Origin of the sequence: Streptomyces sp. NPDC018031 (assembly GCF_044327625.1) — a bacterium.
In the GTDB taxonomy this organism is placed as follows: Bacteria; Actinomycetota; Actinomycetes; order Streptomycetales; family Streptomycetaceae; genus Streptomyces.
On the sequence record NZ_JBIRFT010000008.1, the window covers coordinates 57,672 to 113,702 of the forward strand.

52 protein-coding genes and 3 pseudogenes (2 of these 55 running past the window's edge) are annotated in these 56,031 nt (G+C 73.7%); 15 read left to right on the plus strand and 40 right to left on the minus strand.

Annotation, left to right across the window (positions count from 1 at the left end):
- The 6 genes from ACH4B3_RS19715 to ACH4B3_RS19740 form a co-directional block, all read right to left on the minus strand.
- Nucleotides 1-615: the 5' portion of a type III pantothenate kinase gene (locus ACH4B3_RS19715; protein ID WP_398464273.1), read on the minus strand. It extends 183 nt beyond the left edge of the window; 615 of the gene's 798 nt are visible here — the first part of the coding sequence; it begins with the start codon at nt 613-615; its stop codon lies off the left edge, out of view.
- Nucleotides 615-1,700: a carboxylating nicotinate-nucleotide diphosphorylase gene (gene nadC, locus ACH4B3_RS19720; RefSeq protein ID WP_398464274.1), complete on the minus strand. Its 1,086-nt coding sequence runs from the start codon at nt 1,698-1,700 to the stop codon at nt 615-617. The genes ACH4B3_RS19715 and nadC overlap by 1 nt, the downstream gene beginning before the upstream one ends.
- Nucleotides 1,701-1,746: 46 nt before the next feature.
- The gene (locus ACH4B3_RS19725; protein ID WP_398464275.1) at nt 1,747-3,477 is read right to left on the minus strand and encodes an L-aspartate oxidase; all 1,731 of its coding nucleotides are present in this window, start codon (nt 3,475-3,477) and stop codon (nt 1,747-1,749) included.
- Nucleotides 3,474-4,640: a pantoate--beta-alanine ligase gene (gene panC, locus ACH4B3_RS19730; protein WP_398464277.1), complete on the minus strand. Its 1,167-nt coding sequence runs from the start codon at nt 4,638-4,640 to the stop codon at nt 3,474-3,476. The genes ACH4B3_RS19725 and panC overlap by 4 nt, the downstream gene beginning before the upstream one ends.
- The gene (locus ACH4B3_RS19735; RefSeq protein ID WP_398464279.1) at nt 4,637-5,572 is read right to left on the minus strand and encodes a Rossmann-like and DUF2520 domain-containing protein; all 936 of its coding nucleotides are present in this window, start codon (nt 5,570-5,572) and stop codon (nt 4,637-4,639) included. Before ACH4B3_RS19735 ends, panC begins: the two co-directional genes overlap by 4 nt.
- A 675-nt stretch (nt 5,573-6,247) precedes the next feature.
- Nucleotides 6,248-6,544: a hypothetical protein gene (locus ACH4B3_RS19740; protein ID WP_398464281.1), complete on the minus strand. Its 297-nt coding sequence runs from the start codon at nt 6,542-6,544 to the stop codon at nt 6,248-6,250.
- A gap of 99 nt (nt 6,545-6,643) precedes the next feature.
- Here ACH4B3_RS19740 and ACH4B3_RS19745 point away from each other — a divergent pair, with 99 nt between their 5' ends.
- Together ACH4B3_RS19745 and ACH4B3_RS19750 are read left to right on the plus strand one after the other, a co-directional pair.
- Nucleotides 6,644-7,777, plus strand: a complete 1,134-nt coding sequence (locus ACH4B3_RS19745; RefSeq protein WP_398464283.1) for a DUF5937 family protein — start codon at nt 6,644-6,646, stop codon at nt 7,775-7,777.
- A gap of 485 nt (nt 7,778-8,262) precedes the next feature.
- Complete coding sequence (locus ACH4B3_RS19750; RefSeq protein WP_398464285.1) at nt 8,263-8,400, plus strand: hypothetical protein; 138 nt, start codon at nt 8,263-8,265, stop codon at nt 8,398-8,400.
- Between the two features lie 173 nt (nt 8,401-8,573).
- Here the strand turns inward: ACH4B3_RS19750 and ACH4B3_RS19755 are convergent, their stop codons facing one another.
- Together ACH4B3_RS19755 and ACH4B3_RS19760 are read right to left on the minus strand one after the other, a co-directional pair.
- On the minus strand, nt 8,574-9,260 hold the full coding sequence (locus ACH4B3_RS19755; RefSeq protein WP_398464286.1) for a response regulator: 687 nt from the start codon (nt 9,258-9,260) through the stop codon (nt 8,574-8,576).
- 190 nt (nt 9,261-9,450) lie between these two features.
- Nucleotides 9,451-10,647 carry a sensor histidine kinase gene (locus ACH4B3_RS19760; RefSeq protein ID WP_398464288.1) on the minus strand — a complete coding sequence of 399 codons (1,197 nt, stop codon included), beginning with the start codon at nt 10,645-10,647 and terminating at the stop codon, nt 9,451-9,453.
- Between the two features lie 110 nt (nt 10,648-10,757).
- Between ACH4B3_RS19760 and ACH4B3_RS19765 the strand changes: the two are divergent.
- The 4 genes and pseudogenes from ACH4B3_RS19765 to ACH4B3_RS19780 all read left to right on the plus strand — a co-directional run.
- A pseudogene (locus ACH4B3_RS19765) lies at nt 10,758-11,018 on the plus strand (hypothetical protein); the annotation flags it as partial.
- Nucleotides 11,019-11,372: 354 nt separating this feature from the next.
- A pseudogene (locus tag ACH4B3_RS19770) lies at nt 11,373-11,879 on the plus strand (SAM-dependent methyltransferase); the annotation flags it as partial.
- A 282-nt stretch (nt 11,880-12,161) separates the two neighbouring features.
- Nucleotides 12,162-12,395 (plus strand): annotated as a pseudogene (locus ACH4B3_RS19775) (hypothetical protein); the annotation flags it as partial.
- Between the two features lie 12 nt (nt 12,396-12,407).
- Nucleotides 12,408-13,550: an NADH-quinone oxidoreductase subunit D gene (locus tag ACH4B3_RS19780; RefSeq protein WP_398464290.1), complete on the plus strand. Its 1,143-nt coding sequence runs from the start codon at nt 12,408-12,410 to the stop codon at nt 13,548-13,550.
- 156 nt (nt 13,551-13,706) lie between these two features.
- Here the strand turns inward: ACH4B3_RS19780 and ACH4B3_RS19785 are convergent, their stop codons facing one another.
- The 4 genes from ACH4B3_RS19785 to ACH4B3_RS19800 all read right to left on the minus strand — a co-directional run bounded on the left by ACH4B3_RS19785 (nt 13,707) and on the right by ACH4B3_RS19800 (nt 17,378).
- The gene (locus ACH4B3_RS19785; protein ID WP_398464292.1) at nt 13,707-14,861 is read right to left on the minus strand and encodes a hypothetical protein; all 1,155 of its coding nucleotides are present in this window, start codon (nt 14,859-14,861) and stop codon (nt 13,707-13,709) included.
- Between the two features lie 83 nt (nt 14,862-14,944).
- The gene (locus ACH4B3_RS19790) at nt 14,945-15,949 is read right to left on the minus strand and encodes an ABC transporter substrate-binding protein (RefSeq protein WP_398464294.1); all 1,005 of its coding nucleotides are present in this window, start codon (nt 15,947-15,949) and stop codon (nt 14,945-14,947) included.
- Nucleotides 15,946-16,677, minus strand: a complete 732-nt coding sequence (locus tag ACH4B3_RS19795; protein WP_398464296.1) for an ABC transporter permease — start codon at nt 16,675-16,677, stop codon at nt 15,946-15,948. The genes ACH4B3_RS19790 and ACH4B3_RS19795 overlap by 4 nt, the downstream gene beginning before the upstream one ends.
- Nucleotides 16,677-17,378 (minus strand): ABC transporter permease, encoded by a 702-nt coding sequence (locus ACH4B3_RS19800; protein ID WP_398464298.1) that lies wholly within the window; start codon nt 17,376-17,378, stop codon nt 16,677-16,679. Before ACH4B3_RS19800 ends, ACH4B3_RS19795 begins: the two co-directional genes overlap by 1 nt.
- A gap of 113 nt (nt 17,379-17,491) precedes the next feature.
- Here ACH4B3_RS19800 and ACH4B3_RS19805 point away from each other — a divergent pair, with 113 nt between their 5' ends.
- Nucleotides 17,492-18,682: an ABC transporter ATP-binding protein gene (locus ACH4B3_RS19805; protein ID WP_398464300.1), complete on the plus strand. Its 1,191-nt coding sequence runs from the start codon at nt 17,492-17,494 to the stop codon at nt 18,680-18,682.
- 43 nt (nt 18,683-18,725) lie between these two features.
- Here ACH4B3_RS19805 and ACH4B3_RS19810 read toward each other — a convergent pair whose 3' ends face one another.
- From ACH4B3_RS19810 to dacB, 11 genes are all read right to left on the minus strand, one after another.
- Entirely contained in the window at nt 18,726-19,211 is a 486-nt protein-coding gene (locus ACH4B3_RS19810; protein ID WP_398464302.1) for a DUF3180 domain-containing protein, read from the minus strand.
- Nucleotides 19,212-19,350: 139 nt separating this feature from the next.
- Nucleotides 19,351-19,944 (minus strand): 2-amino-4-hydroxy-6-hydroxymethyldihydropteridine diphosphokinase, encoded by a 594-nt coding sequence (gene folK, locus ACH4B3_RS19815; RefSeq protein WP_398464303.1) that lies wholly within the window; start codon nt 19,942-19,944, stop codon nt 19,351-19,353.
- Nucleotides 19,941-20,300 carry a dihydroneopterin aldolase gene (folB, locus tag ACH4B3_RS19820; RefSeq protein ID WP_398464305.1) on the minus strand — a complete coding sequence of 120 codons (360 nt, stop codon included), beginning with the start codon at nt 20,298-20,300 and terminating at the stop codon, nt 19,941-19,943. Before folB ends, folK begins: the two co-directional genes overlap by 4 nt.
- 428 nt (nt 20,301-20,728) lie before the next feature.
- Nucleotides 20,729-21,178 carry a nuclear transport factor 2 family protein gene (locus ACH4B3_RS19825; protein WP_398464307.1) on the minus strand — a complete coding sequence of 150 codons (450 nt, stop codon included), beginning with the start codon at nt 21,176-21,178 and terminating at the stop codon, nt 20,729-20,731.
- Complete coding sequence (gene folP / locus ACH4B3_RS19830; RefSeq protein WP_398464309.1) at nt 21,175-22,035, minus strand: dihydropteroate synthase; 861 nt, start codon at nt 22,033-22,035, stop codon at nt 21,175-21,177. Before folP ends, ACH4B3_RS19825 begins: the two co-directional genes overlap by 4 nt.
- 284 nt (nt 22,036-22,319) lie before the next feature.
- Nucleotides 22,320-22,925, minus strand: coding sequence for a GTP cyclohydrolase I FolE (gene folE / locus ACH4B3_RS19835; RefSeq protein ID WP_398464310.1), 606 nt, complete (start codon nt 22,923-22,925; stop codon nt 22,320-22,322).
- A 125-nt stretch (nt 22,926-23,050) separates the two neighbouring features.
- Nucleotides 23,051-25,108, minus strand: coding sequence for an ATP-dependent zinc metalloprotease FtsH (ftsH, locus tag ACH4B3_RS19840; RefSeq protein ID WP_398464637.1), 2,058 nt, complete (start codon nt 25,106-25,108; stop codon nt 23,051-23,053).
- A gap of 269 nt (nt 25,109-25,377) precedes the next feature.
- On the minus strand, nt 25,378-25,917 hold the full coding sequence (gene hpt, locus ACH4B3_RS19845; RefSeq protein ID WP_398464639.1) for a hypoxanthine phosphoribosyltransferase: 540 nt from the start codon (nt 25,915-25,917) through the stop codon (nt 25,378-25,380).
- 64 nt (nt 25,918-25,981) lie between these two features.
- On the minus strand, nt 25,982-27,151 hold the full coding sequence (gene tilS / locus ACH4B3_RS19850; RefSeq protein ID WP_398464312.1) for a tRNA lysidine(34) synthetase TilS: 1,170 nt from the start codon (nt 27,149-27,151) through the stop codon (nt 25,982-25,984).
- A 270-nt stretch (nt 27,152-27,421) separates the two neighbouring features.
- A complete protein-coding gene (locus tag ACH4B3_RS19855; protein ID WP_398464314.1) occupies nt 27,422-28,558 on the minus strand; it encodes a zinc-dependent metalloprotease in 1,137 nt (378 codons plus the stop codon).
- A gap of 121 nt (nt 28,559-28,679) precedes the next feature.
- Nucleotides 28,680-30,200, minus strand: coding sequence for a D-alanyl-D-alanine carboxypeptidase/D-alanyl-D-alanine-endopeptidase (gene dacB, locus ACH4B3_RS19860; RefSeq protein WP_398464316.1), 1,521 nt, complete (start codon nt 30,198-30,200; stop codon nt 28,680-28,682).
- An 86-nt stretch (nt 30,201-30,286) separates the two neighbouring features.
- Here dacB and ACH4B3_RS19865 point away from each other — a divergent pair, with 86 nt between their 5' ends.
- Nucleotides 30,287-30,784, plus strand: a complete 498-nt coding sequence (locus ACH4B3_RS19865) for an inorganic diphosphatase (protein WP_398464640.1) — start codon at nt 30,287-30,289, stop codon at nt 30,782-30,784.
- Between the two features lie 183 nt (nt 30,785-30,967).
- Here ACH4B3_RS19865 and ACH4B3_RS19870 read toward each other — a convergent pair whose 3' ends face one another.
- The 3 genes from ACH4B3_RS19870 to ACH4B3_RS19880 all read right to left on the minus strand — a co-directional run bounded on the left by ACH4B3_RS19870 (nt 30,968) and on the right by ACH4B3_RS19880 (nt 35,098).
- The gene (locus tag ACH4B3_RS19870) at nt 30,968-32,644 is read right to left on the minus strand and encodes a threonine/serine exporter ThrE family protein (protein WP_398464318.1); all 1,677 of its coding nucleotides are present in this window, start codon (nt 32,642-32,644) and stop codon (nt 30,968-30,970) included.
- Between the two features lie 735 nt (nt 32,645-33,379).
- Complete coding sequence (locus ACH4B3_RS19875) at nt 33,380-34,090, minus strand: DedA family protein (protein WP_398464320.1); 711 nt, start codon at nt 34,088-34,090, stop codon at nt 33,380-33,382.
- Between the two features lie 243 nt (nt 34,091-34,333).
- Entirely contained in the window at nt 34,334-35,098 is a 765-nt protein-coding gene (locus ACH4B3_RS19880; RefSeq protein WP_398464322.1) for a MerR family transcriptional regulator, read from the minus strand.
- A gap of 117 nt (nt 35,099-35,215) precedes the next feature.
- Here ACH4B3_RS19880 and leuE point away from each other — a divergent pair, with 117 nt between their 5' ends.
- Entirely contained in the window at nt 35,216-35,896 is a 681-nt protein-coding gene (leuE, locus tag ACH4B3_RS19885; RefSeq protein WP_398464324.1) for a leucine efflux protein LeuE, read from the plus strand.
- 465 nt (nt 35,897-36,361) lie between these two features.
- Complete coding sequence (locus ACH4B3_RS19890) at nt 36,362-37,774, plus strand: glutamate decarboxylase (protein ID WP_398464326.1); 1,413 nt, start codon at nt 36,362-36,364, stop codon at nt 37,772-37,774.
- 184 nt (nt 37,775-37,958) lie between these two features.
- On the opposite strand, the gene ACH4B3_RS19895 is transcribed toward ACH4B3_RS19890, so the two are convergent.
- From ACH4B3_RS19895 to ACH4B3_RS19920, 6 genes are all read right to left on the minus strand, one after another.
- Nucleotides 37,959-40,103, minus strand: coding sequence for a hypothetical protein (locus ACH4B3_RS19895; protein WP_398464328.1), 2,145 nt, complete (start codon nt 40,101-40,103; stop codon nt 37,959-37,961).
- 182 nt (nt 40,104-40,285) lie between these two features.
- Entirely contained in the window at nt 40,286-41,119 is an 834-nt protein-coding gene (locus ACH4B3_RS19900; protein ID WP_398464642.1) for an ABC transporter permease, read from the minus strand.
- Between the two features lie 5 nt (nt 41,120-41,124).
- Entirely contained in the window at nt 41,125-42,282 is a 1,158-nt protein-coding gene (locus ACH4B3_RS19905) for an ATP-binding cassette domain-containing protein (RefSeq protein WP_398464330.1), read from the minus strand.
- 524 nt (nt 42,283-42,806) lie between these two features.
- Nucleotides 42,807-43,430, minus strand: a complete 624-nt coding sequence (locus ACH4B3_RS19910) for a PadR family transcriptional regulator (RefSeq protein ID WP_398464332.1) — start codon at nt 43,428-43,430, stop codon at nt 42,807-42,809.
- 178 nt (nt 43,431-43,608) lie between these two features.
- Nucleotides 43,609-44,268 (minus strand): response regulator, encoded by a 660-nt coding sequence (locus ACH4B3_RS19915; RefSeq protein WP_398464334.1) that lies wholly within the window; start codon nt 44,266-44,268, stop codon nt 43,609-43,611.
- Nucleotides 44,241-45,695 carry a sensor histidine kinase gene (locus ACH4B3_RS19920; RefSeq protein ID WP_398464336.1) on the minus strand — a complete coding sequence of 485 codons (1,455 nt, stop codon included), beginning with the start codon at nt 45,693-45,695 and terminating at the stop codon, nt 44,241-44,243. The genes ACH4B3_RS19915 and ACH4B3_RS19920 overlap by 28 nt, the downstream gene beginning before the upstream one ends.
- A 133-nt stretch (nt 45,696-45,828) precedes the next feature.
- Between ACH4B3_RS19920 and ACH4B3_RS19925 the strand changes: the two genes are divergently transcribed.
- Together ACH4B3_RS19925 and ACH4B3_RS19930 are read left to right on the plus strand one after the other, a co-directional pair.
- Entirely contained in the window at nt 45,829-46,581 is a 753-nt protein-coding gene (locus ACH4B3_RS19925) for an ABC transporter ATP-binding protein (protein WP_398464338.1), read from the plus strand.
- Nucleotides 46,575-49,124, plus strand: coding sequence for an ABC transporter permease (locus tag ACH4B3_RS19930; protein WP_398464340.1), 2,550 nt, complete (start codon nt 46,575-46,577; stop codon nt 49,122-49,124). Before ACH4B3_RS19925 ends, ACH4B3_RS19930 begins: the two co-directional genes overlap by 7 nt.
- On the opposite strand, the gene ACH4B3_RS19935 is transcribed toward ACH4B3_RS19930, so the two are convergent.
- The 3 genes from ACH4B3_RS19935 to ACH4B3_RS19945 all read right to left on the minus strand — a co-directional run bounded on the left by ACH4B3_RS19935 (nt 49,043) and on the right by ACH4B3_RS19945 (nt 52,089).
- Entirely contained in the window at nt 49,043-49,585 is a 543-nt protein-coding gene (locus ACH4B3_RS19935) for a DinB family protein (RefSeq protein ID WP_398464341.1), read from the minus strand. The genes ACH4B3_RS19930 and ACH4B3_RS19935 overlap by 82 nt on opposite strands.
- A gap of 102 nt (nt 49,586-49,687) precedes the next feature.
- Complete coding sequence (locus ACH4B3_RS19940; protein ID WP_398464343.1) at nt 49,688-51,145, minus strand: aldehyde dehydrogenase family protein; 1,458 nt, start codon at nt 51,143-51,145, stop codon at nt 49,688-49,690.
- 80 nt (nt 51,146-51,225) lie between these two features.
- Complete coding sequence (locus tag ACH4B3_RS19945) at nt 51,226-52,089, minus strand: helix-turn-helix domain-containing protein (protein WP_398464345.1); 864 nt, start codon at nt 52,087-52,089, stop codon at nt 51,226-51,228.
- Between the two features lie 305 nt (nt 52,090-52,394).
- Between ACH4B3_RS19945 and ACH4B3_RS19950 the strand changes: the two genes are divergently transcribed.
- On the plus strand, nt 52,395-52,925 hold the full coding sequence (locus ACH4B3_RS19950) for an ATP-binding protein (RefSeq protein WP_398464347.1): 531 nt from the start codon (nt 52,395-52,397) through the stop codon (nt 52,923-52,925).
- 347 nt (nt 52,926-53,272) lie between these two features.
- On the opposite strand, the gene ACH4B3_RS19955 is transcribed toward ACH4B3_RS19950, so the two are convergent.
- The 5 genes from ACH4B3_RS19955 to rpmG all read right to left on the minus strand — a co-directional run bounded on the left by ACH4B3_RS19955 (nt 53,273) and on the right by rpmG (nt 55,690).
- Nucleotides 53,273-53,491: a DUF397 domain-containing protein gene (locus ACH4B3_RS19955; RefSeq protein WP_398464644.1), complete on the minus strand. Its 219-nt coding sequence runs from the start codon at nt 53,489-53,491 to the stop codon at nt 53,273-53,275.
- A 127-nt stretch (nt 53,492-53,618) separates the two neighbouring features.
- Complete coding sequence (gene rpsR / locus ACH4B3_RS19960) at nt 53,619-53,855, minus strand: 30S ribosomal protein S18 (RefSeq protein ID WP_398464646.1); 237 nt, start codon at nt 53,853-53,855, stop codon at nt 53,619-53,621.
- Between the two features lie 157 nt (nt 53,856-54,012).
- Nucleotides 54,013-55,251, minus strand: a complete 1,239-nt coding sequence (locus ACH4B3_RS19965) for a GTP-binding protein (RefSeq protein ID WP_398464349.1) — start codon at nt 55,249-55,251, stop codon at nt 54,013-54,015.
- On the minus strand, nt 55,248-55,514 hold the full coding sequence (locus tag ACH4B3_RS19970) for a type B 50S ribosomal protein L31 (protein WP_398464351.1): 267 nt from the start codon (nt 55,512-55,514) through the stop codon (nt 55,248-55,250). The genes ACH4B3_RS19965 and ACH4B3_RS19970 overlap by 4 nt, the downstream gene beginning before the upstream one ends.
- An 11-nt stretch (nt 55,515-55,525) precedes the next feature.
- Nucleotides 55,526-55,690: a 50S ribosomal protein L33 gene (gene rpmG, locus ACH4B3_RS19975; RefSeq protein ID WP_398464353.1), complete on the minus strand. Its 165-nt coding sequence runs from the start codon at nt 55,688-55,690 to the stop codon at nt 55,526-55,528.
- Nucleotides 55,691-55,749: 59 nt separating this feature from the next.
- Between rpmG and rpmB the strand changes: the two genes are divergently transcribed.
- On the plus strand, nt 55,750-55,986 hold the full coding sequence (gene rpmB / locus ACH4B3_RS19980; RefSeq protein WP_398464354.1) for a 50S ribosomal protein L28: 237 nt from the start codon (nt 55,750-55,752) through the stop codon (nt 55,984-55,986).
- Nucleotides 55,986-56,031: the beginning of a 30S ribosomal protein S14 gene (gene rpsN, locus ACH4B3_RS19985; RefSeq protein ID WP_398464356.1), read on the plus strand. 260 nt of this gene lie beyond the right edge of the window; the window shows 46 of its 306 coding nt (coding positions 1-46); it begins with the start codon at nt 55,986-55,988; its stop codon lies beyond the right edge, outside the window. The genes rpmB and rpsN overlap by 1 nt, the downstream gene beginning before the upstream one ends.

Sequence of the window (56,031 nt, forward strand, 5' to 3'; positions counted from 1 at the left end):
GACCTGCCCGGCGAAGCCGTAGAGGATGCCGGACTGCATGGCCTCCACGGTGTTCTTGCCGATCACGCTGCGCGGCCGGGCCAGTTCGATCTTGCGCAGCTGGGCGCCGCGCACCCCGAGGGCCTCCACCGAGATCTCGATGCCCGGGGCGATCACGCCGCCGACGTACTCGCCCCGCGCGCTGACCGCGTCGAAGGTGGTCGCGGTGCCGAAGTCGACCACCACGGCCGGGCCGTCGTAGAGCTCCACCGCCGCCAGCGCGTTGATGATCCGGTCGGCGCCGACCTCCTTGGGGTTGTCCATCAGGATCGGCACCCCGGTCTTCACGCCCGGCTCCACCAGCACCGACGGCACGTCGCCGTAGTACCGGCGGGTCACCTCGCGCAGCTCGTGGAGGACCGACGGGACGGTCGAGCAGATCGCGATGCCCTCGATACCGTCGCCGAGTTCCTCGCCGAGCAGCGGGTGCATGCCCATCAGCCCCTGCAGGAGCACGGCGAGTTCGTCGGCGGTGCGGCGGGAGTCGGTGGAGATCCGCCAGTGCTCGACGATCTCGTCCCCGTCGAAGAGGCCCAGCGTGGTGTGGGTGTTGCCGACGTCGATGGTGAGCAGCATCAGTCCCGGTCCCCCGTCCCGTCCGCCGCCCCGGTGCCGCTCGGCGCGGCGTCGCGCAGATCGAGGCCGATGTCGAGGATCGGGGAGGAGTGGGTGAGCGCCCCGACGGCGAGGAAGTCCACACCGGTCTCCGCGTAGGCGCGGGCGTTGGCCAGCGTCAGCCGGCCGGAGGACTCCAGGATGGCCCGGCCGGCGACGAGTTCCACCGCGGCCCGGGTCTGCTCCGGAGTGAAGTTGTCGAGCAGGATCAGGTCGGCGCCCTCCGCGAGCACCGGCGCGATCTGGTCGATGCCGTCCACCTCGACCTCGATCGCCAGGTCGGGGAACTCCTCGCGCACCGCACGGAAGGCGGCCGCCACCCCGCCCGCCGCGATCACGTGGTTGTCCTTGACCAGGGCGGCGTCCGACAGCGACATCCGGTGGTTCACACCGCCGCCGCAGCGCACCGCGTACTTCTCCAGCGCGCGCAGCCCCGGAGTGGTCTTGCGGGTGTCCCGCACCTTCGCCGCGGTGCCCTCCAGGGCGTCCGCCCAGGCGCGGGTGGCGGTGGCGATGCCGGACAGCCGGCAGAGCAGGTTGAGCGCGCTGCGCTCACCGGTCAGCAGGTCGCGGGTGCGGCTGTGCACGGACAGCAGCTTCTGGCCCGGCACCACCCGGTCGCCGTCCTCCACGTGCCGCTCGACCTCGAACTCGTCGGTGCAGACGACGGAGAGGATCGCCTCGGCGATCCGCAGCCCGGCGACCGTCCCGGCCTCGCGGGCGGTGAAGTCGCCGGTGGCGAAGGCGTCCTCGGGGACGGTCGCGACCGTGGTCACGTCCACCCCCTGGTCGAGGTCCTCCTCGATGGCCATGTGCGCGATGTCCTCGACCTGCACCGGGTCCAGGCCCGCGTCGGCGAGGAGCTGGGCGAGTGCCGGGTCGAGACCGCACTCCATCGGGTCGAGGCCGAACGCGCCGTTGTCGTCGGCGTCCGGTCCGCAGCCGCACGCGTCGCCGCAGCCGCCGCCGCTGCCCGTCAAGGGGTCGACGCCGATCTGCAGCAGCGGAAGGGCTACTGGCTGTTCGCGGTCGGGGGTGGTGCTCACGGGTGCGACTCCGTCTCGGATCGGTCGGATCGGGTGGTGGTTCGGGTCAGGTGGTCGTGCCGGGGAAGTCCGCCGAGCCGGTGGTACGGACGTCGAGCGTGTCATCCGGGCGCAAGGTGACCAGGAGGTGCCGGGCCCACCCGGCATCGTCCCGTTCCGGGCGGTCCTCGCGCCAGTGGCAGCCGCGGGTCTCCGCACGGCGGCGCGCGGCGGCCACCAGGACCCGGGAGACCAGCAGCAGGTTGGTGGCCTCCCAGGTCTCCACGCCGGGCTCGGCGGTCTTGCCGTCCCGCCGCAGCTCCTCCGCGGCCTCCCGGTGCACGGCCTCCAACTGCGCGGCGGCCCGGTCCAGGCTGTCGGCGGAGCGGATGACCCCGGCGCCGGTGGTCATGATGCGCTGGATGGTGTAGCGCGCCTCGGAGGCCAGCAGGGGGGACTCGCCCTGCCCGGCGGACGCGGCCGGCACCGACCCGGCCGGCACCGGGGCGGGCGCCCCCCACGGGCCGCGGGCGCCGATGTCGTCGGCGATCCGCTCGGCGAAGACCAGGCCCTCCAGCAGGGAGTTCGAGGCCAGCCGGTTGGCGCCGTGCACACCGGTGCAGGCCACCTCGCCGCACGCGTACAGCCCCGGCACGGTGGTGCGCCCGTGCAGGTCGGTACGGACCCCGCCGCTGGCGTAGTGGGCGGCGGGCGCCACCGGGATGGGCTGGGTCACCGGGTCGATGCCGTGCGCCCGGCAGGCGGCCAGGATGGTCGGGAAGCGGTGCTCCCACATCCGGGCGCCGAAGTGCCGGGCGTCCAGGTACATGTGCTCGGCGTCCTGCTCCAGCATGCGCCGCAGGATGCCCTTGGCCACGATGTCGCGGGGCGCCAGCTCGGCCAGCTCGTGCTGTCCCCGCATGAAGCGCACCCCGTCGGCGTCGACGAGGTACGCGCCCTCGCCGCGGACCGCCTCGGACACCAGCGGCTGCTGCCCCTCGGCCTCCGGCCCCAGCCACAGCACGGTCGGGTGGAACTGCACGAACTCCAGGTCGCTGACCTCGGCCCCGGCGCGCAGCGCCAGCGCCACGCCGTCGCCGGTGGAGACGGCCGGGTTGGTGGTGGCCGAGAAGATCTGCCCCATGCCGCCGGTGGCCAGCACCACCGCCGGGGCGTGCACGGCCCCGACACCGTCCCGCTGGCCCTCGCCCATCACGTGCAGGGTGACGCCGGCCGCGTGCCCTTCGGCGTCCTTGAGCAGGTCCAGGACCAGGGCGTTCTCCACCGTCTCGATCCCGGCCCGGCGCACCGCGTCGACCAGCGCGCGGGAGATCTCCGCGCCGGTCGCGTCGCCGCCCGCGTGCGCGATCCGGCGCCGGTGGTGGCCGCCCTCGCGGGTCAGCAGGATCTCCCCGCTGTCCTCGTCGGTGTCGAAGCGGGCACCGGTGGCGATCAGCCGCCGCACCGCGTCCGGCCCCTCGGTGACCAGGAGCCGCACCGCCGCCTCGTCGCAGAGGCCGGCGCCCGCCACCAGGGTGTCGTCGAGGTGCTGGCCGGGGGTGTCGCCGTCGCCCAGGGCGGCCGCTATCCCGCCCTGCGCCCAGCGGGTGGAGCCGTCGTCGAGCCGGGCCTTGGTCACGACGGTGACCTTGGCCCCGGCGGCCGCGCAGCGCAGCGCCACGGTGAGGCCGGCCACCCCGGACCCGACGACCACGACGTCGGCGGCCACGGACCAGCCGGGCGCCGGGGCGCGGAGGGCGGGGCGTATCGCGGCGGTGCCGTCCGGGATGAGGGTCATGCGGTGCTCCGGGCGTGCTCGGCGGATGCGTGGTCGGTGGCCGGGCGCTCGCCGCCCGGGTGCTCGGCGGCCGGTTCCCCGGCGCCGGTGCGGTCGGCCGCGATGTGGCCGGCGCCGGTGTGGCCGGCGCCGGTGCGGTCGGCACCGGTGTGGTCGGCACCGGTGTGGTCGGCACCGGTGTGCTCCCGGCCGGCCGGCCGGGAGCCGAAGCGCAGCCGGATGTTGTCGATCAGCCGGGTGGCGCCGACCCGGGCGGCCACGGCCAGCACCGCCTCGCCGGCGAAGTCGTCCGGCACCTCGGTGAAGTCCGACGGGTCGACCAGCGCCACGTAGTCCAGCACCAGCGGCGGTTCGACGTCCGCCGCCTCCGCGAGCGCGGCGCGCGCCGCACCGCGCACCGTGGCCGGGGCGGCGACCGGCGCCGGGTCGCCCGGCACCGCGTGCTGCCCGGCCGTCCCGGCCGCCAGCGCCCCGGCGTCCCGCCCGGCGAACAGCGCCCGGGACAGACTGAGCGCGGTGGCCCGCTCCTGGTCGGAGAGGTAGCGGTTGCGGCTGGACAGCGCCAGCCCGTCGCCCTCCCGGACGGTGGGCACGCCGACGATCTCCACCGGGAAGTTCAGGTCGCGCACCATGCGGCGGATCAGCGCCAGCTGCTGGGCGTCCTTCTCCCCGAAGAACGCCACGTCCGGCCGGGTGAGGTGGAGCAGCTTGGCGACGACGGTCAGCACCCCGTCGAAGTGCCCCGGCCGGGAGGCGCCCTCGAAGACCTCGCCCATCGGCCCGGCCGCGACCCGCACCTGCGGCTCCCCGCCCGGGTAGACGTCCTCCACCGGGGGCGCCAGGACGATGTCCGCACCCGCCTCGGCGGCCACCCGGAGGTCGGCGTCCAGGGTGCGCGGATAGCGGTCCAGGTCCTCACCCGCGCCGAACTGCAGCGGGTTGACGAACACGGTGACGGTCACCAGGCCCTTGGCCCCCACCCGCTCCCGGGCGGCGCGGATCAGCGAGGCGTGCCCCTGGTGCAGCGCGCCCATCGTCATCACGACGGCGGTACGCCCGGGCACGGCGAACTGCGCCAGCGTCCGGTCGAAGTCCGCGCGGCTCCCGCACAGCTCCACGTCCGGCTCGCCGGGGCGCGCCTGGTCCCACAGTTTCGGGCTCATTCGGCCCCTCCCACTCCTCCGTCGGCGAGGACACCCAGCAGGTCTTCGGCGAGTTCCGGCTTGAGCAGCCCGTGCGCCAGGGCCCGGTCGGCGGTGGCGCGGGCCATGGCCAGATACCCGGCGACGCTCTGCGGCGCGTGCAGGCGCAGCTCGGCGATGTGCGCGGCGACCGTCCCGGCGTCGCCCCGCGCCACCGGCCCGGTGAGCGCGGCGTCACCGCTGCGCAGCGCGTTGTCCAGGGCCGCGCCGAGCAGCGGGCCGAGCATCCGGTCCGGTGCGGCGACCCCGGCGGTGCGCAGCAGGTCCATCGACTGGGCGACCAGGGTGACCAGGTGGTTGGCGCCGATGGCCAGCGCCGCGTGGTACAGCGGGCGCGCCTCCTCGGCGATCCACTCGGGCTCGCCGCCCATCTCGATGACCAGCGCCTCCGCGGCCAGCCGCAGCTCCTCGGGGGCGGTGACCCCGAAGGAGCAGCCCGCGAGCCGCTGCACGTCCACCGGCGTGCCGGTGAAGGTCATCGCCGGGTGCAGGGCGAGCGGCAGGGCACCCGCCCGCAGCGCCGGTTCCAGGACCGCGGTCCCGTACCGGCCGGAGGTGTGCACGACCAGCTGGCCCGGCCGTACCGCCCCGGTCTCGGCGAGCCCCGCGACCAGCCCCGGCAGGGTGTCGTCGGGCACGGTGAGCAGCACCAGCTCGGCGCGCCCGAGGACCTCCGCGGGGGTCACCAGCGGCACCTCGGGCAGCAGGGCGGCCGCGCGGCGGCGGGACGCGTCGGAGACACCGGAGACCGCGACCGGACGGTGGCCGGCCAGTTGCAGCGAGGCGGCCAGCGCGGGGCCGACCCGGCCCGCACCGACGACCCCGACGGTGAGCCGGGCCGGGCGGTCCTGTGCGTCCCCGCGGTGGGGCGGGGTGGGGTGGGGTGCGTTCACGTGGCGGGAGCCTTCCGTTCCAGTCCGCGGGGGGTACCGGACGATTCCTCGCCATGCTACGCGAGCGCGTGCCCCGGCCGCGGTCCGTCCACCGTCCGCCCGCCGCCCTTCAGTGGCGTTCCACCGCGGCGATACCGCTCCGCGACCGCACCGGTACGCGACGGTGGCCGAGAGGCGGCGCCCGGGGGCGTGCCCGGCGCCGGGGGTGTGGTGCGGCCCCGGGACCGCGCCGTCCTGCCCGGGCCGTCCCGCACCGGTACGCGACGGTGGCCCCGGGCGACCCCGCACCGGTACGCGACGGTGGCCGCGGGCGGCGCCGGAGCGGGCGCCTGCGTGCGCCGCCGGAGCGGGTGCCCGGTACTGCCCGGAACCGCGCCGTGTGCGCCGGGTGGCCGCCCCCCGTGACGGCCACCCGGCCCGCCGGTGCGCGCCGGCCGCGCCCGCCGGGGCGCTGCCGGACCCGGCCCACGACGCGGCCCGCGCCGGGCGACGACCACCGCCCGGGGCCATGCCGGGTGCGCGACGAGGCCCGCGCGCGGTGGGCGGAGACCGGCCGTGGCCGGACCGGCCGGATCCCGCGGCGCCCGTGGGCCCCGCCCGCGGTCCACGCCGGGGCGGGATCCACGGGTGGGGTCCACGGGTGCCCGCCCGCGGTCCACGCCGGGGCGGAGCCGCTCAGCAGGCGCGGGAGCGGGGCGGCTCGGGGCGGCGGGAGTCCGGGCGCACCCGTCGCCCGCCGCCGTCGCCTTCGCCTTCGCCGTCGTCCGGCGGGCCGGTGCGCCCGCGGTCCGGCGTCCCGGCCGTCCTCCGGTCCGCCCCGCCGGTGATCCCCGCGGTCACGGAGCGGAACCTCCGCCACTCGCGGTAGGCGCGGATCGGGTGCCAGTCGCCGGTGGCCGGTGCCGGAGGGGCCGGTTCACCGTGCCGGGCGGCACGGTAGGCATCGAGCATGTGGTGCTGAACGAGGGACATGGCCCCACCGTGCGCCACCTCCGCGGCGGGCCGCCCATCGTTTGACGGTCCTGGTCAATCGTGGGTGGCGGCCCCGCGCGGGCCGGGCACCATGGGGCCATGGCCACCGTCATCGACATCGCCGGGCTACCGGTGGAGCGCATCGTGTTCAGCCCCTCGCCGCTGGCCGAGCTGTGCACCGCGCTCCACACGCTCGCCCAGCCCGGGCACCACCCCGGGCTGCACGGCTGGACCACGGCGACAGCCGCCGCGCTCAAGCAGGACCTCGCCGACCGGCTGCACGAGGCCGACCCCCTGTGGGGCTCGACCTTCTCCGACATCTCGATGCCGTTCGCCGCGCTCCCGTACTCCGACGGCCGCCCCGGGGCCAACCTGGCCGAGGATCTGGACCTGCTGGACCGGCTCGACGACGAGGTCTACGTCAACGCCGCGCTGGAGATCTCCTGCTCCAGCCTGTACAGCCAGGGCGGCCCGTCGCCGCTGGTGGACGACACGGCCCGGGAGCGGGCACTGGAGCGGGCCACCGCGCGCGGGCCCCGGCAGCTGATGTTCGCGCACCGGCTGCTGGCCGATCCGCCGGGGGCACGGGCCTGGATCCGGCGTCTGCTGGAGGACTGCGACGAGGCGTTCTTCGCCGATCTGTGGCAGCGGCTGCGCGGGCAGCTGGCCGCCGACGCCCGGCACAAGGCGGACGTGCTGCGGCGGGTGGGGCTCCGCGCGGCGCTGGCCGAGGTGTCGCCCGCGGTGGGGCTGGAGGAGGACGCCGGGACCGGCGCCCCGCTCCGCATCCACATCGACAAGCTCGTCAGCAGCCGGACCACGGCGGTGGACCCGGCGGTCGGCGCGGGCCTGACCCTCGTCCCGTCCGCGTACGGCTGGCCCCACCTGCGGGTGCTGCACGCGGCCGGCTGGCGCCCCGTGATCCACTACCCGCTCGCCGCACCCGAGCTGCCCGGACCGGCGTCGCTGGAGATCCTGCGGCTGCGGATGGAGGCGCTGGCCCACCCGATACGGATGCGGATCTGCCGGAGCATCGGACGCGCCGAGTTCACCACCGGCGAGCTGGCCACCGAGTACGGCATCACCGCGCCGGAGGTGTCCCGGCACGTCGCGGTGCTGAAGAAGGCCGGTCTGATCACCACGCAGCGCCGCGGCCGGTACGTGCTGCACCGGCTGGACCTGACCACGGTGGCCCGGCTGGGCAGCGACTTCCTGGAGGGCGTGCTGCGGTAGCGGCGCCCCGGGCCGTTCCCCTCCGCCGTACGGGGGAGGCGGTCCGCCCGGGGAAGGACGCCCGCCGCCGGCCGCTCCCGGCACGCTGCCGACGGGCGGCGACCCGGACTCGTGCCGAACAGGGGACGGCACCAGCCCTCGCCGCCGTCACCGTCACCGACGACCGGCACGGGGGCCGCCCGGCCCCCGCCGGCCAGGGAGGAACACCTCGCGTCTCACCACGGGGAACACCGGGAGGGCGGGGGCGCTCTCCGCGCTCGCGCTGACCGCCGCCGCCTTGCTCGTCCCGGTCGCGCCTGGCGCACGCGGCGCCGGCCGGCACCACCTGCGTCAAGGGGATCAAGAAGGCCGCCGGCCTCGACGAGCAGGCGCTGGGGGCCGACCGCCACGGGGACACGGCCCGGGCGGCACGGCTCAACCGCGACACGGGCAAGGCGATCGGCGCCGCCGACGCCCCCTGCCGCCGCGCGTCCCGGCCGCGTGAGGTGCGGGAGCACCCGCACGCCGCCAGGGATCACGCCCGGGCGGCTGAGCTCCACAACCTGCGCGGCAAGGGCAGCACGGCGTTCTCCGCCGAGAAGCAGGTGAAGATCTCCCTCCGGGAGGCGCTCGAACACGCCTGACCGGCCGCTTCCGCAGGGCCCGCCGGGCGGCCGCGGCCCGGGTCGGGCGGCCGGCGTCCGGGCGGGCCGAGGCGGCCGACGCGGGCCGGGCGCGAACCCAGGCCGGCCGGCGCCGGGCCCGGCGGGGGCGGCGCCAGGGCCGCGGGGCGGCGCAGGCCCCGGCGCGGAGCGGCTCAGGCGCCCGCGCCGCCGGCCCGGACCAGTCCCGTCTCGTAGGCCAGCACCACCACCTGCACCCGGTCGCGCAGCTCCAGCTTGGTGAGGATGCGTCCCACATGCGTCTTCACGGTGGCCTCGGAGAGCACCAGCCGGGCCGCGATCTCGCCGTTGGACAGCCCTTGGGCGACCAGCAGCATCACCTCCCGCTCCCGGCCGGTGAGCCGCTCCAGGCCGGCCGCGGTCGGGCCGGCCGGGCCGCCGCCCCCGGTGCCGGGCAGCATCGGGGCGAACCGGTCCAGCAGCCGCCGGGTGGTGCTCGGTGCGACGACGGCGTCCCCGCTGTGCACCGCGCGGATGGCCGCGAGCAGCTCGCCGGGCGGCACGTCCTTGAGCATGAAGCCGCCCGCCCCGGCCTTGAGCGCGGAGAACGCGTACTCGTCGAGGTCGAAGGTGGTGAGGATGAGGACCTTGGGTGCGCCGGCGCGCTCACAGATGCGCCGGGTCGCCTCCACACCGTCCAGCCGCGGCATCCGGACGTCCATCAGCACGACGTCGACCTGGGTGCGGGCCAGCACGTCCAGGGCCTCCGCGCCGTCCCCGGCCTCGGCGACGACCTCCATGTCGGGCTGGGCCGCCAGCACCATCCGGAACCCGGTGCGCAGCAGCACCTGGTCGTCGACGAGCATCACGCGGATCGACATGCGGTGATCCCTCTCTTCTCGGGTCTGGCGATCACGCGTTCTCGTGATCGTGTCGGGGGGCCGGGGTCCGGCGCGTGGCGGGCCCGGCGGGCGGGGCCGCGCCGGGTGCCCGGGCCGGCCGGGGCCGGATGCCGGGGCGGGTGCCCGGGCCGGCCGGGGCCGGATGCCGGGGCGGGTGCCGGCGGCGGCCTCACCGGCCGGGTTTGAGCGGCAGCAGGGCGCTGATCCGGAAGCCTCCACCGGGCCTCGGCCCGGCGTCCAGGGTGCCGCCGACCATGCCCACGCGTTCCCGCATCCCGATCAGCCCGTGCCCCTGGCCGTCCGCACCCCCCTCCTCGTACATCTCGCGCTTGGCGCCCCGGCCGTCGTCCTCCACCAGCAGGCCGAGCCCGTCGTCGAAGTAGGTGAGGCGGACGCTGGCGCCCACGTCGGGGCCGCCGTGCTTGCGGGTGTTGGTGAGCGCTTCCTGCACGATGCGGTAGGCGGTCAGTTCCACCCCGCTGGGCAGCGGACGCGGGCTGCCTTCGATCTTGAAGTCCACCGGCAGGCCGGCGCCCCGCACCTGCTCGACCAGGTCGTCGATCTGATCGACGTCCGGCTGCGGGACGTAGTCGCTGTCGCCGGCCGGCTCCCCGGTGCGCAGCACGCCCAGCAGCCGCCGCATCTCGGCGAGCGCCTGGCGGCCGGTGCCCGAGATGGTCTCCAGGGCCTGTTTCGCCTGGTCCGGGGCGGCGTCCAGGACATACGCGGCGCCGTCCGCCTGCACCACCATCACCGACACGTTGTGCGCCACCACGTCGTGGAGCTCCCGGGCGATACGGGCCCGCTCGGCGGTGACCGCCATCTTGGCCCGCTCCTCCCGCTCCTTCTCCAGCCGCGCGGCGCGCTCCTCCAGCTGCGCGTAGTAGGCGCGCCGGGTGCGGATGGAGTCGCCGAGCACCCAGGCGAGGACGAACGGGATCGTCCCGAAGACCGTGCTGATCAGGTGTTCCCAGCTGGTCATGTGCTCGCCGGGCCAGCGCAGCGCCGCGATGGAGGCGGCGCCGAGGCCGCCGATCAGGCCCAGCCGGGACGCCCAGCGCGCGCCGTCCGCGGCACAGGTGTAGATGATCACCAGCATGGCGAAGTCGGCGGGGTTGATCTCCACGTCGAAGACGAGCTGGGCCACCCCGCAGGCGATCACCAGGAGCAGCATCTTCTCGGGGGCGCGGCGGCGCAGCGCCACCACCGTGGCGAGTCCCAGCATGATCGGCACGGCCGCGATCCGCGGCTCCCGGCCGAGGTCGGTCTCCGCGGCCCACACGGTACCCAGCAGCAGCAGGAGGACAGCCCAGAAGCTGTCCACCCAGGTGGGGTGTCGGCGGAGGAAATCGTAGAGACGCTGCACGTCACCCAGCGTAGGCATGACCGGCTCGTTCAGGGGTCAACCGGATGGCCGATCCCTGGCGGCCGGCCCTACTCCGCAAGGTGGAGGCGGGGTCCGCATAGCGTGGTGGGATGGCGAGCGAAGCATCAGGGTGGCGTGGCTGGCGCGAGGCCACCGAGTGGGCGCTGTACGGGCCCCGGGGGTTCTTCCGGCGTCCGGAGGGGCCGGCCGGGCATTTCCGCACCTCCGTGCACACCTCCCCGCAGTACGCGGCGGCGGTCGCGGAGCTGCTGCGGCGGGTGGACGAGGCGCTCGGACACCCCCCGGAGCTGGCCCTGGTGGACGTCGGGTCGGGTCGCGGGGAACTGCTGACCGGGGTGCTCGCGGTCCTCGACCGGGAACGGGGGTCCGGGGTCGCCCCCGGCGACCGGATGCTCCCCGGTTCCGGGGCCGGGGACGTGCACTCCCCGGGTCCGCGCGCCACCGGTCCGGGCGACCCCCCGCCCCCGGAGCGGGTCACCGGTCCGGGGGACCCGGACACCGCCCGGGAGGCGACCGGGGCGGCGGACGCCTCCGCGGGCGCCCCGGGGTACCCGCCGGGGACCGCCGGTGCGGGAGGCACGGCGGCACCGGGCGGGACGGCGGCCCCGGGCACGGCGGCACCCGACGCGGCGGCACCCGACGCGGCGAGGGACCCGGGCACGGCGGCATCCGGGGCGGCCGCGGACGTTCCGGCGGGCCCGCTCGTGGACCGGCTGCGGCCGTACGCGGTGGAGCGCGCGGCGCGACCGGACGGCCTGGACCCGCGCATCGCCTGGGTGGACACCCCGCCCGCGGACGTCCGGGGCCTGCTCTTCGCCAACGAGTGGCTGGACAACGTCCCGGTCGACATCGCGGAGACCGGCCCGGACGGCGTACCCCGCCGGGTGCTGGTCGCCCCCGACGGCACCGAGCGGCTGGGCGGGCCGGTCGGCGGAGCGGACGCCCGCTGGCTCGACCGCTGGTGGCCGCTGCCCGCGGAGCCGGGGGCCCGGGCGGAGATCGGCCTGCCCCGCGACCTGGCCTGGGCGGACGCGGTGCGCGGGCTGCGGGCCGGGCTGGCGGTGGCCGTCGACTACGCGCACGAGCGGGCCGCGCGTCCGCCGTTCGGCACGCTGACCGGCTACCGGGAGGGGCGCGAGGTCCGTCCGGTGCCGGACGGCAGCTGCGACCTCACCTCGCACGTCGCGCTGGACGCCTGCGCGGCGGCGGGCCACGCGGCCCTGTCCGCGGCGGCTCCGGCCCGGACCGGAGCGGACCCGGCGACCCCGGGCACCCAAGACCACCCTGCGACCCCGGCACGGACCGGAACCGGCCCGACGACCCCGACGGACACCGGAACCGGCTCGGCGACCCCGGGACCCCGAGACCACCCCGCGACCCCGGCCCGGACCGGAACCGGCCCGACGACCCCGACGGACACCGGAACCGGCTCGGCCGGGACGTCCGGAGCGCGCCCTTCCGGCCGGTCCGCCGCGGCGGCGCCGGAGACCGCGCCGCGCCTGGTCTCCCAGCGGGACGCGCTGCGCGCGCTCGGCGTCGTCGGGCGGCGGCCCCCGCTCGCCCTCGCCTCCACCGACCCCGCCGGATACCTGCGGGCGCTGTCCGCCGCCGGTGCGGCCGCCGAGCTGACCGACCCGGCGGGCCTGGGCGGGTTCCGCTGGCTGCTGCAGCCCGTCGGCCCGCGCTGCCGGGACGTCCTCCCCGCCGTCCTCGCCGGACCCGCCTGACAGACTGGTGCCATGACGGAGACGACAGTCGGCATCGGCGGAGCGGCGGAGAGCACCGACATGGTGCTGAACATCGGCCCGCAGCACCCCTCCACCCACGGTGTGCTGCGCCTCCGCCTGGTCCTCGACGGGGAGCGCATCCAGCACGCGGAGCCGGTCATCGGCTATATGCACCGGGGCGCGGAGAAACTCTTCGAGGCCCGCGACTACCGCCAGATCATCGTGCTGGCCAACCGCCACGACTGGCTGTCGGCCTTCTCCAACGAGCTGGGCGTGGTGCTGGCCGTCGAGCGCATGCTGGGCATGGAGGTGCCGGAGCGCGCGGTGTGGACCCGGACCCTGCTCGCCGAGCTCAACCGGGTCCTCAACCATCTGATGTTCCTGGGTTCGTACCCGCTGGAACTGGGCGGTATCACCCCGATCTTCCACGCCTTCCGTGAGCGGGAGGACCTCCAGCACGTCATGGAGGAGGTCTCCGGCGGGCGGATGCACTACATGTTCAACCGGGTCGGCGGGCTGAAGGAGGACCTGCCGGCGGGCTGGCTGGACCGGGCCCGGGCGGCCGTGGCCCAGGCGCGGTCCCGGATGGACGTCTACGACCGGCTGGTCCTGGGGAACGAGATCTTCCGGGGCCGTACCCGGGGCATCGGCGTGCTGTCCCGCCAGGCCGTGCACGCGTACGGGGTGAGCGGGCCCATCGCCCGGGCCTCGGGCGTCGACTTCGACCTGCGCCGGGACGAGCCGTACCTGGCCTACCGGGAGCTGGGCGACGTGCTCCGGGTGGTGGTCCGCGAGGAGGGCGACTGCCTGGCGCGCTTCGAGTGCCTGCTGGAGCAGACCCACAACTCGCTGGAGCTCGCCGACGCCTGTCTGGACCGGCTGGCGGAGCTGCCGCCCGGCCCGATCAACCAGCGGCTGCCGAAGGTGCTGAAGGCCCCCGAGGGGCACACCTACGCCTGGACCGAGAACCCGCTCGGCCTCAACGGCTACTACCTCGTCTCCAAGGGCGAGAAGACCCCGTACCGGCTCAAGCTCCGGTCGGCGTCGTACAACAACATCCAGGCCCTGACCGAGCTGCTGCCCGGCACCCTGGTGGCGGACATGGTCGCGATCCTGGGTTCGCTGTTCTTCGTCGTCGGCGACATCGACAAGTAGCCGGCGCGGCCCCGGGACAGGTGGCCGGCACGGCTCCGGGACAAGTGGCCGGCGCGGCCCCGGGACGACGACGACGGCGGACCGGCCGCCCGCCCCGGGGGGCGAGGGCGGCCGGTCCGCCGGAGAGTCCGTCGGGTGCCCGGAGGCGGCCCGCGGTCAGGAGATCGCGCTGCGCAGCTCGGCCACGTCGATCTGCTCGGTCTCGTCGTGCGCGGTCAGGTCGATGACCTCGCCCGTCTCGCGCTCCTTCGCCTGCTCGGCGAGCGCCTCCGCGCCCACCACGTCGGCGAGGTCCTCCTCGGTCGCCTCCGCCGGCCGAGCGGCCTGCGGCGGCTGCTTCTGGGTGCCGAAGAAGTCGAAGGTGCCTTCCGCGCGGGCGGCGGCCCGGCGGGCGGCGGCGTACGGGACGACGCCGGTGGCGGTGTTCCGCCGGACCGGGGGTGCCTCCGCCGCGGTCCGGTCCCGCGGCGCCGTGCCCGCTGCGGCCGCCTCCGGCGCGGCGGCGTCACCACGGCCGGCCGCCGCCCGCGGCACGTCCGGCCGGTCGCCGTCGCCCGTGGTCTCCGCCGGTCGGTCCGCCGCCCCGGCCGGCTGCCCGGCCACAGCGGTCCCGCCGGTCAGCGGCGCCGCGCCGGCACCTGCGTCCGGGGTGACCGGCCCGGCGGCCGCGGTCCGCGCCGGCGGTACCGGGACCCGGCCGTCGGCCGGCTCGGCGTCGCCGGCCAGCCGGCGCAGCGCGAGGGCGGCGCGCCGGTAGACCTCCGCGTCCAGCGGCACCCCCGCGCCGGCGGGCGCTTCCGCCGGGGCACCGGCGGCCGCGTCGGAGCCCGGTCCGGCGGTCCGCGCGTCGCCGGGCGCCGCGTCCAGCGCGAGCCGGCGGCCGGTCTCCAGCGCACGGGCCCGCTCGGTCTCCGCGGTGGCGTACCGGCGGAGCAGCTCGGCGTGTTCGTTGCGGAGCCGGGCCAGCTCCGCGCGCTTGGCGCGGAGCTTGGTGTTGAGCGCCTCGCGGATCTCGCGGGACTCCTCGGCGTCCGCCTCCAGCTCCGCGACGCGCTCCTCGGTACGCCATTCCTCGCGGGTCCGGGCCTGAGTCAGCTCGGCGACGCGTTTGCCCGCGGCGCGGTCCCAGGCCCGCAGCAGGACCGCGCCGACCACCGCGGCCGCGCTCGCGGCCACCGCGAGTCCACGGATCACGGCGGTCTCGCCGACCACCAGCGCGGCGGCTGCGCAGACCATGGACGCGGCTGCGACCGACAGCGGAGGAAGCAGTTTGTGCAGGGGTGGGGATTGACGGTGGCGTCCACGTGGCATGGCCTGAAACTTACCGTGCGTACGGGACGCTTGGGAGCGTGCCCGGGCAAACTCTTCCCCGAAATCCACATTTCCCCGCGGGTTTACTTCGCCAGCAGTCCCTTCTCCTTCAGGTAGTCGGCCGCGACGTCGGCAGGCTTGAGCCGCTCGGCATCAACCTTCTTGTTGAGTTCGGTGAGATCCGCCGTCGTCAGCACATCGGTGATCTTGTTCAGGGCGGCCTCGATCTCCTTCGAAGCCGCCGAGTCGGCATTCACCACCGGCAGCACGTTGTCCGCGTTCTGGAGGTTCTTGTCGTCCTCCAGCAGCACCAGCCCGAACTGATCGAGCGTGGCGTCGGTGGTGACGGTCAGCAGCATTTCGTCCTTGCCGTCCTTGACCGCCTGCTTGGCCTGCACACTCCCGACGTCCAGCGGATCGATTCCGTCGATGTCGATCCCGTAGGTCTTCTCCAGACCCGGCTGGCAGAACGGCCGCTTCGGGCATTCGTCACCCGCCGCCAGGGTGATCTTCTGCTTCGATTTCCCGAGATCCGAGAGCGTCTTGAGGTCGTGCTCCTCGGCGAAGTCCTTGCGCACCGCGAAGGCGTTCTGGTCGACCGCCCGACCCGCCGGCAGCACCTTCAGTCCGCGCGGCTCGGCGAGCTTCCGCAGCGCCGTCATCGTGGTGTCGATGTCGGGCGACGCGACCGGGTCGGCGTCGCTGCCGTTCGCCTTGTGGTTGAGGAACTCCGCGAGCGTGGCGGCGTACTCCGGCACGATGTCGATCTGGCCCCGCTCCAGGGCCGGTTCGTACAGCTCGCGCGTGTCGACGGTCTTGATCGACGTCCCGTAGCCCGCGGCGTCCAGGACCTGCGCGTACAGCTCGGCGAGGACCCGGGACTCGGTGAACGACGCCGAGCCGATCACCAGCGATCCCTTGCCGCCGGCCTTCTTGGCGCCGCCGCCCCCGTCCCCGGACTCCTCCAGGCTGTCGCCGCCGCACGCGGCCAGCCCGGCCGTCAGCACGACGGCGCCGGCGACGGCGATGACGGTCCGGACGGCACGCGCCCGGGCCGGACGGGCGGCGGGCCGAGTGCTCTGGGTCATACGGTTTCCCTCTCCCTCGTTTTCAGGTCGGTAGGACGCCGCGGCGTGTCCGGAGTGCGCCCCGGCCGCCGCCGCATCGGGTCCAGCAGCCGCTGCAGCACCACGAACACCAGCTCCACCAGCAGCGCCAGCGCCGCCACCAGCACGGCCCCCGCCACCACCTGCGGCGTGTCGGTGAGCCGGAAGCCCGCGGTGATGATCCGGCCCAGCCCGCCGCCACCCGGCAGGGCGGCGAGCGTGGCGGTCGCCACCACCTGCACCGCGGCCGTCCGCACCCCGGTCATCAGCAGCGGGAAGGCGAGCGGGAGTTCCACCCGGGCGATCAGCTGACCGCCGGTCATCCCCATGCCCCGGGCCGCCTCCACGACCTCCCGGTCCACCTCCCGCATCCCGACGTACGCGTTGGTGAGCAGCGGCGGGATGGCGAACAGCACCAGGGCGAGGATGGTCGGCAGGTCCCCGTGCCGGCCCAGCGGGCTGAGGAGCAGCAGTACCAGCACCGCGAAGGTGGGCACCGCGCGTCCCGCGTTGGAGACGTTGACGGCGATGGCACCGCCCTTGCCGATGTGGCCGAGCAGCACCGCCACGGGGAGCGCGACCAGGCAGGCGATCGCCAGCGACACGAAGGTGAGGTACAGGTGCTCGCCGAGCCGGTGCCACACACCCCCCTCGCCCGACCAGTGCGCCGCGGTGGTCAACCAGCTCCAGGCGTCCCCGACGACACCCATCAGGCCACCTCCCGCTTCCGCGCCTGGCCCCGGCCCCGCTTCCGGCTCCACGGGGTCAGCAGCCGTTGCACACCGAGCAGCAGCAGGTCCGCCACGACGGCCAGCGCCACGCAGAGCACCGAGGCGGTGAGCACCTGGGCCTTGAAGAAGGTGCGCATCCCCTCGTAGATCAGATTGCCCAGCCCGCCGTAGCCGATGATGGCGCCGACCGTGGTGAGCGAGATGGTGGACACCGTGGTGATCCGCAGACCGGCCATCAGGGCCGGCAGGGCCAGCGGGAGTTCCACCCCGAACAGCATCCGCAGCGGGCCGTACCCCATGCCGCGGGCGGCCTCCCGGGCGTCCTCGGGCACCGACGCCAGCCCGGCCATGATGTTCCGCACCAGGACGGTGAGCGAATACAGCACCAGACCGGTCACCACGACCGACGCCGACAGCCCGAATACCGGCAGCAGCAGCGAGAACATCGCGAGTGAGGGGACGGTGTACAGAATAGTCGTCAGGCTCAGCACCGGCCCGGCCACGAAGCGCCAGCGACGGGCCAGCAGGGCCAGCGGAAATGCCACCAGAAGGCCGATCGCGACCGACGCGAGCGTAATGCCCACATGCTGGACGGTGGCGTCGGTCAGCTCCTCGCTGCGCGTCCGCACGTATTCGCCGCAGATCCACTCGTTGGCGATCAGGCAGTTCCCCTGCGCCACGGCCCACCTCCCCGTCAATTCCCGTTGACCCTATCGCCGGACGCCGACAATCTCGTCCGACCGCCACACAACAGCAACAATGTCTGCCGGTAATGCGGCCACAATGGGGAGCCATGATCCGTTTCGAGCACGTCACCAAGCGCTACGCCGACGGGACGACCGCGGTGGACGACCTGTCCTTCGAGGTGGCGGAGGGGGAGCTGGTCACGCTCGTCGGACCGTCCGGCTGCGGCAAGACCACCACCATGAAGATGGTCAACCGGCTCATCGAGCCGACGAGTGGCCGGATCCTGCTGGACGGGCAGGACATCGCCCGCACCGACCCGGTGAGACTGCGCCGGCGCATCGGCTACGTGATCCAGCAGGTGGGCCTCTTCCCGCACAAGACCGTGCTGGAGAACACCGCCACCGTCCCGCACCTGCTGGGCTGGCAGCGGCAGAAGGCGCGGGCCCGCGCCGCCGAACTGCTCGACCTGGTCGGCCTCGACCCCGCGGTGTACGGCGACCGCTACCCCGACCAGCTCTCCGGCGGGCAGCGGCAGCGGGTGGGCGTCGCCCGCGCGCTCGCCGCCGACCCGCCCGTCCTGCTGATGGACGAGCCGTTCGGCGCGGTCGACCCGGTGGTCCGCGAGCACCTCCAGACGGAGTTCCTGCGGCTCCAGTCCCAGGTGCGCAAGACGGTGCTGTTCGTCACCCACGACATCGAGGAGGCGGTGCGGCTGGGTGACCGCATCGCGGTCTACGGCGCCGGGCGGATCGAGCAGTTCGACTCACCCGCCACGGTGCTGGGCGCCCCGGCCACCCCGTACGTGGCCGATTTCGTCGGCGCCGACCGCGGGCTGAAGCGGCTCTCGGTCACCCCCATCGAGCCCGGTGACCTGGAGCAGCCGCCGGTCGTCCATCTCGACGACCCGCTGCGCAAGGCCGCCGCCCGGCTGGCCGCCGACGGAGCCCGCTGGGCGGTCGTCCTGGACGACGCCGACCGGCTGCACGGCTGGATCGCCGCCGAGGCGACGGGCGCGGCCGCCGGCGACGCCCCCACCGAGGGCGGCGGCGACGGCGGGACGGTGCGCGACCGGGCCCGCCGGATGGAGGCGTGGCTGCCGGTCGGCGCGCCGCTGAAGCAGGCGTTCAGCACGATGCTCCAGCACGACGCGGGCTGGATCGCGGTGCTCGACGGCGAGCGGTTCCTCGGCGTCCTCACCCCGGCCCGGCTGCACGAGGCGCTGCGCCGTTCGATCGACGCCGACGCCAACGACATCGCCCGCTCGGACGTGGCCCTGGAGACGGTCAACGGCGACTGACGGGCCGCGCCGCGGCCCGGCCCGCCGCCCGGGCACCGCCCCGCTAGGCGGTGACCCCGCCGGGCTGCTTGTCGTCGTCCTCGGGGAGCCGGCACACCCGCTCCAGGAAGAACGCCGCGGCGATCACCCCGGCGGCCGCGACCACCGAGGCGCCCGCGTAGATCGCCTGGTCGCGGCGGGCCGGGACGTCCAGCTGGTGCATCAGCAGGAAGACCCCCACCCCGCCGTAGAGGCCGGCGATCAGCGCCGACACCAGGGCGCTGGCGTGCCCGAAGACCACCGCGCGGGCGGCCAGCAGCGGGTCGACGCCCTTCGCGCCCGGCCGGCGCTCCCGCTGGGCGCGGAGCCTGGCCCGCAGCGAGAACGCGGTGGCCGCCAGCACGGCGGCGATCACCCCGAGCACGATGGGCGCGGCCACCGGCACGGTCGGCAGCGTGCCCATCGAGTCCCACAGCCGGGCGCCCGCCCACGACACCACGCCGGCCGCGGCGAACAGCCCGACCAGCACCCCGATCCGAAGTTGGCTCACCGAGCGGTCGCCCCTCACGTTCAGCGTTCCCTGCGGTACGGCCCGACACCCGTCGGCCGGCACCGGCTCCCGTCGTACGTCCGTCGTACGTCCCAGCTGCCCCCGAAACTACCGGGGCGGCGGGCCATGGGGGAAACGCCTACTCGGGCAGTCGCAGTTCCAGGTCGGCGCGCGGGGCGACCCCGGTGCCGTCGACCTCGTCCAGCAGCCGCGCCACCGCGCCCCGGCCCGGCACCTCGGCCTCCGGGTCCACGTCGTGCCACGGCACCAGGACGAAGGCCCGCTCATGGGCGCGGGGGTGCGGCAGGGTGAGCTCCGGCCCGTCCAGCAGCACGTCCTGGTAGGCCACGATGTCCACGTCCAGGGTGCGCGGCCCCCAGCGCTCGTCGCGGACCCGGTCGAACGCCTCTTCGATGGCGTGTCCGCGCTCCAGCAGCGAACTCGGCGGCAGCGTCGTCTTCACCAGCACCACCGCGTTGAAGTACGACGGCTGGCTGCCCGGATCGACCCCCCACGGCTCCGTCTCGTAGACCGGCGAGACCGCTTTGACCCGCAGCCCGGGGGTGTCCTCCAGCGCGTCGACGGCGCCCTGCAGGGTCTCCAGCCGGTTGCCCAGGTTGCTGCCCAGAGCGATCACCGCCCGCTTGGGGTTGTGCAAGGTCACGTCGGCCGCGTCCACCTGCTCCACCACGGCTGCGGGGACGGGCTGCACGGTCGGGTCGCTGCTGCTCATACTCGGCTCCGGGTGATGGTGATGGACACGTCGTCGAAGGGCACGGTGATCGGGGCGTCCGGCTTGTGGACCACCACCTCCACCTCGCGCACCGCTTCGTGCTTCAGGCACTGCTGGGCGATCCGCTCGGCCAGGGTCTCGATCAGGTCGACCGGCTCCCCCTCCACCACGGCCACGACCTCCTCGGCCACGACGCCGTAGTGCACGGTCCGGCTGAGGTCGTCCCCGGCCGCCGCGGGCCGGGCGTCCAGGCTCAGGACCAGGTCGACCACGAAGACCTGGCCCTCCGCGCGCTCGTGCTCGAACACCCCGTGGTACCCGCGGCACCTGAGGCCGCGCAGCGCGACACGATCCACCTGAAACACTCCTGCTGGTCGTCGGCGCGGCGGTCCGCACCGGTCTGCGGCGGCACCCCTGGGCGGGTGCTGGACGGGGGTGACCCCGGGTTCGAATCTACCCGCGTGTGCCGGCGGCACGTGCGCACGGCCCCCGGCCGGCCGCTCCACCCCAGGTGGGACGCCCGGGCGGGCCACCTACCCGCACTCCCTGTGCATCACTCCTTACCCGGTCGCCCCACGACTCGAACGGGTGGACGGCTGCCCATTGTGCTGACGCCGCCATGGCGGCCGGGCAACGCTCCCCCGACCGTTCCGGGAACGTTCCGGCAACGGACCGCGACACACCGCCACCGGCCCGGCCGGCTCCCCCGCGCCGCCGGCCGGCGGTGCGGGGAACGGCGCCGCCGGGCGCGCCGGGGGCTTCACCGGACGGCGGCACCCGCGGCTCAGTCCCCGGGCTCCGTCGGCTCCTCGGACTCCTCCTCGGCCAGCACCGGCGAACCGTGGTGGGACCACACCCGCCAGCCGTCCCGCGTCCGGCGGAACACGTTGGTGGCCACCACCAGCTGCCCGATGAGCGGCCCCAGCTGGCCCTCCTCCTCCGCCGGCGCCCCGCTGAGGATGTTCTCGGTACAGGTCACTAGGGCGGTGTCACCGGCCACCGACACCTCGACGTCGGTCAGGAAGAACTGGATGTAGTCGGTGTTGGCCATGATCAGCGCATAGGAGCGGAGTACCTCGCCGCGCCCGCGCAGCACCGGCCAGCCGGGGTGCACACAGCTGACGTCACCCTCCAGCCAGAGCCGCTCCAGGGCGTCCTGGTCGCCCCGCTCCATCGCCTCGTACAGCGCGGTGTTCGCCAGTTCCACCTGCTCGGCGTCGGTCAGCGGGGTCACACCGCTCCCTCGACGGCCCGCACGACCCGCACCGCGTCCGCGCTCGCCCGCACCTCGTGCACCCGCACCGCCCAGGCCCCCTCCCGGGCCGCGATGGCGGTGACCGCCGCGGTCGCGGCATCCCGCTCCCGGGCGGGCGGCGGACTGCCCTCCGGACCGGCCAGCACCCGCCCCAGGAACCGCTTCCGGGACGCGGCGACCAGCACCGGCCGGCCCAGCGCCCGCAGCTCGGCCAGCCGGGCCACCAGGGCCAGGTCGTGCCCGGCCTCCTTGGCGAAGCCCAGCCCGGGGTCGAGCACGATCGCCTCGGGGGCGATCCCGCCGTCCACCGCGCGGTCCAGGCTCTCCCGCAGCTCGGCCAGCACCTCGGCGACCACGTCCCGGTAGACGGCCCGGTCCGCCATGTCGACCGACTGGCCGCGCCAGTGCATCACCACGAACGGCACCCCGGCGGCGGCCACCACCGGCACCATCGCCGGGTCCGCGCGGCCGCCGCTCACATCGTTGACCAGCGCCGCCCCGGCGGCCACGGCCCGCTCGGCGACCGAGGCGCGCATGGTGTCCACGCTCACCACGACCCCGGCGGCGGCCAGCTCACGGACCACCGGCACCACCCGGCGCAGCTCCTCGGCCTCGTCCACCCGGGAGGCGCCGGGCCGGGTGGACTCGCCGCCCACGTCGATCAGGTCGGCGCCGGCGGCGACCAGGTCCAGACCGTGCTTCACGGCCAGCTCGGTGTCGAACCACTGCCCGCCGTCGGAGAACGAATCGGGCGTGACGTTCACCACGCCCATCACCGCGCACCGGTCCCATCGCGGCAGACCGACCGGTCCGACGGGGCGTCGCAACGTACTCATACCCATAAGCCTAGGCGGTGGGGGGCCGCCGACCCGCGCCCGCGGCGCGGCGGGCGGGACCGGCGGTCAGGCCACCACCCGGTCCGCCGCGGCCCGGCACACCGCGGCGGTGGGCCCGCGGCCCGCCCGGTCGGGCCGGTGCGGCCCCGCGCCGGGTCAGCCGCCCGGGCGGCACCGACGGCACGAATCGCTCCGCCCGCATCGCGGCGAAACCGCAGCCGTCGCGCTCCGTCCGCTGCCGCGCGTCGCGCACGGCCCGCCGGAGGGCGTGCGGCCGGCCGCGGTCAGCGCCCGATGATCAGGCTCATCGCCTCGGAGCGCGACGCCGGGTCGCGCAGCTGGCCGCGGACCGCCGAGGTGATGGTCTTGGCGCCCGGCTTCCGTATGCCGCGCATCGACATGCACATGTGCTCGCACTCGATGACGACGATCACGCCGCGCGGCTCCAGGATGCGCACCAGCGACTCGGCGATCTGCGTGGTCAGCCGCTCCTGGACCTGGGGGCGCCGGGCGTAGACGTCGACCAGCCGGGCGAGCTTGGACAGCCCGGTGATCTTGCCGTCGTGGGACGGGATGTAACCGACGTGGGCGACGCCCTGGAACGGCACCAGGTGGTGCTCGCAGGTGCTGTACACCTCGATGTCCTTGACCAGCACCATTTCGTCGTGGCCCAGGTCGAAGGTGGTGGACAGCACGTCCTCCGGCTCCTGCCAGAGGCCGGCGAAGATCTCCTTGTAGGCCCGCGCGACGCGCGCCGGCGTCTCCTGGAGCCCTTCCCGGTCCGGGTCCTCCCCGACCGCCAGCAGCAGCTCACGGACCGCGTTCTCGGCCCGCTTCTCGTCGAACTCGCCGATGGGGCCAGCGCCGTACAGCGTCACCGGGTCGGTCATGGAAGTGCCTCGTTCCTCGCGCCTACACATGCGGAATGCCGCACCACCAGGCTAAAACCTGGGTGGTGCGGCATTCATTCCGGGGCGGTGGGCGGGCCCGCGGGCCCGCCCACCGTCACCGGCGGTCAGCTCTCGGTGCTGCTCTGCTCGTCCGGGCGGTCCGCCCCGGCGGTGCCGGCGCTGCCGCCCTCCTCGCCGGTGGTGGACTTGGCCAGGCCCGACGAGGGCTGCTGGACGCCGTTGGTCAGCGCCAGCTCCTTCGGCGAGGACACCGGCGGGCGGGTGGAGGGGGTACGCCGCGAGGAGCCGGTCCACGCCGGGCGGGCCGGGCGCTTGACGATCGGGGCGAAGATCTCGGCGATCTCCTCCTTGTTCAGCGTCTCCTTCTCCAGCAGCGCCAGGACCAGGTTGTCCAGCACGTCGCGGTTCTCGACCAGAATCTCCCAGGCCTCGTTGTGCGCGGCCTCGATGAGCTTCTTGACCTCTTCGTCGACCAGCGCGGCGACCTCCTCGGAGTAGTCGCGCTGGTGAGCCATCTCACGGCCCAGGAACGGCTCGGAGTTGTCGGAACCGAACTTGATCGCGCCGAGCCGCTCGGTCATGCCGTACTGGGTGACCATGGCACGGGCGGTCGCGGTCGCCTTCTCGATGTCGTTGGAGGCGCCGGTGGTCGGGTCGTGGAAGACCAGTTCCTCCGCCGCCCGGCCGCCCATCATGTAGGCGAGCTGGTCGAGCATCTCGTTGCGGGTGGTGGAGTACTTGTCCTCGTCGGGGAGGACCATGGTGTAGCCCAGGGCCCGGCCGCGGGACAGGATCGTCACCTTGTGCACCGGGTCGCTGTTCGGCGAGGCCGCCGCGACCAGGGCGTGACCGCCCTCGTGGTACGCGGTGATCTTCTTCTCCTTGTCGCTCATGATCCGGGTCCGCTTCTGCGGTCCGGCCACGACACGGTCGATCGCCTCGTCCAGGAAGTGGTTGTCGATCAGCTTCTTGTCGCTGCGCGCGGTGAGCAGCGCGGCCTCGTTCAGCACGTTCGACAGGTCGGCACCGGTGAAGCCGGGGGTGCGCCGGGCGACGGCCGACAGGTCGACGTCCGGGGCGACCGGCTTGCCCTTCTGGTGCACCTTGAGGATCTCCAGGCGGCCCTGCATGTCCGGGCGGTCGACGGCGATCTGCCGGTCGAAGCGGCCGGGGCGCAGCAGCGCCGGGTCCAGGATGTCCGGCCGGTTGGTGGCGGCGATCAGGATGACGCCGCCCTTCACGTCGAAGCCGTCCATCTCCACGAGCAGCTGGTTCAGCGTCTGCTCGCGCTCGTCGTGACCGCCGCCCATGCCGGCGCCGCGGTGGCGGCCGACGGCGTCGATCTCGTCGACGAAGACGATCGCCGGGGCGTTCGCCTTGGCCTGCTCGAACAGGTCGCGGACCCGGGAGGCACCGACACCGACGAACATCTCGACGAAGTCGGAACCGGAGATCGAGTAGAACGGCACGCCCGCCTCGCCCGCGACGGCACGCGCGAGCAGCGTCTTTCCGGTACCGGGCGGACCGTAGAGCAGCACGCCCTTGGGGATCTTGGCGCCGACGGCCTGGAACTTCGCCGGCTCCTGCAGGAACTCCTTGATCTCCTGGAGCTCCTCGACCGCCTCGTCCGAGCCTGCCACGTCGGCGAAGGTGGTCTTCGGGGTGTCCTTGGTGATCAGCTTCGCCTTGGACTTCCCGAAGTTCATGACCCGGGAGCCGCCGCCCTGCATCTGGTTCATCAGGAACAGGAAGACGACGACGATCAGCACGAAGGGCAGGAGCGAGAGCAGGATGCCCACGAACGGGTTCTGCTTCGACGTCGAGACGTCGTACCCGTCCGGGATGCCGCCGGCCTTCTCGGAGTTCGCCTGGAGGATCCGGGCGAGGTCGACGCCCTGGTCACCGATGTAGGTGGCCTGGAGCTTGTCGCTCCCCGAGATCTTCTCGGCGTTCTCCTTGAGCTTGATCTTGATCTTGTGATCATCGCCGGTCGTCAGCTCGGCGGACTGAACCCGGTTCTTGTTGATCGCTTCGACGACCTGGCTGGTGTCCACCGACTTGTAGCCGCCGGACGAGCCGACGACCTGCATCAACACGACCACGGCGAGGACGGCCAGCACGATCCACATGACCGGCCCACGGAAGTAGCGCTTCACGTCCATCCATACGGGGCGGAGCCGCCCCGTCCCTCCTGCCACAGTGAGGCACGGCAACCTTTTCGATCTCTCCGACGGCTGCCTGTGCGTGCGGTGTATTACTCGGCCTGAAAAAGACTGACCTTCGGACGGTACCCCAGCATTGTCACCCGACGCCGCCGCGGACGGTCATCCAAACCGTTCCTCCCCTGCTCCAACGGCGGAAACCCGCTGTGGGTTCCCGCCGCGGAGCCGGGCGGTGCGGGCGGCGGACGCCGGGTGCTCCGCGGTGGTGCTCAGCCGCCGTAGACGTGCGGGGCCAGGGTCCCGACGAAGGGCAGGTTGCGGTACTTCTCGGCGTAGTCCAGGCCGTAGCCGACGACGAACTCGTTGGGGATGTCGAAGCCGACCCACTTGACGTCGATGGCGACCTTGGCCGCCTCCGGCTTGCGCAGCAGCGTGCACACGTTGAGCGAGGCGGGCTCCCGGGAGCTGAGGTTCGTCAGCAGCCAGGAGAGGGTCAGGCCGGAGTCGATGATGTCCTCGACGATCAGGACGTGCCGGCCCTTGATGTCGGTGTCCAGGTCCTTGAGGATGCGCACCACGCCCGACGACTGGGTGCCCGCGCCGTACGACGACACGGCCATCCAGTCCATCGTCACCGGCGAGGAGAGCGCCCGCGCCAGGTCGGCCATCACCATCACGGCGCCCTTGAGCACGCCGACGATGAGCAGATCCTTGCCCGCGTACTCCTCGTCGATCCGCGCGGCCAGCTCCGCCAGCTTCGCGTCGATCTCGTCCTTGGTGATCAGGACCGACTTGAGGTCGGTGCCCATGTCCTTCTCGTCCACCCGTGCCACTCTCGCTCGTCCGCGGGAAATCCGTCCGGCTCGGGCGGATTCAGCCCTGCCGGATGACCAGTTTGCCACCCTGCCGCCGAACCTCGACCCGGCCGGGCAGGTTGATGGCCCGCTGGCCCCGCCATCCGGTGATCAGCCGGTCCACTTCCTCGATGTGCCGGGCGAACAGCGAACCGGCCGGAGAACCCGCGGCGATCGCGGCCCGGCGCAGCACCCGACGGCGGACGGCGGGCGGCAGCGCGTGCAGTGCGGTGGTGTCCAGCAGCCGGCCGCCCTCGTCGCCGCCGGCCGCGCGGACCTCGGCCTCGGCGCGGGCGGCCCAGGCGTCCAGCGCGTCGGCGTCGTCACGGGAGAGCTGGGCGGTCCGGGCCAGCGCCTCCACCACCCCCTTGCCCAGCGCCTTCTCCAGGACCGGCAGGGCCTCGTGGCGGACCCGGGAGCGGGTGTAGGCGGGGTCGGTGTTGTGTGGGTCGTCCCACACCGGCAGCGACTGGGCCAGGCAGGCCCGGCGGGCGGTCTGCCGGTCGAGCTGGAGGAACGGGCGGCGGTAGCGGCCCCGGTACCCGGAGACCTGGGCCATGCCGGACAGCGAGCGGGTCCCGGAGCCCCGGGCGAGGCCGAGCAGCACCGTTTCGGCCTGGTCGTCGCGGGTGTGACCGAGCAGCACCGCGACGGCGCCGTGGCGCTCGGCGGCGGCGTCCAGGGCGGCGTACCGGGCGTCGCGGGCCGCGGCCTCCGGGCCGCCGCTCGCCCGCAGCGGGCCGCCACCGGCCGGGGACTCCGCCCGGTCGGCGTCCGCGGGGTCGTGCGGGGCGCTGTGCGCCACCCGCACCGGGCGGCCGACGGTGACCGCGACGGCGTCCACCGGGTCGAGGCCGAGGCCCCGGAGGCGTTCCGCGACCTCGGCGGCGCGCACGTCGGAACCGGCCTGCAGGCCGTGGTCGACGGTGACCGCGCCGGCGCGGAAGCCGAGCTTGGGGGCTTCGAAGGCGAGGGCGGAGGCGAGTGCCATGGAGTCCGCGCCGCCGGAGCAGGCGACGAGCACCAGCGGGCCGCCGCTGCCGGGCGCGGGTGTGGTCACCGCGCCGCTGCCCGCGGCGGCCGGCACGGGACGCCCGGCGGTGGGGTCGAGCAGTGCGTCGTCGAGGAGGTCGTGGAGTACGCGGCGGACCGCCAGGCGTATCGCGGCGACCGCAGGATGGGGACCCATGTCCGTATCCCAATCTGTCGATCGAGGGGGTGCCTCGAAGGAGCGGGTGCTTCGGGGAGTTCCCCGATGTCGCCGGGGAGGCCCTGCGCGGAGTTCCTGGTGCGGAGCTCCTGGAGGGCCTCCTCGGGACCGGACGAGCTCCCGTCACGCTGAGTACGTAGATGGTGACAGAAGTGAGCTGTTACCCGAGCATCGCACGCCTACCCGTCGGCCACGGTCCCTCGGACGGGTGATAGCCGAGGCGTTCGCCTGCCACGAGGGGCGCCGGGGCTACGCCCCTGCCGTACCGTGCACCCGCGCGATCCAGTCCGCCGGTTTGCTGATTTCCGCCTTGGTCGGCAGCGTGTTCGGCGAGGTCCAGACCCGGTTGAAACCGTCCATACCGACCCGATCGACCACGGCTCGCACGAACCGTTCTCCATCGCGGTACTGGCGCAGCTTGGCGTCCAGCCCCAGCAGCCGGCGCAGCGCCAGGTCCAGCCGCCCCGCACCGTTGGCGCGCCGCTTCTGGAACTTCTCCCGGATCTCCGCCACCGAGGGCACCACCTCCGGGCCGACCCCGTCCATCACGAAGTCCGCGTGCCCCTCCAGCAACGACATCACCGCGGTCAGCCGACCGAGGATCTCGCGCTGCACCGGCGTCTGGACCAGCTCGACGATGCTCCGCCCGCCGCGCTCCCGCTCCTCGTCGCCCTCCGTGCGGCCGCCGGCCAGCGACTGCGCCGCCTCCCGCACCCGCTCCAGCAGCGTCGCCGGGTCCACCTCGGTCTCGCCCAGGAACGCCTGGATCTCCGACTCCAGGTGGTCCCGCAGCCACGGCACCGCGGTGAACTGGGTGCGGTGCGTCTCCTCGTGCAGGCACACCCAGAGCCGGAAGTCGTGCGGGTCCACGTCCAGCTCGCGCTCCACATGGACGATGTTGGGGGCCACCAGCAGCAGCCGGCCGCCGCCCGGCGCCCCGGCGGGCAGCTCCCGGGTCGCGGGCGCGAACGTCTCGTACTGCCCCAGCACCCGGGACGCCAGGAACGACAGCAGCATGCCCAGCTCCACGCCGGTCACCTTGCCGCCCACCGTCCCGAGTACGGCGCCACCCGGCGCCCCACCCCGACGCTCCTCCATCTTCCCCAGCAGCGGGCGCAGGATCTCGCGGAACCCCGCGACGTTCGCCTTCACCCAGCCCGCCCGGTCCACCACCAGGACCGGGGTGTCGGCCGCGGGGCCGCCCGCCGGCGCCAGCCGGGTGAACGCCCGCACATGCTCCTCGGCGGACTTGGCATGCCTGCGCAGCTCCGCGACGACGGCGCGCGCCTCCTCGCGGCTGACCTCCGGGCCCGGCCGCACCAGCCGGGTCGCGGTCGCCACCGCGAGATTCCAGTCGACCATCTCGGCACCACCGATGCTCGTCATGGCTTCACGGTACGTGCCGCGAGCGGCGTGTGGGAGGACAGAGCCCGGCGGCCCGGGCCACCGGGCCGCCGGTACCGGCCCGCGCCGCGCCCCGGCCACGCGGGCCGCCCCCGCCGAGCGGTCACCGGCAGCCGCAGTTGGCCACCGTCGAGGCGAGCCGGTCCAGGGCGCGCTGGGCCCCGTGCGCATCGGTGGTGCCGGTGGTCATGAAGGCGAAGAGCAGCAGCCGGCCGTCGGCGTCGACGACCGTCCCGGCCAGGGTGTTCACCCCGGTCAGGGTGCCGGTCTTGGCCCGGACCACGCCGCGCCCCGCCGCCTCCTGCGCGTATCTGCCGCGCAGGGTGCCGGTGAAGCCCGCCACCGGCAGGCCGGTGAGCACCGCGCGCAGCTCCGGGTGGTCCGGGTCGGCGGCCCGCACCATCACCTGGGAGAGCAGCGCGGCCGGGACCCGGTCGGCGCGGTCCAGCCCGCTGCCGTCCGCCAGCCGGGCCCCGTCCAGCGGCACGCCGAGCTTCCGCAGCCGCTCGGACACCGCCTGGGAGGCCCCGCGGAAGCTGGCGGGCCGCTTCCCGGCGAGCGCGGTCTGCCGGGCCAGCGCCTCGGCGATGTCGTTGTCGCTGGCCGTGAGCATCCGCTCGACCAGCGTGGCCAGCGGCTGGGAGCGGACCGCGGCCAGCGCCTCGGCGTCCTTGCCGGCGGTGGTGCGGCGCGGCCGGCCGTCCACGGTGATGCCGCGGTCCCGCAGCATCGCGGCGAAGGTGCGGGCCGCGTCGCCGGAGGGGTCGGTGGAGCGGGCGGCCGGGCCGTGGTCGCTGTCGTCGAGCCGTCCCTCGTCCACCATCAGCGGGGTGACCGGGGAGATGTTCTCGTTCGGGCCGATCGGGTGCCGGACCGGCCCGGTGTAGAGCGAGGTGTCGTAGCCGACGGAGACCCGGCGGGTGCCGCGTTCCTTCAGGGCGCGGGCCGTGTGGTCGGCCAGCTCCCGCAGGCTCGCCGGGTTGCCGTCGGCGTCCTCCCCGGAGCCGCCCGCGGCGCGCGCGGTGAGCGTCGGGTCGCCGCCGCCGACCAGCACGATCCGGTTCCCGCCGGCGGCCACCACCCGGGTGGTCAGCCGGTGGTCGGGGCCCAGCGCGGAGAGCACCGCGACCCCGGTGGCCAGCTTGATCACCGAGGCCGGGGTGACCGGCACGTCCGCCCGGACCCCGTACAGCTCGCGGCCGCTGCGCGCGTCGACCACGGACGCGCTGCGCACCGGGCCGAGCGCCCGGTCGTCCAGCAGGGGTTCGAGGGCGTCGGCCAGCCCCGCCCGGGTGGGCGGGGGCACCACGCCCCGCCCGGTGCCCGGGTCGCCCGCCCCGGGCCGCGCGCCGAGGGCGGCCAGCACCGGGGCGGCGGCGGGCACCGGTGTCCGGGCGTCGGCGTGACGCTCGCCACCTCCGCTTCCGGCGCCGGCCGCGCGGGCCCGCTCGGCCGTACGCTGACCCGAGTCCCACGGCCCGGCCGCGAGCACCGACGCGGTCGCGACCGCCGTGCCCACCACGGCCGACAGCGCGGTCAGCCGCCATGTCCCCCGCTGCTCGACGGTGGCGCCCCGCCACCGGTTCCGCCACCACCTGACCTGCCACGATCTGGCCTCAGGCACCTTGGACCAGCCCCTTTCGCCACCACACACCTGCGTGGGGGACACTTAACCACCAGACGTATGTGTTGATCATGGAGGAGCCTCCCGTGGAGTTCGACGTCACCATCGAGATTCCGAAGGGTTCGCGGAACAAGTACGAGGTCGATCACGAGACGGGCCGTATCCGCCTTGACCGTCGCCTCTTCACTTCGACCAGCTACCCCGCGGACTACGGATTCGTCGAGAACACCCTTGGTGAGGACGGTGACCCGCTGGACGCGCTGGTCATCCTCGACGAGCCGACCTTCCCCGGCTGCCTGATCAAGTGCCGGGCGATCGGCATGTTCCGGATGACCGACGAGGCGGGCGGCGACGACAAGCTGCTGTGCGTCCCGGCCTCGGACCCGCGGGTGGAGCACCTCCGGGACATCCACCACGTGTCGGAGTTCGACCGCCTGGAGATCCAGCACTTCTTCGAGGTCTACAAGGACCTGGAGCCGGGCAAGTCGGTCGAGGGCGCCAACTGGGTCGGCCGCGCCGAGGCCGAGGCCGAGGTCGAGGCGTCCATCAAGCGTCTGGAGGCCGCGGGCGGCTCGCACCACTGAGCCGACGGCTCTTCCCTGCCTTCGTTGGGGGCGGTACACCGTTCGGTGTACCGCCCCCGACGCGTCCGTGGCCCCGCCGGCCCGGCTCCGGACGCCACCGGCCCGGTACCGGACCGCCGGAGAACCGGAACCGGAACCGGACCGCCGGAGAACCGGTACCGGACCGCCGGAGCGGCGCGCCGGTCAGAACCCGCGGGTCCGCTTGGCGGCCCGGCGAGCGGTCGCGGTGCCCGCGCCCGGCGCCTTGAGGACCAGCCGCGCCACCTCGCCACCGAGATTCACCCCGATGGCGATGGCCAGCGCCAGTGCCACCGCCTGGGTCAGATGGGCGATCCCCCGGTCCAGCTCGTTCTGCGCCAGGGACAGCAGACCGAAGTAGGTGGCACTACCGGGCAGCAGCGGGCCGATGGCCGCCGTGACGTACGGCAGCGCGGAGGCGTAGCGGTACCGGGCCAGCAACTGCCCGAACAGGCCGACGAGCCCGGCGGCGACGGCGGTGGCGGGCACCGCCGGCACATCGGCGGTGTCGTGCAGGGCGCCGTAGATCACCCAGGCGACGCCGCCGTTGAGGGTCGCGAACAGCACGGTGTGACGTTCCTGCTGGAGCAGTACGCAGAACGCGAGCGCCAGCACCATCGCCGAGAGGGTCTGGACGACCGGCCGCTCCACATGGCGCAGCGCCGCTTCCGGATTGAGCTTGGCGCCCAGTTGCAGACCGCCGTACAGCACGGTCAGCACCCCGCAGACGATGCCCACGATCAGATAGCCGACTTCCAGCAGCCGCGCCGAAGCGGTGATGTAGTAGCCGGTCAACCCGTCCTGCACGCCCGCGACCAGGGCTCTCCCCGGGATCAGGGCGAACAGCCCACCCGTGATCACCGCGGACGCCTGCAGCCCGACGTGCGCGAGGCTGAGCGCCACCCCCATCGCCGCGGGCGGCATCGCGGCGGCCACGAACTGGTAGAACTCCGGCAGCCCGCGCCCGGAGGCCAGCCACGCCAGCCGGTCGCCGAGCATCGCCCCGACCGCCGCCGCGAAGAACACCGGCCAGTCACCGCCGACCAGCATGCTCGCCGCGCCGGCCAGCACCCCGGAGGCCAACGTGAGCCCCCAGCCGGGGTACGGGTGCCGGTTCCGGCGGATCTCCGCCAGCCGGCCGTACGCCTCCTCCAGCGTCACCTCCTGGGAGGTGATGTCGTGGACGAGCCGGAACACCGCGGACAGCCGGTTGTAGTCGGTGCCCCGGCGGCGCACCGTCCGGCTGGCCGTCACCGGATCGTCCACCAGGGACGACTGGTACGAGACCGACAGCAGGGTGAAGGTCACCGTCGGTTCGCAGCGGTCCAGGCCGTAGGCGTGGGCCACGCCGAACATCGCCGTCTCCACGTCCTCGGCCCCCTCGCCGCCCGCGAGCAGCAGCTCGCCGATGCGCAGCGTCAGGTCCAGCACGCGCGGCACGGCGGGCCCGGCCTCGTCCGGCTTCTCCGGCCGCTCGGGGGTGAGCCGGTCCCCGGCCGGCATCCGCAGCATGGTGCGCATCCGGTCCTGCCACGGGGGCTCGGCCGGCCGGACCGCCGGGATGCCGTGCGGCGAGGTGAAGGGTGGGGTGGACTGGGCATCGCCGCTGGTGACCACACCGGGCGGCGGGACGAAGGCGGAGCCCTCGGGCTCGTTCAGCGGCTCGGTGGTCAGCCCGCTCGGGACGGCGAACTCCGAGGTCGGGTGCTGGTCCTCCGGCGGAGGCGGCATGGGCACACCCAGCGGCGGGGTGAACGCGCTGTGTGCCTCATCCGATTGCGGCTTGCGGTCTTCCCAGTCGTCCGGATCCCGTGCGCTCCCGTCGCGCTGCCGCTCCGCCACCGTCGCTCCTCGTACTCCTCCGCTCTGCCACAGCCACCATGCATGATCAAAACGTTTCCCCCAAACGGCCCGGCGGCCGAGCGGGGTGGCTCCCCGGAGGGTGGCGGACTCGGAGGCGGCACAGGGCTCGGAACGGCACGGCGCGGCGCGACCGGGAACGGTGCGGCGCGGCGCGGGCCGGGAGGGGTCGTCATACCCGATCCGCTACCCCGTTCGGCGCGCCCCATCGCAGCCCGTCACCGGACGGCCACCGGGGTACGCCAACCGGCCCCCGTCCCCAGGCGTAGCCGGTGGCCACGGCCCGGGGCGGCTCGGGCGCAGAAACGGCCCGGGTGCCCCAACACGGCAGCGCCGGGGCGCAGCGGCCCCCGACACGGCAGCGGCCCGGGCCCGATGCGGCAGCGGTGTGGGCCCGACGCGGCGGCGGTGCGGGGCCCGACGCGGCAGCGGCTCCGGCAGGGGAGTTGTCCCGGGCGCCCGGGACGCGGCAGCGGCCCCGGCAGTGAACGGAAGGGGACGTACCCCAGCCGGACCACCCGGAGGGTGTGGCGGTCCCCCCGGACACGGCAACGGTCCCGGACACGGCAGCGCCGGGACGCAGCGATCCCCGACACGGCAGCGGCCCCTGCAGTGAACGGCCCGGGGACGTACCCCCGGACGCGGCAGCGGTCCCGGACACGGCAACGGCCCGGTCGGACCGTGCCGACCGGGCCGTGCCGGGAAGTCACCGCGTGGTCATCGCTTCGCGTGGCGGCCGCGGGTCGCGGGAGGCTGCGGGGCGGTACCGCCCGGCTGCCCCGGGCCGGCGGCCGCGGCGGCCTTCTTCCCCTTGCTCCGGGCGCGCAGGTACTCGATCACGATCGGGACCACCGAGAGCAGCACGATGCCGACCAGCATCGCCTCGATGTTCTCGCGGACGAGAGCGCTCTTGCCCAGCCAGGCGCCGAGCAGGGTGACACCGGCACCCCACAGCACACCGCCGAGCACGTTGAAGATCAGGAAGGAGCGGTAGTTCATCCGGCTGACACCGGCGATGATCGGCGTGAACGTCCGCACGATCGGCACGAACCGCGCCAGCACCAGGGACTTCGGCCCGTGCTTCTCGAAGAACTCGTGCGCCTTCTCGACGTTCTCCTGCTTGAAGAGCTTGGAGTCGGGGCGCTTGAACAGGGCGGGACCGACCTTGCGGCCGAAGAGGTAGCCGACCTGGTCGCCGATGATCGCGGCCGCGACCAGTCCGAGGCAGACCAGCCACAGGTCCTGCTTGATCACATCGGTGGTGACCAGCATCCCGGTGGTGAACAGCAGCGAGTCACCCGGCAGGAAGAAGCCGATGAGCAGGCCGGACTCGGCGAACACGATCGCCATCACACCGAGCACTCCGAGCGGGGTGTCGATGAGGTTGGTGGGCTCCAGCCAACTGGGGCCGAGCGCGAGAGTGGTCACGGGTGACAAGCTCCTGGGTCGAGGGTGCAGGCTCCGTGCGAGGCCCGGCCGCAGGTGAGTGGAGGACATCAGGTCGCAGACTGCGGAATGCAGTGTGCCGTCCAAAGCTATCAACGCCACACCCGGGGGCTTGGTTCCAGCGGTCACCGCCGCCGGGCACCGCTCACCCACAGCGACCGGCCCGGGGCCACCGCCGGCCGCCCCGGGCCGCCGCGGCCGCCCCCCCACCCACCGCCGGCCGCTTCAGACGTTACGGACCGCGTTCGCCACGATCGCGTCCCGCACATAGACCGCGAGCCCGGGCGAGATCGCCTCGTAGGTGGCGGTGAACCGCGGATCGGTGACATACATCTCGGCGAGCCCGGTGTGCATCTCGTAGCCGCAGTCGTAGTAGTGCCGGGCGATCTGGGCCCGGTGTTCCTCGGCGAGATCCATCGCCGCCTCGGACTCCGGCGGTGCACCGCTTTCCATCAGCGCCACCAGCCGCCGGTTCAGATCGTCGGCCTCGCCCTTGATCCGCAGCCAGTCCTCCTTGGTGTAGCCGGCGGTCCGGCGCCGCGACTCGCGGTAGGCGTCCGAGTCGCCCCAGCGCCGCTCGGCCTCCTCCGCGTGCTCCTCCGGGTCGAAGTCCCCGAAGACCTCGAACTTCTCCTCAGGGGTGAGCTCGATCCCCATCCTCCGCGCCTCCATCGCTTGTTCCACCGCCGCCGCCATCCGCCGGAGCTGCTCGATCCGGCCGGTCAGCAGGGCGTGCTGACGCCGCAGGTGCTCCATCGGACCGGCCCCGCGGGCCCGGTCGTCGAGGATGTCCGCGACCTGGTCGAGCGGGAAGCCCAGCTCCCGGTAGAACAGGATCTGCTGCAGCCGGTCGAGGTCGGCGTCGCTGTAACGCCGGTGCCCCGCGTGGCTGCGCGCGCCGGGCCGCAGCAGCCCGATCGCGTCGTAGTGGTGCAAGGTCCGCACCGTGACGCCGGCGAAGCCCGCGACCTGTCCCACGGAATAGCCCATGGCCGCCCGCTCCCTTCTCGGTACGCCCCTCACGGTCGTCCCTCACGCCGCGTGAGCTGCAAGTCCGCATCGCGGAAAGTACGGGACAGCACCCGGCGCGGCTGGCATCCTGCGCACATGCTGGGGATAACCGATCTTTCCACCTATCTCGCAGGACTCGCCCTGATCATCCTGCTGCCCGGGCCGAACTCCCTGTACGTGGTGTCGGTCGCCGCCCGCTCCGGCCCGCGCGTCGCCTACCGGGCGGCCTTCGGGGTGGTGTGCGGCGACGCCGTGCTGATGGCACTGTCGGCCGGCGGGGTGGCGTCCCTGCTCCAGGGCAGCCCGGTGCTGTTCTCGGTGGTGAAGTTCGCGGGCGCCGGTTACCTCAGCTGGCTCGCGGTGGGCATGCTGCGCGGTGCGTGGCGGCTGTGGCGCGGACGCGCCGCCCGCGCCGCCGAGGCCACCCGGGCCACGGGCACCGCGGTGGCCGCCGGGGCGGCGGCGGAGCCCGCCGAGCGCCCGTACCGCCGGGCGCTGGTGATCAGCCTGCTCAACCCGAAGGCGATCCTCTTCTTCATCTCCTTCTTCGTGCAGTTCGTGGACCCGGAGTACGCGCACCCGGCGCTCTCCTTCGTCGCGCTCGGCGTGTGGGCACAGCTGTTCAGCTTCACCTATCTGACGATCCTGATCTTCACCGGCTCATTCCTGGCCGCCACCTTCCGGCGGCGGAAGCGGCTGACGGCGGGGCTGTCGGCGGCGGCCGGGGCGGCGTTCCTCGGCTTCGCGGCCAAGCTCTCGCTCACCAGCACGGCGTAACGGCGCGCCGGGGGCCTCGCCCCGCCACCCGAACCGGTCCGCGGACCGGCCACACCGGCCGGGCGCGGCCGGTCCGGCCGGGCGACCGGTCCTCCGGCCGACCGGTGCGCGGCCGTCACCGGTACGCCACGGAGCACACGCCGTACGCCCCGCCTCCCCGTAGGGTCACGGCAGAGGGAGGTGCCCGATGCCCACGCCCGTACCCCCGGCCGCGCCCGCACCCGAGCCCGCACTCGCACCTGAGCCCGCGCCCGCACCTGGGCCCGCGCCCGCACTCCGGAGGCCCGCCGCCCGCCGCGGCTCGCGGACCGGCGCCCGGCCGGCGGGCATCCGGCCGTCCGCCGCCGCACGGGTCCGCGGCCGGTCGTCCGACGGCTCGCGGACCGGCGCCGCGCTGACCGGCGCCGCGGCCACGACGCCCCTCCGCCGCGCCACCCGGCACTGACGACGAGGAGCCGGGTCCGTATGTCACTGCACAAGGGCAGCAGCGGCCGGGCGAAGCACCACCGCCTCCCGGTCAATCCGTTCTACGGCCAGGCCGACCCGGTCAGCGGCATGGCGGCGGCCCCGCCCCGGCACCGGTTGCCGGACGAGCCGATGGCGGCCTCCACCGCCCGGCAACTGGTCCACGACGAACTCATGCTGGACGGCAACGCCCGGCTGAACCTCGCCACCTTCGTCACCACCTGGATGGAGACGGAAGCCGACGAGCTGATGCGCGAGTGCCGCGCCAAGAACATGATCGACAAAGACGAGTACCCGCGCACCGCCGAACTGGAACGACGCTGCGTGGCGATGCTCGGCGACCTGTGGCACGCTCCCCGGCCGGACGCCGTCGTCGGCTGTTCCACCACCGGGTCCAGCGAGGCCTGCATGCTCGCCGGAATGGCACTCAAGCGCCGCTGGATGCTGCGCAACCGGGACCGCTATCCCGGCACCGCCCGCCCGAACCTGGTGATGGGCGTGAACGTGCAGGTGTGCTGGGAGAAGTTCTGCACCTACTGGGAGGTCGAGCCGCGGCAGGTGCCGATGGTCGGCGAACGCTTCCACCTCGGCCCGGAGGCCGCGGTCGCACTCTGCGACGAGAACACCATCGGCGTGGTGACGGTCCTCGGCTCCACCTTCGACGGGTCCTACGAACCGGTCGCCGACGTCTGCGCCGCGCTGGACGCCCTCCAGGACCGTACCGGGCTGGACGTCCCGGTCCACGTCGACGGCGCGTCCGGAGCGATGGTCGCCCCGTTCCTCGACCCCGACCTGCGGTGGGACTTCCGGCTGCCCCGGGTCTCCTCGATCAACACCTCGGGGCACAAGTACGGCCTGGTCTACCCGGGGGTCGGCTGGGCGCTGTGGCGGGACGCGGACGCGCTGCCCGCGGAACTCGTCTTCCGGGTCAACTACCTGGGCGGCGACATGCCCACCTTCGCCCTCAACTTCTCCCGCCCCGGCGCCCAGGTCGCCGCCCAGTACTACACCTTCCTCCGGCTGGGCAGGGAGGGGTTCCGCGCGGTGCAGCAGTCCGCCCGCGACGTGGCCTGCTCCCTCGCCGAACGCATCGAGGCGCTGGGCGACTTCCGGCTGCTGACCCGGGGCGACGAACTCCCCGTCCTCGCCTTCACCACGGCCGGGCACATCAGCGCCTACGACGTGTTCGACGTCTCCCGGCGGCTGCGGGAGGCGGGCTGGCTGGTGCCCGCCTACACGTTCCCGCCGGAGCGCGAGGACCTGTCGGTGCTGCGCGTGGTGTGCCGCAACGGGTTCTCCAGCGACCTGGCCGATCTGTTCCTCGACGACCTGGAGCGCCTGGTGCCGGAACTGCGGGCCCAGCCCGGTCCGCTGACCCGCTCCCCGTCCGCCGCCACCGCCTTCCACCACTGACCCCGCCGTGGCGGACCCGGCCGTCACGCGTGGCTGCCGTCCGCCCCCGGCCGGCAGGCCACCCGGCCGTCACGCGGGGCTGTTCCCGCTCGACCGTTACGCCCGGCTGTCGTCCGGGCCCGGCCGTTCACGCCTGGCCGGCCCGGCCACCCGGCGGTCACGCGTGGCTGTGCGCGCCCGGCCGTCAGGCCTGCGAGGAGTGCAGCTGACCGGCCCTCCGGCGGACCGCTTCCAGGGCCCCGGGGCGGCGGCCCGGCACCTGGGTGCGGAGTTCGATGAGCATCGGCGCCAGTGCCGCCGCCCGGCTGGGGTCGCGGATCTCCTGCCACTGGTGGTGGGCCCGGTCCGCGGCCCCCTCCACATCCGGATGGCCGGGCTGCTGCCGGTTGCCGAGCCGGATACGGGCGGCCGCCATCCACAACTCACAGGCACGGGCCGAGTCGCCCGCGAGACGGAACAGGTCGGCCCGCACCTCCAGCCAGTGGATCGCCTCGGGCGAACTCGGCCCGGTGGCGCGCATGGCCTCCTGCTCCCACGCGGCCGCCATCGCGGCGGCCTCGCTGTGCCGTCCGGCGCGTGCGGCTTCGAGTATCGCCGCGTGCGGGTCCGGCAGCCGCCGCGCCGGACCCTCCGGGGGCGCCGCCGGGTGCGGCGGCGCGGGATCGCCGCCCTGGGACCGCGGCGCGCCGCCCGGGTCCGGTGCGGTCGGCGACGCGTACGGGGCGGGCACCGGAGCGGGCGCCGGTGTGGCGTTGCGCTCGGGTGGTGCGGCCGCCCGGGAGCCGGCCGCGGACCCCTGCCCGGCGACCGGCCGCGGCCCCGGCACCGGCGTCGGGACGGACCCGGACCCCGGCCGGCCGGCCGCTGCCGGATACCGCGGCGCGGGGGCCTGCCCGGAGGGGGCGGCCTGCCGGGGCGCCGGCACCGAGCCGTCCCCGTACGGCGCCCCGGACGCGCCGGCGCCCACTGCCTCCGACGTACCGGGGTGCTCCTCCGCGGCCGCATCAGGGCCCCCGCCCGCGGACGTGCCGGACGACGCCACCGCGAACGCTTCGGGGTGTCCTGCCGCCGACGGGCCGGACGGCGCCACCGCGGGCGCATCGGGATGCACCGCCGCGGACGTGCCGGACGGCGCCACCGCGGGCGCTTCGGGGTGCACCTTCGCGGGCGGGCCGGAGTCCCTGTCCACGGGCATACCGGCGTGCGCGTCGGTCCGCCCGGGCGCGCCGGAGCCGGTCGACCGCCCGGCGTCCTCCTCGGGGGGCGCCCCCCGCCCGGCCCCGGTTTGCGGCGGGCCCGCCGGCCGGGTGTCCGCGGCCGCGTCCGTCCGCGCCGGCGGTATGACCGTCCCGCTCACCACCGGCGGCACCGGCGGTACGGGCGTTCCCGGCTGAACCATCGGCTCCGGCCGCACCGTCGGTGAGGCCCACGGTGCCTGGCCCTGTGCCTGGCCCTGGCCCGGGGCTTGGCCCCGGGCAGCGGCCGGGGCGCCCCCGTCGGCCACCGGCCCCGGGGCCGGGCCGGACGCCACCAGGCCCGGGGCGGGAGCCACCGGGTCCGGCCCCGTCCCCGCCGCACCGGCCCATGGGGCGGGGTCGGGGCCCGGGCCGGGCCGGCCGTCTCGGTACCCGGCGGCGGACTCGGCCCCCGCGCCGAGCAGCAGTTCGGGCCCGCCGCCCAGGCCCGCTTCCTGTGCGGCCCGTTCGTGCAGCACCGTGAGCGGCGGCCGTTCCGTGACGCCCCTCAGCAGGGCCGCGAAGGCACGCGTGTACACCGGTGACGCGAGGTGTCTGCGCTTGGCGGGCACCGGCGCCACCACCCCGTACAGCGCGAGTCCGGCGGCCAGGTGACGCTCGGCCGCCGGGCCGTGTTCGACCATCTGCGGCCAGACCGTCGCGTCGGCCACCAGGTCGGCCACCAGTGTGGTGGTGCCGGGCGGCCGGTGCCCCAGTTCGGCGGCGAGCCAGTGCCACGGCAGCGCGCTGTACCGCGCGGTGCGGGCGGTGGTGCGGGCCAACGCCAGGTGCGGCAGCCGTTGTTTGGCGTCCAGAGTGAGCTGTCCGGCGAGGTAGACGAGGACCGGTCCGGGGTGCGCGGCGGCGGTGCGCAGATGGGTCAGTACCGTCTGCGGATCGGACGGGTCCACCAGTTGCACGACACTCGCTCCGCCAGGTGTGCCCAGCAGTACGGCCGGTGCCACGGCCGCGAGTTGCGGCAGGGCTGCCGCGGCGTCCATGAGCCGCTGCTTGCCCTGCTTACCGCCCGGACCGGCGGCGATGAGCAGGGCGTAGCCGGGCTCGCCTGCCGTTCCCGCTCCATTGATCGCCATATGAGCACCGTAGCCGGTGCCGGGCGGTGATGTGCCGCCCGTGCGGCACAACCCGTCGGCCCGGCCCGGCGGCCCCGCCCCGCCCCTGCCGCCGTACCGTCACCGCTCCGTCCGGCCCCGCCCGGCACCCCGCCCGGCACGGTGCGGCGCGGGGTCGGCGCGGCGAGGCCGGGCGCCCGGACCTAGTCCGCGAGCCGCCGGAACCGCCGTACCGCCAGCGGGAAGAAGACCGCGATCAGGGCGAGCGGCCAGCCGACGGCGAGCAGTTCGGCGTGCCGGGCCGCCCAGGAGCCGCCGCCCCAGCCCGGGTTGGCGAACAGTTCGCGGGTGGCGGCGGCGGTCGCCGACATCGGGTTCCATTCGGCGACCACCCCCAGCCACCTGGGCATGTCCCCCGGTGAGGCGAAGACGTTGGAGAGGAAGCCGATCGGCCAGATCAGGATCTGCACCGCCTGCACGAGTTCCGGTTTACGGGCCACCAGGCCCAGATAGATGCCGAGCCAGAGCATGGCCAGGCGCAGCAACAGCAGCAGGCCCACGGCGTACAGCGCGTCGGCCGGTCCGCCGTGCCAGCGCCAGCCCATCGCCAGACCGACACCGATCATCACCAGCAGGCTGAGAGCCGACTGCAGCATGTCCAGGGCGCTGCGGCCCACCAGCACGGCCGACGGCGCCATCGGCATCGCCCGGAAACGGTCGAGGACGCCCTTGTTGATGTCCTGGGTCAGGGCGACCATCGTCGAATCCAGGCCGAACGCCATGGTGAGCGCGAACATCCCCGGGACCAGGAAGTCCTGGTAGTCACCGCCTCCGGCCACGGTCATGCCGCCGCCGAGGAAGTACGCGAACATCAGCATCAGCATCACCGGGAACACCAGGCCGACGACGACCTGCACCGGCTGCCGGGCCCAGTGGGCCAGTCCGCGCCGGGTCATGGTCCAGGAGTCCACCAGGGCCCAGCGCAGCCGGGTGCCGAAGGTGACCGTCGCCTGCTCCGGCTCGGCCACCGCCATCATGGAAGTCATACGGTCCCCTTCTGCTGTCCGGTGTTCCGCCCATGGCCGCCCGCCGGAGCCCGGCCCGCCCCCTGATGCCCCTGATGCCCCTCCGGTCCGCGAGCCCGCGCGGACCGCCGGCCGCCCGGCCCCTGGCCCTGGCCGCCTCCGGGGTTCGGCCCGGTGACCGGGCCCCGGCCCGTTCCGGAGCCGCCGCCCGTTCCGTCGGACCGCTCCTCGCCCTCGGCGGTGAGGTGCAGGAACACCTCGTCCAGGGTCGGGCGGCGCAGGGCGATGTCCTCCGCGGCGATCCCGGCGGCTTCCAGCGCCCGAACCGTTTCGGTGAGCGCCGTGATCCGGTCCGCGACCGGCGCGCTGATCAGCCGCCGGTCGGGGTCGGTCTCGACGGTGTGGGCCCGCGCGGCCATCCCGACCACCGACGCGGCCGCCGACAGCCGGCCGGCATCCCGCAGCACCACGTCGATCCGGTCGCCGCCGAGTGCGGACTTCAGCTCGTCGGCGGTGCCGTCGGCGATGACCCGCCCCTGGTCCACGACGGAGATCCGGTCGGCGAGCTGGTCCGCCTCCTCCAGGTACTGGGTGGTGAGGAGCACCGTCGTACCGCCGTCGGTGAGGGAACGCACCGCGTTCCAGACCTCGGTACGGCCGCGCGGGTCCAGCCCCGTGGTCGGCTCGTCCAGGAAGAGCACTGCCGGCCGGGTGATCAGCCCGGCGGCGAGATCGAGCCGCCGCCGCATGCCTCCGCTGTACTGCTTGGCGGGCTTGCCACCGGTGTCCTGGAGCCCGAACCGTTCCAGGAGTTCGCCCGCGCGGTCCGCGGCGCGACGTCCGCCCAGATGGTGCAGCCGCCCGAACATCTCCAGGTTCTGCCGCCCGCTCAACTCCTCGTCGACGGCCGCGTACTGGCCGAGCAGCCCGATCCTCCGACGGACCTGGTCCGGGTGGCGTGCGACGTCCCAGCCGGCGACCTCCACCCGGCCGGTGTCGTAACGGAGCAGGGTGGCCAGGACGCGCACGCAGGTGGTCTTGCCGGCGCCGTTGGGCCCGAGCAGGCCGTGCACGGCGCCCCGCGGCACGGCCAGATCGAGCCCGGCGAGTGCTTGTTTGTCCCGGTACTTCTTCCGCAGACCCTCGACGAGGATCGCCGGATCACGGTCGGTCAATGCCTTCCCCTCCCGAAGAAAGACGGCTCCGGGCTGGCTAGTCAAACTTGACTACCCGGAGGCCCTGGAAGGTATCCCCTCACGGGAAGTTAGTCAAACTTGATTACTTGCTTCTCCGAGACTCACACCCGCCAGGGCACTCCCCGTCTTCCCCAGACCCCGAACCGGCCCACCCTGCCCCCTGCCCCCTACCCACGGCCCCCTGCCCCCTGCTCACGGCCCCCCGGCCAGGCCGCCTGTCACCCGCCCAGGCTGACCGCCGCCCGCCCCTGCCCGTCCTCCACCCCTGCTCACAGTCGCCGGCCAAGGCCACCCGCCCCCGCCCGGCCTGACCGTCCCCCGACATCCCCGCGCACCCAGCCCCGGACCCCGCACCTCTGCACCCACACCCCGGGTGCCCCGCACCCCGCACCCCGCACCCCGCACCCCGCGTCCCGCGTCCCGCGTCCCGCACATGCTCACGGTGACCCGCCCGGACCGGCCGTCACCTGCCTGAATATCCGCCGTGGCTCCACGCCACTCCCTCACTTGTGGTCGGCGAACGGGTTCTCCACCCCGTCCGGCAGCACATCCACCGAACGCTCACCCTCCCCCGCCATGACGTACGCCCCGGCCTCCAGCCGTTCGATCAATCCCCGCGTCCACTCCACGCCGCCCTCGGCCGAGTGCACCCATAGCTTCATGATCTCGCCGATGTGTCCCCATTCGTCCGGGGTCCCCTCGGTCGGCGTCCAGTGCTGGGCGACCTCCGCGCGCCACCGGTCCAGCGCCGTCGCCCGTACCTTGAGGAGCGCGATCGCCTCCGCCCGGGGCAGGTCGACGATGAACCCGACCCCCGCCGTGAGCTCGTCGATCTTCTGGTCGTGGCGAACCAGTGACTCCCGGAGCAGCCGGAAGAACTCGACCTCGCCCGCATCGGTCAGCTCGTACTCGGTACGCGGCGGCCCCCCGGCGGTGCTCGGCGCGACATCGTGGGCGATCATCAGGCCCTGCTTCGCCATCTGCTTGAGCGCGTGGTAGATCGAGCCGGGCTTGGCGTTGGACCATTCATGGGCGCCCCAGAACTCCAGGTCGTTGCGAACCTGGTAGCCGTGCGCCCGCCCGTGCTGGCGGACCGCGCCCAGCACCAGCAGCCGGATCGCTGACATCGTCGCCTCTTTCCGCATCCCGCCCGATCTGCACTGCGCAACTCCAGGCTAGGTGACCACCGGCACCGGAGCAGCGGAGGTCGGCCGGGCACGGCACCGGCCGCCTCTACGTCCGCCTGCATCTGCCGCCCCCACGCCCGTCGGTACCGTCCCTGCACCCGTCGGCCTCTGCCGGCCTCTACGCCCGGAGGAAGGCCAGCACCGCCAGCACCCGACGGTGGGTGTCCTCGCCCGGCGGCAGGTCCAGCTTCCCGAGGATGTTGCCGATGTGCTTGCCCACCGCTGCCTCCGAGACGACGAGCTCCCGCGCGATCGCCACGTTGGACTTGCCCTCGGCCACCAGGGCGAGCACCTCCCGCTCGCGTGAGGTGAGCCGCTCCAGCGGGTCGCGCCGCCTTCGCAGGAGGAGCCGCACCACCTCGGGATCCACCACCGTCCCGCCGGCCGCGACCCGGTGCAACGCATCAGTGAAGTCCGCCACCTGGCCGACGCGGTCCTTGAGCAGATAACCCACGGCCGTACCGTCTCCGGAGTCCAGAAGCTCGGATGCGTAGGTGCGTTGGACGTACTGGCTCAGCACCAGCACTGGCAGCGTTGGCCGCTTACGGCGCATCTCCACCGCCGCTCGCAGCCCCTCGTCACTCTGGCCCGGTGGCATCCGAACATCGGTGATCACCAGGTCCGGGTCGTGCTGGGCCACCGCCGCCGTCAGTGCCCTGGCATCTCCCACCGCCGACACCACGTGGTGGCCGAACCGTTCCAGTAGCCCGACCAACCCTTCCCGGAGCAGCACACTGTCCTCCGCAAGGACTAGCCGGAGGCTGCGATCGGGCCGCACGGTATCTCCACCTTCAGCACAGTGGGCCCGCCGGGCGGGCTGGACAGCGTAAGTCTGCCACCGAGGGCCGCCACCCGGTCAGACAGGCCGGTCAGCCCGCTACCGCCGGCCCTCTCACCTGACGACCCGGTCCTACCGGAGGAGCCCGTCTCACCCGAGACACCGGGCTCGTCCGAGGATCCCGTCTCACCCGAGAAGCGGGCCCTACGTGGGGAGCCCGTCCCGCTGGAAAGGCCGGTCGTACCCGAGGAACCCGCGCCCGCGGACAAGCCGTCGGTCAGGACCGCGCCACCCACGCCGTCATCCGTCACCGACAGGAACAGCGTGTCCTGACTGACGGACGCGTCGATCCTGGCCAGCTCGGCACCACTGTGCTTGGCGATGTTCGCCAAGGCTTCGCACGTCACGAAGTAGGCGGCCTTCTCCACCGGCTCGGGCAACCGGCCGAGTCCGTCGGCGGACACCAGAACCCTCGTCGGCGAGCGGTCGGCAGCGTCCTCGAACGCCGCTATCAGCCCGCGGTCGGTCAGTACCTGCGGATGAATCCCGTGGATCAGTTCCCTCAGCTCGGCCAGTGCTCTCTCCGCTTCGTGGTGCGCCTTGGCGAGTTGGTCGGCAAGCGGCCCGGGAGGAGCGTCGAGCCGTGCAAGGCCCAGCGCCATGCTCAAGGCGACCAGACGCTGCTGGGCCCCGTCGTGCAAGTCCCGCTCTATGCGCCGGCGCTCCGCTTCGAACGCGTCCACCAGCCGCGCCCGCGACCGGGCCATCTCGCCCCATTCCTCCGGCGTACCCGCCACCGGGGGGCCTATGAGCGTCCGGACGAGCCCGCCGCGCACTCCGGCCACCGCGCCCATCCCGTACAGGCCCATGAATACGGCGACCAGTCCGAGTACGGCGACCAGGCCGGCGTCGGGATAGGAGGTGACCGGCCAGTGCTTGAGAACCTGGGTCTGGCCTCCTCCGTCGAGAGCGAGCATGACCGGAGTGGCCAGCAGAGCGGCGGGAACGCCCAGTCCCAGGAGGACCACCGCCAGGTCCACAACCCACAGGCCCAGGGCCAGCAGGAGGGCATACCCCAGCTCGGCCCAGGTGGCACGCTCTCGGAACCGGAAGCGAAGCCACGCCGCCAGACCGGGCTCGTCCGGCAGCCGGTGCGCGCTCTCCACCGGGTCGGCATCCACCAGGCCGACCCGCCAACGCTCGATCCGGCCGAGTGGAAGGCCGAGGAGCGGAATCATCGCGATGATCGGCAGCCCGACCAGCACGAGCGCCAGTATGCCGCCGACCACCGCCAGTACCGCGATGCCGACGAGTGAAGCGGCTCCGAGGAGTGCACCGCTGAGAAGATAGACAGCCGAGCGCCAGGGCCAGGAGGTGCGGAGGTAATCAGGCCGGAGCAGCGCCCGCTGGACGTTTGCCGAGGACATGGGACGACGGTACGGGCTGCTCCATGGCTGCCGCAGTGGGCGCAGTAGGCGTCTTGGGGGTATGGCTGGCCATACCTCGGGACTCTGCCCAGTGGGCGTGTGCCTGGTCCTCCGCGGGGGTTCTCTGGAAGACATGACGCGATCAATCGTTGACCCCGCGGCCGTTCGGCTCTCCCGGGTGACCCGCGCCTTCGGCTCCGGCCCGGCTGCGGTGAAGGCACTGGACGATGTCAGCCATGTCTTCCCGGCCGGCAGCTTCACCGCCGTGATGGGACCGTCCGGTTCCGGCAAGTCCACCCTGCTGCAGTGCGCCGCCGGTCTCGACCGCCCAACCTCCGGCACGGTCTCGGTGGGAGGCACGCCGCTGACCGGGCTCAAGGAGGCCGCTCTGACGCGGCTGCGCCGCGACCGCATAGGTTTCGTGTTCCAGGCGTACCACCTGCTGCCCTCGCTGACCGCCGCGCAGAACGTGGCCCTGCCGCTGCGGCTGGCGCGGCGAAGGCCGTCCGGAGCCGACGTCATGGCCGCTCTGGAGCGCGTAGGGCTCGCCGAGCGGGCCGGCCACCGGCCGTCGCAGCTCTCCGGCGGGCAGCAGCAGCGGGTCGCGCTGGCCCGGGCGCTGGTCACCCGGCCCGATGTGCTGTTCGGCGATGAACCCACCGGGGCTCTGGACTCCTCCGCGAGCCGCCGGGTGCTGACCCTGCTGCGGGAGTGGGTGGACCGTGAGGGGCAGACCGTCGTGATGGTCACCCACGACATCACCGCGGCCTCCTACGCGGACCACGTCCTGTTCCTCGTCGACGGTCGTATCACCGGCGAGCTGTCGCGTCCGACGGCGGAGCGCGTGGCGGACCGCATGGCCCGGCTGGAGGCGGTTCCGTGCTGACCGTGGTGTTCGGTGGGCTGCGAAGCCGTTGGACGACCCTCGTCGGGCCCTTCGTGGCACTGGCCCTGGGCGTCGGCGTCATCGCGACCATGGGCCTGACGCTGGCCGGCACCCTCGGTTCCCGGGAACCCGGGCCGCAGCGGCTGGCGGCGGCTCCGGTGGTCGTCCGCAGCCAGGGCACTCTGCCGGTTCCGGTGATTCGCGGCCCGGAGGTCCGGCACCTATCCCTGCCTCTCGCCCATCCGCCGCCACTGCGGGCTGGGTTGGAACGGCGTCTGGCCCGTCTGGGCCGCACGGTGGAGGACCGTACCTTCCCGGTATCGGCCTCCGGAGTGCCCGGCGACACCGTGGGGCACCCCTGGTCAGCCGCGGCCTTCACCCCCTACCGCCTGGTCACCGGACGGGCACCGTCGACCGCCCGGGAAGTCGTTGTCACGTCGGGCACCGCGAAGGTGGGGCAGACCATTCTGCTGCGGGACCCTTCGGGTACCGCGGAGCGGATCGTCGTCGGTGTGACCGGCTCGTCCTCGTTCGAGTCCGCGGTGTTCTTCACCGACGCCGAGGCCGCTCGTGTCTCGCCACGGCTCGACCAGCTGGTGGTGTACGCCCCGGCCGCCGAGGTACGGCGCGCGGTGGTCGCGGAGCGTGGCGTCGCCGTGCTCACCGGCCAGGACCGGCGTCGTGCCGATCCCGGCCCGGCCCAGGACGCGGAGCGCCTCACCACGGTGAATGCCCTCCTGGGCACGGCCGCCGGGGTGACCGGGTTCGTCTGCGTCTCCGTGATGGCCTCGACCTTCGCCTTCGCGGTGGCGCAACGACGCCAGGAGTTCGGTCTGCTCCGGCTGATCGGAGCCGGTCCGGGCCGGCTGCGGCTGCTGGTCTTCGCCGAGGCCGCTGTGGTGGGCGCGGCGGCCTCGGCCGCGGGGTGCCTGCTCGGGTGGTGGGGCGCGCCCTGGCTGGCGCGGCGTCTGGTGGCGGGCGACGTGGCACCGGCATGGTTCACCGTTCCGCACCATCAGTGGCCACTCCATCTGGCCTTCTGGACCGGGATGGTGGCGGCGTTCACCGGAGTGTGGGCCGCGGCCCGGCGAGCGGGAAAGGTGAGCCCGGTGGACGCGCTGCGCGCGGCTGATGTGGACACCGGGACGCTGCCGGTCGGCCGGTGGCTCCTGGGCGGTCTGCTCCTGCTCGCCGGTGTCTCGGTGCCGGCCATGGCATTGATGGGCGATCCGGGCGAGCTGCTCAGGCGCAAGACGTACACCACCCAGCCGCTGCTGCTGATCGGTGCGGTCGGTCTGCTGGCGCCGCTCGTGGTCCGGCCGATGGCCCGCGCGTTCGCCGTGCTGCCCGCCCGGCTTCCGGGGGCGGCCGGACTGCTGGCCGCGGAGAGTGCGGCCGGTGGGGTCCGCAGAACCTCCGCGGTGGCAGCCCCCGTGCTGATCACCGTCGCGCTGACCGGCTCGCTTCTGGGCGCGGCGGGCACGGTGAGCGCGGCGAAGGCGGCCGAGCTTCGTGCGCAGACCCGTGCCGACTTCGTGGTCACGGCCGGCGCGCACGGGCTGAGCCCTGATGCGGTCGGTCGCGTCCTGGCGGTCCCCGGGGTGGTGGCCTCGCCGACCTCGAGCACGGCGGTCGCCGTCCGGGAGGAGAAGACGGCGCTGGTCCGGTCGGACGCGCGCGCCGTCGACCCGGCGCGGTTCGCGGCGGTCGGACGGCCACCAGTGATCGCCGGGGCTCTCACGGACCTCGATGACGGCTCCATCGTCGTCACGGAGGAATGGGAGCGGCACCGGGTCGGCGAGCTGGTCACCGTATGGCTCGGTGACGGCAGCCGGCGCGCGTTGCGGATCGCGGCGGTGCTGAGGACCGGCACCGGTGACAACGGCGCCTATGTCACCGCCCGGAACGCCCGGGGCGCGGCGGTCGACAGGATCGACGTGCGGCTGCGGCCCGGGGCCGACGCCTCGGAGACCGCTGCCGCGCTGCGATCGGCCGTCAGGGCGGACGGGGGCGAGGTGCTGGATACGGATGACTGGGTGGCGGCCGTCCACCCGCGGACCAGCCCGCAGACCCGTCTCGGACTGTGGGTGGTGCTCGGAATCGCCGTCATCTATGCCTGCATAGGGCTCGCCAACAGCCAGCTGATGGCCGTGTCGGATCGAATACCCGAGTTGCGGGCGCTGGGTCTGGCCGGTGCTACCAGGGGCCAGGTACTCCTGACGACGGCCGCGGAGGCACTGCTCGCAGTCTCGGTGGGAGCGGTGCTGGGGGCGGCTGTGGCCGCTGTGGAGCTCCTGGCGCTGTGGGTGGCGCTCGGCCGGTTGCCGGTGGACGCCTCACCGGTGGTGCCCTGGGCAGCGATGGGCGCGGCGGTGGCGGTGTGCGCGCTGGTGGCCGTGGTGGCCGCGGTGCTGTCCACCTGGTGCGCACTGCGGCCCGGCCGCGCGGTGTTCGCGTCCGGTCAGGAGGCGACGGCCGCCACCTCGTCGATCAGCTCGAAGGCGGTCTTGCCGTCCAGCGACTCGCGGATCACATCGGCGTGACCGGCGTGCCGGGCCATCTCCTGGATCAGGGTCAGCAGCAGGAAGCGCATCGACCGCGGCTCCTCGGGGAACCAGGGGGCCGGGGGAAGCGGGAAGGTGCCGTTCAGGTCGGGCAGCGCGCGGATGAACCGCTCCGTCTCCGCCGCGACCTCGTCCCAGAAGGCGAGTACGTCGGCGACGGTCTGGCCGTCCTCCAGCTCGAAGCTGAGGTGCCAGTTGGTGTGGTCCCGCTGGATGGCGTGCGGTACGCCCTTGGCGTCCTCCACCCAGCTCTGCTCGACCTCGGCGACGTGCTTGAGGACACCCGCGAGGGAGAGTTCACTCGCGGACGGCTTCCGGGTCGCGTCCTCGTCGCTCACGCCGTGCAGGGTGCGCCGGATCGCTCCGCGCTGCGCGTCCAGGAAGCCCAGCAGGGCTCCGGCCTCGTCGCCGTGGGCTTCCTGGTTCACCAGAGTGGGCATGGGGTCCGCCTTCCGTCGGTTCCTCGATCTCTCGACGTCTCCGACGGTACGGGCCCTTGCGGACACCTTCTGTCCTCAAGACGAGGGCTCGGGCGCCGGCTTTCAGAACGGGAACTGGCTGCGCCCGTGCTGGACGGAGATCCACTTCGTGGTGGTGAAGTTCTCCACCATGGAGTCGCCGTTCAACCGACCGACTCCCGAGAACTTCTCCCCTCCGAACGGGACGATCGGCTCGTCGTGCACGGTGCTGTCGTTCACATGGAACATGCCGGTGTCGATACGCCGCGCGAAGCGGACCCCGCGCTCGATGTCCCCGGTGTGCACCGCGCCGCTGAGCCCGTATGGAGTGGCGTTGACCAGGGAGACCGCCTCCTCGTCGCCGTCGAAGGGCACGAGCACCGCGACCGGCCCGAAGACCTCCTGGCGGAGCACCGGCGAGTCCTGGGCCACGTCGGTGAGCACCACGGGCCAGACCAGAGTGCCCTGGGTGCGGCCGCGGACCAGCGCGGTGGCCCCGTCGGCGATCGTCTGCTCGACCACCTGGGTCACGCTCTCCGCCTGGCCCTCGTTGATCAGGGGGCCGATGTGGGTGGCGGGATCGCCGGGGTCGCCGATCGTCAGCGACTCGACCTTCGCGACGAACTTCTCGGTGAACTCGCGCTCCACGCCGCGGTCCACCAGGATCCGGTTGGCCGCCATGCACACCTGGCCCTGGTGGACGAAGCGGCTGAACACGGCGGCGTCCACGGCGTAGTCCAGGTCCGCGTCGTCCAGCACGACCAGCGCGCTGTTGCCGCCGAGCTCCAGGACGGTCCGCTTGAAGTGCGAGGCGGCGACGGTGGCGACGTGCCGGCCGACCTTGTCCGAGCCGGTGAAGGAGATGACCTTGGGCACCGGGTGTTCGATGAGCGCGTCGCCGATCTCCGCGATGTCGGTGATGACGACATTGAGCAGTCCGGCCGGCAGTCCGGCCTCTTCCAGCACCTTGGCGACCAGGCCGCCGCCGCAGACGGGAGTGTTCTGGTGCGGTTTGAGCACCACGGCGTTGCCGAGCGCCAGCGCCGGTGCCACGGACTTCAGCGACAGCAGGAAGGGGAAGTTGAACGGGCTGATGACGCCGACGACGCCGACCGGCACCCGGTAGAGACGGTTCTCCTTTCCGTCGACCGGCGACGGAATGATGCGCCCCTCGGGGCGCAGGGCCAGCGAAATGGCCTCCCGCAGGAATTCCTTGGCGAGGTGGAGCTCGAAGGCGGCCTTGAGCAGCGTGCCGCCGACCTCGGCCACGATCGCCTCGGTGAGTTCCGCTTCGCGGTCCTCGACAATGCGCAGCGCCCGCTCGAATACCAGTCGGCGGGTGTAGGGATTCGTGGCACCCCATTCCGGTTGTGCGCGTTCCGCGGCCCGGTATGCCTGGTCGACCTCGTCGACCGTCGCCACGGTGATGGCGGCGAGCTTCTCCCCGTTGTACGGGTTGAAGTCGACTATGTCCCAGGAGCCGCTCCCGGGCCGCCACTCGCCGTCGATGTACTGAAACGCCAACTCGGAGAAGTAGGACATGCCATCCCTAATCTGGAGACGGGGTGCTCACGACACCCGGGGTGAGTGTGCCCCTGATGGAACGTCATGGTAGTGAAAGCTCACAGCTGTTGGAGCAACCGGCCGATCAGGTCACGGCTCCGCGCCGGCGACAGGCTGTCGGCGCCCATCCGCTCCATGACCCGCTCGTACTGCGCCACTTCGTCACGCTTGTCGAGATAGAGCGCTCCGGTGAGCTGCTCCAGGTAGACCACGTCCGGAAGGTCGGATTCAGGGAAGCGGAGCATGGTGAACGCCCCGCTCTCGCCCGCGTGGCCACCGAAGGCGAAGGGCATCACCTGCAGAATCACATTCGAGTGCTCGGAGAGGGAGACGAGGTGCTCGAGCTGTCCGCGCATCACCTCACCGCCTCCGTAGGGGCGGTGGAGCGCGGCCTCGTCCAGCACCACGTGGAATTCCGGCGCGTGCTCGGAGACCAGCAGTTTCTGCCGCTCCATGCGCAGCGCGACGCGTCTTTCGACCTCCGCATCGCAGGCCTGCGGCTGGCCCCGGGTGACGACGGCGTGCGCATACCCCTCGGTCTGCAGCAGACCGTGGATGAACTGCACCTCGTAGCAGGCGATTCGGGAGGCGGCACCCTCCAGTCCCACGTACGTCTGGAACCAGCCGGGCAGGACATCGCCGTAGCTGTGCCACCAGCCGGCGACGTTGGCCTCGCGGGCGAGGCCGAGCAGCGCGGCGCGCTCCGCCTCGTCGGTCACGCCGTAGAGCGTGAGCAGGTCCTCGATGTCGCGCGCCTTGAAGCTCACCCTGCCCAACTCCATGCGGCTGATCTTGGATTCGGATGCACGGATCGAATAGCCGGCCGCCTCGCGGGTGATGCCGCGAGACTCGCGCAGTCGCCTGAGCTGGGAGCCCAGGAGAATACGGCGCACCACCGATCCGCTCGACTCGCTTGCGGTCATTTCCGTGACCCTCCCTGTACGGAACGCACCCTTCCGGGGGCGCGGCCCCCCGTGGCCCCTGGCGGGGCAGTCTGCCACTTCCGGGCTTCGCGCTGTGCACAACTCGTTACTCAAGTGGGATACGTACGCAAGTGTGCGTAGGAAGAATCATGTGCGAACCGCGGCAGGATCGTTCAAAACGGCCCGTGCACGTGCATCTGCCCTTGCATCTGCTCTGGGCATTCGGAACGATGGGCGTCGCGCACGTGCACGCTCGTACGAGGTCCAGCCAGGATCCTCACGGCAACGAATGCAGGAGTGCTCGCATGGGGACCAACGGATCGACCATGCTGGAGCCCTTGTGGAGGGGGCTCCCGCCAGTCGGCCCCTCCGCCGTCTCCGGATCCGCCTCCTGCGCACTGCCCGCCCGCTTCGAAGCGGTCAAAGGGGCCCGCCGGTTCACCGGCCGGACGCTCGACGAATGGGAGCTGTCGGAGCTTTTCGACGATGTCGCCCTGGTCGTCTCCGAACTGGTCACCAACGCCCTCCGGCACGCGCTGCCGCCCACCGGGGCGGAGCCGGCGGGCGGGGTGTCCGGCCAGTCCGGGCCCGGCGCCGCCCGGGAACCCGACACCCAGGTCAGGCTCCATCTGATGCGCTGGGCCACCCGCCTGGTGTGTGCCGTACGGGACCCCAGCGAGGCGAGCCCGGTCGCCGGCGAGGCGGACTTCTCCCAGGAGTCGGGGCGCGGGCTCTACCTGGTGGAGTCCTTCAGCGACAGCTGGGGGTGGCATCCCCTCGCCGGCACCCTGCGCGGCAAGGTGGTCTGGGCGCAGTTCCGGATGCCCCGCGACTGACCGCCGAGTCCCGGCACCCGGTCCGCGGCTTCCGGCATCCGGGTCCGTGCCCGCTCGGCATCCGGGTCCCTGGCCGCTCGGTGCGGAGTACTGCCGTCCGGCCCCCGGGTCTCTCCGGCGGCCACCCGCCGGGCGGCCGGCCGGCCACCGCCGTCGGCGCGGTGGCGGCGACGGCCGGTGCGGCCCCGGCGGTGGCGGTCCGCCCCCGACGGCGACGGGCGGGGGCCCAGGCGGCCCCGGCCTGCGGGCGCGGCGGCGATGGATTCGGCCCGGCGGGGCCCAGGCGGGCCGGCCTGCGGACGGGACGGCGATGGCGGCCCGGGCGGGGGCCCGGGCGCGGGCGGACCTCAGTCCAGCACGAGGTGGTCGAACTCCCCGTCCTTGACGCCCATCAGCAGTGCGGCGATCTCCGCCGGGGTGTAGATGAGCGCCGGCCCGTCGGGGAAGCGGGAATTCCGCACGGCCACTCCGCCGTCCGGAAGTTTCGCGAATTCCACACACGAGCCCTGCGAGTTGCTGTGCCGGCTCTTCTGCCAGACGACGTCATGGAGGTCCGTTGCCGCCATACCGTTGTACAGGTGGTCGTGCACAGGGCTCTCCGAGGTTCATGCAGCTGTCAACTGCCCCGGATCATAACCCCGTTCATGTGCGGCTGCTTGAGCGGATGCACGTGCACACCGTGTATCCGGATGATCACCGCGAACCGTACGGCAACAGTGCCATCTCCCGGGCATTCTTGATCGCACGCGCAATCTGCCGCTGCTGCTGGACGGTGACGCGCGTGACTCGCCGACTGCGGATCTTCCCCCGGTCCGAGATGAACTTACGGAGCAGATCCGTGTCCTTGTAGTCGATATAGGTGACGCCCGCGACGTCCAAAGGGTTCGGCCGGGGCTTGAGGTTTTTGCGGGATGCACCGTTCCGGGGCATGGAATTCCCTTTCTTGCGTACGTTGACGGTCACATGGCGGGCGTAACTCCCGTCACACCTGGCTGGTCACCGGCGTGTACGGGCGGCTTCCGCGGGTGGAACTCCCGGCGGTGCGGCGCCCGGTTCCCGACGGCGGACGGGAAGCGGAGGAATCGGCTCAGGACACCGGGTCGAGCAGTTCGTCGAAGGCGTGCGGCAGTCCGCGCCACGCGTCCGGCCCGGCGGCGTACTCGGCGTCGGTCAGCAGGCAGGACTCCAGCAGCGCCAGCAGACCCTCCCGGTCCAGGCCGGGTGAGGTGAAGGTGAAGTGCTGGGTGCGGTCGCCGTGTTCGGCGTCCCAGTCCAGCGCGGCCGCCACCCGGCGCATCGGGGGCACCATCTCCCAGGCCGCGTCGGGCAGTGCGGCGAGCCAGGGCCCGGCGCTCTCCACGCACAGCGCGCCTCCCGCCGCGTCCCAGGACAGCAGGGTGTCCGGCCGGTCGGCGAGCCAGAACCGGCCGCGGCTGCGGGCCGCGGCACAGGTGAGGTCCTCCAGCGCCGCGTAGAGCCGGCCCGGGTGGAACGGCCGCACCCGGTGCCAGACCACCGTGGTGACGCCTTCGTCGTCCGCCGCCTGCGGCAGCAGCGCGCAGGCCGGGTGGAGGCGGGCCGCCGCCGCCTCGACGTCGAAGCCGGTCACCGCCGCGGCGGCCAGTTCGTCGGATTCGACCGCGATCCGGCGCGCGGTCGGGTGCAGCTGGACCAGCAGCGCCAGGTCCGCCGGGTCGGCCGGAGGCGTGCCGGCGCCGTCCAGGACCGGGTCCGGAGCGGTCCGCTCCGGAACGCCCGGGTCGGCGCCCGGTGCCTCGTCGGCCGGGTGGCCGTCGACCAGGACCAGCACCGGCGGGTACTCCAGTTGCCGGGCGAAGGTGTCGGCCACCGTGCGCTGGTCGCTCGCGGCGGCGGCCAGGCCGGCCTCGGCGAGGTCGTCGCCGCAGCTCAGGTAGGGCAGGACGAGGGCCGGGTCGACGGCGGTGAGCACCGCGCTCAACCGCAGTGCGTCGCCGCCGTACGCGGCCACCACCTCGGCCATGGCCTGCGGTTCGACGGAGTCCCACAGTTCCACGACGGCGAGCCGGCAGTCGTCGGAGGACGCCAGCCGGGTCAGCTCGGGCACCAGGTCCTCGCGCAGTGCGCAGCAGGCGCAGTCGTTGACCAGCGGGGTCTCGCCCTCGTCGAGGACGGACCGGCCGTCCCGGACGGTCCGTCGCACGGTTCCCGCGGCGGCGGAGGCGAGGTCGTGGTGGAGCGCGACACTGCCGGGCACGGTGGCCAGCAGCCGGTCGACCACCGCCCGGCGGGCGTCGCCGTGCAGCCCGGCGACCACGGCGACCGGCAGCGGGGCGGCGGCGGTCACCGGTCGGCCTGCCGTCCGCCGGCCCGGCCGTAGCGGCGCTCGAAGCGCTCGACCCGTCCGGCGGTGTCCAGCACGCGTGCGGTGCCGGTGTAGAAGGGATGGCTGGCCGAGGAGATCTCGACGTCGATGACGGGGTAGGTGTTGCCGTCCTCCCACTCGATCGTCTTGTCGCTGGTGGCGGTGGAACGGGTGAGGAAGGCGTAGTCGGCGGCGCGGTCGCGGAAGACGACCGGTCCGTACGCGGGGTGGATGCCGGGCTTCATGACGGGCTCCTTCAGCGCTCTTCCCGGAAGGGGACGTGGCGTCCGGCGACCGGGTCGTACTTGCGCAGCTCCATGCGGTCCGGATCGTTCCGGCGGTTCTTGCGGGTGACGTAGGTGTAGCCGGTGCCGGCGGTGGACCTCAGTTTGATCACTGGGCGTAGTTCGTTGCGGGCCATACGGGCTACTATACAGAAATGGTTTCCATTTTCATTAGGCCCCCGAGGAGGACCTGACCTTGTCCGCCCACTGCCAGCTGACCGGCCGCAAGCCCGGCTTCGGCAACGCGATCTCGCACTCCCACCGGCGTACTCCGCGCCGGTTCGACCCGAACGTCCAGCGGAAGCGCTACTGGCTGCCGAGCGAGGGCCGGTACGTCCGGCTCACCCTCAGCACCAAGGGCATCAAGACCGTGGACACCATCGGCATCGAGGCCGCGGTCTCCCGGATCCGCGCCCGCGGGGAGAAGGTCTGATGGCGAAGAAGAGCAAGATCGCGAAGAACGAGAAGCGGCGCGCCG

Excerpts from the sequence above, each read along its gene's own strand:
- ACH4B3_RS19900 (WP_398464642.1), bottom strand. The coding sequence starts at position 41,119 with ATGATGGCGGTGGCCGAGCCGGAGCAGGCGACGGTCACCTTCGGCACC.
- ACH4B3_RS19925 (WP_398464338.1), top strand. The coding sequence starts at position 45,829 with ATGACGCGATCAATCGTTGACCCCGCGGCCGTTCGGCTCTCCCGGGTG.
- ACH4B3_RS19950 (WP_398464347.1), top strand. The coding sequence starts at position 52,395 with ATGGGGACCAACGGATCGACCATGCTGGAGCCCTTGTGGAGGGGGCTC.
- ACH4B3_RS19935 (WP_398464341.1), bottom strand. The coding sequence starts at position 49,585 with ATGCCCACTCTGGTGAACCAGGAAGCCCACGGCGACGAGGCCGGAGCC.
- ACH4B3_RS19790 (WP_398464294.1), bottom strand. The coding sequence starts at position 15,949 with ATGACCCAGAGCACTCGGCCCGCCGCCCGTCCGGCCCGGGCGCGTGCC.
- panC (WP_398464277.1), bottom strand. The coding sequence starts at position 4,640 with ATGAGCCCGAAACTGTGGGACCAGGCGCGCCCCGGCGAGCCGGACGTG.
- ACH4B3_RS19855 (WP_398464314.1), bottom strand. The coding sequence starts at position 28,558 with ATGACGAGCATCGGTGGTGCCGAGATGGTCGACTGGAATCTCGCGGTG.
- ACH4B3_RS19740 (WP_398464281.1), bottom strand. The coding sequence starts at position 6,544 with ATGTCCCTCGTTCAGCACCACATGCTCGATGCCTACCGTGCCGCCCGG.
- ACH4B3_RS19780 (WP_398464290.1), top strand. The coding sequence starts at position 12,408 with ATGACGGAGACGACAGTCGGCATCGGCGGAGCGGCGGAGAGCACCGAC.
- ACH4B3_RS19920 (WP_398464336.1), bottom strand. The coding sequence starts at position 45,695 with ATGTCCTCGGCAAACGTCCAGCGGGCGCTGCTCCGGCCTGATTACCTC.
- ACH4B3_RS19945 (WP_398464345.1), bottom strand. The coding sequence starts at position 52,089 with ATGACCGCAAGCGAGTCGAGCGGATCGGTGGTGCGCCGTATTCTCCTG.
- rpmG (WP_398464353.1), bottom strand. The coding sequence starts at position 55,690 with ATGGCCCGCAACGAACTACGCCCAGTGATCAAACTGAGGTCCACCGCC.
- ACH4B3_RS19955 (WP_398464644.1), bottom strand. The coding sequence starts at position 53,491 with ATGGCGGCAACGGACCTCCATGACGTCGTCTGGCAGAAGAGCCGGCAC.
- hpt (WP_398464639.1), bottom strand. The coding sequence starts at position 25,917 with ATGGGCACCGACCTCAAGTCGGTCCTGATCACCAAGGACGAGATCGAC.
- rpsR (WP_398464646.1), bottom strand. The coding sequence starts at position 53,855 with ATGCCCCGGAACGGTGCATCCCGCAAAAACCTCAAGCCCCGGCCGAAC.
- ACH4B3_RS19880 (WP_398464322.1), bottom strand. The coding sequence starts at position 35,098 with ATGGGCTATTCCGTGGGACAGGTCGCGGGCTTCGCCGGCGTCACGGTG.
- ACH4B3_RS19755 (WP_398464286.1), bottom strand. The coding sequence starts at position 9,260 with ATGTCGATCCGCGTGATGCTCGTCGACGACCAGGTGCTGCTGCGCACC.
- folP (WP_398464309.1), bottom strand. The coding sequence starts at position 22,035 with ATGAGTACGTTGCGACGCCCCGTCGGACCGGTCGGTCTGCCGCGATGG.
- ACH4B3_RS19940 (WP_398464343.1), bottom strand. The coding sequence starts at position 51,145 with ATGTCCTACTTCTCCGAGTTGGCGTTTCAGTACATCGACGGCGAGTGG.
- ACH4B3_RS19805 (WP_398464300.1), top strand. The coding sequence starts at position 17,492 with ATGATCCGTTTCGAGCACGTCACCAAGCGCTACGCCGACGGGACGACC.
- leuE (WP_398464324.1), top strand. The coding sequence starts at position 35,216 with ATGCTGGGGATAACCGATCTTTCCACCTATCTCGCAGGACTCGCCCTG.
- ACH4B3_RS19725 (WP_398464275.1), bottom strand. The coding sequence starts at position 3,477 with ATGACCCTCATCCCGGACGGCACCGCCGCGATACGCCCCGCCCTCCGC.
- ACH4B3_RS19745 (WP_398464283.1), top strand. The coding sequence starts at position 6,644 with ATGGCCACCGTCATCGACATCGCCGGGCTACCGGTGGAGCGCATCGTG.
- ACH4B3_RS19890 (WP_398464326.1), top strand. The coding sequence starts at position 36,362 with ATGTCACTGCACAAGGGCAGCAGCGGCCGGGCGAAGCACCACCGCCTC.
- ACH4B3_RS19970 (WP_398464351.1), bottom strand. The coding sequence starts at position 55,514 with ATGAAGCCCGGCATCCACCCCGCGTACGGACCGGTCGTCTTCCGCGAC.
- ftsH (WP_398464637.1), bottom strand. The coding sequence starts at position 25,108 with ATGGACGTGAAGCGCTACTTCCGTGGGCCGGTCATGTGGATCGTGCTG.
- ACH4B3_RS19785 (WP_398464292.1), bottom strand. The coding sequence starts at position 14,861 with ATGCCACGTGGACGCCACCGTCAATCCCCACCCCTGCACAAACTGCTT.
- ACH4B3_RS19795 (WP_398464296.1), bottom strand. The coding sequence starts at position 16,677 with ATGGGTGTCGTCGGGGACGCCTGGAGCTGGTTGACCACCGCGGCGCAC.
- tilS (WP_398464312.1), bottom strand. The coding sequence starts at position 27,151 with ATGGGTCCCCATCCTGCGGTCGCCGCGATACGCCTGGCGGTCCGCCGC.
- ACH4B3_RS19910 (WP_398464332.1), bottom strand. The coding sequence starts at position 43,430 with ATGTCAGCGATCCGGCTGCTGGTGCTGGGCGCGGTCCGCCAGCACGGG.
- folK (WP_398464303.1), bottom strand. The coding sequence starts at position 19,944 with ATGAGCAGCAGCGACCCGACCGTGCAGCCCGTCCCCGCAGCCGTGGTG.
- folE (WP_398464310.1), bottom strand. The coding sequence starts at position 22,925 with ATGACCGACCCGGTGACGCTGTACGGCGCTGGCCCCATCGGCGAGTTC.
- ACH4B3_RS19895 (WP_398464328.1), bottom strand. The coding sequence starts at position 40,103 with ATGGCGATCAATGGAGCGGGAACGGCAGGCGAGCCCGGCTACGCCCTG.